Genomic DNA, 54,215 nt, shown 5'->3' with positions numbered 1-54,215 from the left:
CGCAGCGCACCGGCCGGGGTCAGCGACCCTGACCTGACCGCCGGTGTCGGTGACGCGGTGCTGGCCCAGGTCAGCGTGCTGAGCACACTCAACAGTGCGATCAAGGCCCTGGACCGGTCGATCGCCGAGAAGATGGACACCCACCCCGACGGCGGGATCTTCCGGTCCTTCCCCCGCGCCGGGACGATCAATGCCGCCCAGATCCTGGCGGAATGGGGTGATGCCCGCGCGGCGTTCACCCACCCGGACGCGATCGCCGCGCTGGCCGGGATCACCCCGGTCACCAAAGCTTCGGGCAAGCAACGCGGCGTCAGTTTCCGGTGGGCCTGCAACAAACGTCTGCGTCTGGCCATCACCACCTTCGCCGGCAACAGCCGTTTCGCCAGCCCGTGGGCCGCCGATATCTACGACCGCGCACGCGCCTCGGGCAAGGACCACCCCCACGCGACCCGCATCCTCGCCCGCGCCTGGGTGCGGGTCATCTGGCGCTGCTGGCAGAACAGCACACCCTACGACCCGACCCTGCACGGAGGCGCCCAGCACCAGGCAAAACAACCACTCGCGGCCTGACTTTGACCCAGAGGTTGACACAAGGGGTGTCATGCGTCCTCGTTTTCCTCTGCGCCGCGCTCGAGCCGAGCGGGCAGGGTGAAGCGGAAAGTGGCACCCTCGGCACCGGCCTCGGTGTCGAGCCAGATCCGGCCACCGTGGTACTCGACGATCCGGCGGCACATGGCCAGCCCGATGCCCGTGCCCGGGTAGGCGCTGCGGGAGTGCAGCCGCTGGAACAGTGCGAAGACCCGGTCGGCGTACTCGGCTTCGATGCCGATCCCGTTGTCCCGCACCGCGAACACCCAGTCGTCGCCGTCGCGGTCCGCGGTGACGCGCACCTCCGGCGGCACCTCGCCGTGGAACTTCAGCGCGTTGCCGATGAGGTTCTGGAAGACGGCCGTCAGCAGCGCCGGCTCGACGCGGACCTCGGGCAGGTCGTCGTAGGTCACCTTGCCGCGGTTGAGCGAGAGGGCGACTTCGAGGTTCGCGAGCGCGCCGTCGACCAGCTCGCCCGCGGGGACCACGACGTGCTCCCCCGGCTTCCGGCCGACGCGGGAGAACGACAGGAGGTCGTTGATCAGGCCCTGCATGCGCTTGGCGCCGTCGACGGCGTACTCGATGTACTGCTCGCCGCGCTCGTCGAGCAGGCCCGCGTACCGCCGTTGCAGCAGCTGGCAGAAGCTGGCCACCTTCCGCAGCGGCTCCTGAAGGTCGTGCGAAGCGACGTACGCGAACTGCTCCAGGTCGGCGTTGGACCGCTCCAGCTCGTGCGTCCGCCGGTCCAGGAGCGCGTGCGCCCGCTCCAGCTCGGCCACCTCGTCGAGGATCCGCTGCCGCATGGCCTCGACGTCGCTGCCGAGCTGGACGAGCTCGATCGGCCCGTCACCGCGGACCGGCCGGTGGATGTCCTGGTCGGCGACGTGACGGACCTCGCCGGCCAGCCGCAGGATGGGCCGCGTGATGACGCGCCGCAGCCCGAGGAACAGCAGGACGAACAGCAGCAGGATGAGCACGGCGACGGCGATGAGCATCGCGGTCAGGAAGTTCGCCGCGCTGTCGAGGTCGGCGCGGCCCTCGCCGCGCAGCGTCGTGAGGTGGGCGGCCTGGGCGTCGAGGGCGCCGCGCACGGCGTCGAACTGGGTCCGGCTGCGGTCGGCCTGCGCCGGGGTGACCGCGGCCGCGGCCGCGGTGATGGTGGGTGTGACCGTCGCCTGCCAGGCCGACGCGGCCCGCAGCACGCGGTCGAGGTCGTCACCGATCTGCGTGCCCGGCGTGGCCCCGAGCTGCCGCAGCTGGGTGACGGCGTCGGCCTGCGAGCGGACGCCGTCGGTGTAGGGCGCGAGGAAGTCCGGCTGCCGGCCGAGCTGGTAACCGCGGACGCCGGTCTCCTGGTTCAGCATGGCCGTCGACAGCTGGATGGCGGCGAGCCGCTGGGAGCCGATGACGTCGAGCAGGCGGTTGCGGGCATCGGTGAGGTTGTTCAAGGCGATTCCGCCGCCGGCCAGGGCCGCGAGCAACAGCACGGCCTCGGTCACGGCGAGCAGGCTCAGCCAGCGGCGGATCGGCCAGCCGCGCACGGTCCCGCTCATCGGCTGGTCTCCCCGGGGATGTGATTGAGCAGGGCGAGGGCGACGTCGTCGTCCAGCGGGCCGGAGTTGAGGCGTTCGGCGCGGGCGATCAGTTCGTCGAGGAGGGCGCGGCCGTGGAGGCCGTCCTGGTGGCGGATGTCGAGCACCAGCTCGGCCATCCGCTCGTGGCCGAGCCGTTCGGACCCGGCGCCGACGCGGCCTTCGAACACGCCGTCGGTGTAGAGCAGCAGTGACCAGCCGGGGTCCAGCGGCACGTCGAGGGCCTCCCATTTCGTGCCCTCGACGACGCCGAGCGGGACGCCGAGGCGTTCGCCGGAGAGCAGGTGCCCGTCGCCGGGGGTGAGCAGCAGCGGCGGCAGGTGTCCCGCCAGCGACAGGCGCAGGGATCTTCGGTCCGGCGCGACGACGACCATGCAGACCGTCGCGAACAGCGGCTCGATCCGCTCGTGCACCAGGACCCGCTCGACCATGCTCAGCACGTCGGGCATCGGCAGGCCGGCCATCACCAGCGAGCGCCACGCGATCCGCAGCGCGACGCCGAGCGCGGCCTCGTCCGGGCCGTGGCCGCAAACGTCGCCGATGATCATGTTGAGACTGCCGTCGGTGAGCTCGATGGCGTCGTAGAAGTCGCCGCCGAGCAGGGAGCCGTTGCGGCCGGGCCGGTAGCGGGAGGCCAGTTCGAGGTGCGGGTCGCGCAGCAGCGGGCTGGGCAGCAGGCCGCGTTCGAGCCGCGCGTTCTCGCGGGCGAGCAGCTGCTGCTGGAGGAACTGCTGCTCGACCTGCTCGGCGCGCTTGCGCTCGCGGGCGAAGCGCAGGGCCTTCACCAGCAGCGGCCCGTCGACCTGGTCCTTGACGAGGTAGTCCTGCGCGCCGGCGGCGACCGCGGCGACGCCGGTGGCCTGGTCGTGCTGGCCGGTCAGCACGACGACCGCGACGCCGGGCGCGTGCTGGGCGAGGCGGGTGAGCCCGCCGAGCCCCATCGCGTCGGGGAGCTGGAGGTCGAGCAGGACGCAGTCGGCGGTCAGCGGCGCGGCCAGGGCGGCGGAAAGGGTCTCGACGCGTTCGAGCGCGACCGGCACGGAGGTGTCGGCGAGCATCTCGTCGACCAGCAGCGCGTCGCCGTCGTCGTCCTCGATCAGCAGTACGCGCAAGCGGGTGCGGGGATCCCACGATGAGTCGGCGGTCACCGGATTCTCCCGTTCAGCGGCACCTTGCAGGCGATCACCCTAGCGGCACCGGCCGCGGCCGCCTACGACCACACGGCCCCGCCGGAGGTAGCGATTTATAGCACCCCGATGTTCCGCTGTGTGCATAACGGTTCGGGTCGCGGCGGTCCCGTTACCTGGGTTTCCGCGCCTACGCTGCCGTTATGCCCGAGCCGCCCGTACCGGTCCGGCGCGCGGCCTTCGCGTGGTGGGGCGCGACGGCGTGCTGGTTCCTCGGTTCGCTGCTCGGCCGGTTGCTGGGCGGGCACGCCACACCGGGCGCCGGGGCCGGCGGGACCGGGGAGCGCGACGCGTTGCTGGCGACGACGTTGCCGACGCCGGTCGCGGTGCTCGCGTTCGTGGTCGCGGCCGGGCTGTGGGCGTCACTGGTGTACGGCGTGTTCCGCGGTGCCGGGTGGGCGCGTGTCGTGCTCGCGATCGCCGGCGCGCTGGGCATCCTCGACGTCGTGCTGCAGCTGTTCGCGCTCTTCGCCGCGTCCGCCCGCGATACCGGCGACCTGGTGCGGGGCCTGGCGTTCCTGCTCGTGCTGGGCCTGTCGATGGCGGGGTTCACGCTGATGTTCCGCGCGGACGCCGCGCCGTACTTCAAGCGCCGCCGCTGAGCAGGGAGCGGTAGAACGTCCGGTGCGCTTCCGCGGCCGCCGGCCACGTGTACCGCTGCGCCAGTGCGCGGCCCGGCGCCGGATCGACCCCCGCCATCGCGGCCCGCAGCTCCCGGGCGAAGCCGGGCGGGTCGACGGCGAAGCGGGCCACCTCGCCGAAGACTTCGCGCAGCACGGGCAGGTCCCGCGTCACCACCGGCACCCCGGCGGCCAGCGCCTCCATCGCGGCCAGCCCGAAGCCTTCCTTGGTCGACGGGAAGGCGAACACCGCGGCGGACGCCATCAGCGACGGCAGCTCGTCGTGCGCGACCGGGCCCAGCACCTCCGGCTCGACACCCAGTTCGGCGGCGCGTTTCTCCCAGCGGGTGCGGTAGTCGCGGTAGTCGAAGAGCGTCTCGCCGCCCGCGATGACCAGGCGGACGTCCGGTTCGGCCAGCAGCGCGTACGCCTCCAGCAGGTCCAGCGAGCCCTTGCGCGGCTCGATTCCGCCCACCGCCAAGACATAACGTCCTCGGCCGGTATCCGGGCGAGCTTTGGCGAACCGGTCGTAGTCGACGCCGTTGGGGATCACGGTCGCCTCGATGCCCCAGCCGTCGCGCACCTCGGCGGCCACGGACCCGGACACGCAGACGTGCGCGTACGGCCGGACGATCGCGCGTTCGTGGCAGGCCGCCAGCTCCGGCGTGGTGAAGGTGTCGAGGTGGTGGATCGTCCGGACGCAAGCGTCGGCGGCGTTCGCGCTGATGCAGTCCTGCGCGTGCACGACGTCGTACGCGTCCGGGGTGAACGCCGCGCGCAGCACCGCGATCGAGCGCAGGATCCGCGCGCCGACGCTCTCGCCGGGGACGTCCGGGAAGGGCACGATCGACAATCGGACAGCGGGGTCCACCGGCCGGAAGAACCCCGCGTCGCCGCCGCGGCCGAGCGTCCACACCGTGGCGTCCTCGCCGAGCGCCGCGAGGGCCTCGGCCAGCGCGAGGGTGTGCACGACACCGCCGCGGGGTTTGGTCGAGTAGCTCAGCAGGGCGATGCGCATCAGGCCTCCCGGTAGACCTCGGGTTTCCGTTCCCCCAGGTGGTGCAGCACGCGGCGGGCGTTCGCGAGTTCTTGTTCGACGTCGAGTTCGGCGACCGCGATGCCGGCTTTGGACCAGGTCCGCGCGAGGATCTCGCCACCCGGGCCGACGACCTTGGCCTGGCCGAGGAACCGCATGCCGCCCATCGCGCCGGTCTGGTTGGACGACACGAGCACGACCTGGTTCTCCGCGGCCCGCGCCTGGTCGTAGAGGTCGAACAGCCGCGACTGCCGGTCCTGCGCCATCCTCGCCGCGCGGTTGGTGATGCTGGTCGGCCACGCGCTCAGGCAGGCGACGATGTCCGCGCCGTCGACCGCCAGCGAGCGGGCCGACTCGGGGAACGTCTTGTCGTAGTCGATCAGCATGCCGAGCCGCCCGACCGGCGTGTCGAACGCGGCGAACTCGGCGCCCGGTTCGTACGCGATGCTCTCCCCCGGCGGCTGGTGGACCTTGCGGTGCCGGCCGAGCACGCCGTCACCCGTGACGCACACCGCGGAGTTGTAGCGCCGCGGCCCGTCCGCCTCGCAGTAACCGACGCACACCACCATCTCCGCCGCCAGCGACTGGATCGTCTTCAGCTCCGGACAGTCGGGGTCGAGGGCCGGCGGGAGCGCCTCCGGGTCCGGATGGCGGAGGTCGGCGAGGTAACCGCCGAGGGCCGCGTCCGGCAGCACCAGCAGCGCGGCGCCGGCCGAGCGCGCGTGGTCGATCAGCGTCGCGATGCGCTGCAGGTCGAAGTCGAGGTCGCGGCCGAAGTGCGCGGCGACGGCGGCGATCCGGATCTGCCCCATTCACGGGACACTAACGGGGTAGGCGTCCGGCCGTCTGTCCGCCAGGTGCCCCATCGACCGGCGCGCCGTGGCGAGCGCGGCCTGGACGTCGATCTCGGCGATCGCCATCCCTTCGGCGACGCCGGTGTCGGCGACGATCTCGCCGCCCGGGTCGACGATCTTCGCCCCGGCCACGAACCGCAGGTCGCCGAAGGTGCCGGACTGGTTGGCCGAAACCCAGACGATCTGGTTCTCCAGCGCACGGGCCCGGTCGAAGAGGTCGAACCGCCGTTTCCAGCGGTCCTGCGCGAGGTCGGCGGCCGCGTTGGTCCGGCTGCCGGGCCAGGCGCTCATGCAGACGACGACCTCGGCGCCGTCCAGCGCGAGCGCCCGCGCGGATTCGGGGAAAGCCTTGTCGTAACAGATCATCATGCCCAGGCGCCCGACCGGCGTGTCGAACGCGGCGAACCCGCGGCCGGCGCCGTAGCTGGCGTTTTCGGCCAGCGGCTGGTGGACCTTGCGGTGGTTCCCGAGGACGCCGTCGCCGGTCACGCAGACCGCGGAGTTGTAACGGCGGCCGCCGGCGAGTTCGCAGTACCCCGCCGTGACGACGAGGTCGCCGGCCAGCGCGGCCAGCCGCTTCACCTCCGGGCCGTCGACGGCCAGCGCGGGCGGCCCTTCGGCGCCGCCGTCGAGATTGGCGAGATAGCCGCCGAGGGCCGCTTCCGGCAGCGCCAGCAGCCGCACGCCCTCGGCCTTCGCCTCGCCGATCAGCTTCTCGATGCGCGCGAAGTCACCCTCGAGATCGCGGTCGAACGGCGCGGCGACCGCGGCCATCCTGAGTATCGTCATGCAGTCGAAGAAGCGGCCGCCGACGAGCTTGATGTGCCCGCTCATCCCGCCGCCGAAGTGGACGAGGTGCAGCTTGACGTCGCCGGCGTAGGCGTCGACGAGCTTGCCGACCTCGTCGATGTCCGACGCCGCGCCCGGCGACGTGTGGACGTGCACGACGAGGTCGTGTTCCCTTGCGGTGGCGAAGATCTTGTCGAGCTGCGGCTTGCACGTGGGGTCGGATGCCTTGCCGCCCAGCAGGAAGCTGAGCTTCAGCGCTCGCACGCCGTCCTCGCCCGCCAGCCTCAACGCGTCGTCGGTCCGGACGGCGTCTTCGGCTCGCGGCGACACCCACAACGCGGCGCTGATCCGGTCGTCCTTGCCTGCCGCCTCGACGCAGAGCTCGTTGAAGGAGAACGCGATCGCCGGGTCCGGCACGCCGTAGTTCGGGATCACCAGCGCGCGTTCGGTGCCCTCCCGGTCCAGATCGGACAGCAGCTCGCCGATCGTCGCGCGGCTGCCGATCGCCGGGGCGACCGGCGGCCCGCCGTAGAACGGGAACGCCGGGAGCACGCCCAGGTGGCGGTGGGCGTCGTTCGTCCAGCGCTTCATGCGACCGTCCTCGGCGCGACCCAGTCGTCGTCGGCCGGGTAGGTGCTGACCGGCGTGCCCGACAGCCAGCGGACGTCGCCGCGGCCGCCTCCGGTGATCCGCCTCGCGAGGTATTCCGCGTCGGCGGCGACACCACAGAACCGCCCGGAGCCCCAGGTGTGCTGCCAGGGCAGGCCGAGGAAGTACAGGCCGGGGCAGCTGGTCACGCCACGGTGGTGCGTCGGGTAGCCCTTGCCGTCGAAGACCGGGACGTCGATCCAGCGGTGGTCGCGGCCGAATCCGGTGCTCCAGACGACGGCGGAAAGCGCTTCCGCGTCGAGGGTTTTCCGGCTGCCTCGTGGCTCCCAGACCGGCTTGTAGCGGTCCTCTCTCGGCGCAGCCACCCCGCGTTTCGCGATGTAGGCGTCGATGGAGTCCTTGATGCCCTCGGAGACGGCGTCCGCCGCGTCGAGGTTGCGGCGCAGGTCGTCGGCGAACGTCAACTGTCCACTTCGGACGCTGCCGAGCCGCCCGTAGAGCCGCATGCCCTGGACGGCGAACGCGCGCAGGTCGATGTCGTGGCCGCCGTCGCGTCCGGTGACGTAGTGGTTGGCGCGGAACCGCACGGCGTCCGCGTCGGCGAACTCGTCGATTCCCCGGGCGTAGTAACCCATTTCGTCGAGCCAGGCCACGACGTCCCGGCCACGGTAACGCCGGGCGACCCGCGGCGCGGACCCGACGGCGAGGTGCACGCGGCGTCCGGCGAGGTGCAGGTCCTCGGCGATCTGGCAGCCGGACTGCCCGGTGCCGACGACCAGGACGTCGCCGTCGGGCAGCTGGTCCGGGTTGCGGTACTCGGCCGAGTGCAGCTGGACGACGTGCTCCGGCAGCCGTTCGGCCAGCCGCGGCTTCAGCGGCACCTGGTACGGGCCGGTGGCCAGCACGACGTGGTCGGCGGTCAGCTCGCCGGCCGACGTCGTCAGCCGGAACCCGCCGCCGGGCAGCTGCCGCAGCCGCTTCGCTTCGACGCCCTCGCGCAGCGGGACGTCGAAGGCTTTCACGTACGACTCGAGGTAGGTGACGATCTCCTCCCGGACCATGAAACCGTCCGGGTCATCACCCGGGTAGGGGAAACCGGGGAGCCGGCACTGCCAATTCGGCGTGACCAGGCAGAAACTGTCCCAGCGGCGGGTCCGCCATTCGTGCCCCGCGCGCTCGCGTTCGAGCACGAGGTGCCCGACTCCGGCGGAGGTCAGGCAGTGGGACATGGACAGTCCCGCCTGGCCGCCGCCGACCACGATCACCGGCCGGTGCAGGCCGTCGAGCTCGAAGTTCATGCCGATCAGTGCAACGGCGAACCATTTCCGGACGGTTTCATCCGGAACATCGGCGCGTTACCAGAACGCCGTTGAGTAACGCTTCGCCAGGCGCCCGGTTAACAGTCAGGCGGCCGCGATGCGTTGCGGCGCAGGGAATCGTGGTGGCCGGCCGGCCTTCGGACGGCGGCACCGCGAGGCTCCGACGAGCCGACGACCGCGGCGCGGATCAGCGGCCGGGGCGGCCGTGCCCGTGCTGCCACGAGCTGATCGCCGAGCTCACCATGTCGCGCCACTGGTCCTCGGGCGGCGGCGTCGACGACGTCGCCACGGGGTTCGCGGGCTTGCGCCCCGCGACGGGCCGGCTCGTCGTCTTGACGGGGGTGTCCTGCAGCCCGGCGGTGAGCGGCGGCGGTTCGGCCGAGGCGCTGAACGTCGCGACGGCCTCGCTCGAGGTCGCTGGCGGCGGTGGCGCGGCGGCCCCCGGCGGCGGCACGGCCGTCCCGCCGACCTCGTGCGGCTGGAACAGCACCACGGCGGCCAGCCCGAGCGCGACGGCCGCGACCGCCCCGATGACGAACGGCTGCGTACGCCGCGGCCGGTCGTCCGGCGGGGCGTCGAGCGGGCGGTCGTCAGCGACGTCTTCGGCCGCCAATTCGGCGTCGAGGATCGCCAGCGGGTCGGGTCTGGGCTCTTCGGGTTCGGCGGCAAGCTCCTCGGCGAGCTTCGCGTCGAGTTCACCGCGGATCATCAGCGGCTTCGTCTGCGAGAGGTTCACCAGTTCGGCGACCGAGGGGAGTTCGCCCTCACCGCCCGTGCGTGCCATCGAAGGACCTCCACCTGCCGGCGTCACCTGGCCGCGTACGGGGGTCACCCTACTGGGCGACTACAGGGTGGAGTCCACCGTGTGCCGTCAGCTCCACCAGTGCGCGTCACCGACGCTGGTGAAGCCCAGGGAGTCGTAAAGCGGCTTGCCCGCCCGAGCCGCGGTCAGCGTCACGGGCAGGCCGTCGAACTGCCGCAGCACGGCGTGCATCAGCGTCCGCCCGATGCCCTTCGAGCGGTGCTCCGGCATCGTCGTCACCCAGTACGCGCCGCCGACGCCGCCGTGGGCCATGGTCAGGCAGGCACCCGCGTCGCCGAGGGTGAAGAAGGCCGGGCCGTCCTGCTCCAGCAGCGACGGCGGGAAGACGTCGTCGGCCCGGTAGTGCTCCAGCGGGAAGCCGTCCACGACGATGCGCCCGGCCCGGACCAGATCGCCGCCGGTCGCGACGCGGTGGACACCGGCGGGCTCGGGCGCGGGCGCCGGTTCGCGCACCATCACCGGCAGCTGGTGCGCGGTCATCCCGATGGCCGTGAGGTCGAGCGTGCCGAAGGGATCCTCGACGACCAGGGCACGGCCGCCGTCCTGGTACGTCTTCGCGGCCGACGCCGGGTCTTCCAGGGGGTCCGGGGTGGTCAGCATGATCCGCACAGCGGCCGGGCCGTCGATCACCACGAAGCCCTCGTGCTCCCGGACGTCGTGGCCACGAGCCCGGCCGAGGACGGTCCACATCGCGACGGCGTTGTCGCAGGCCTGCTGCAGACGCTTGGTCATGCCGGGCAGCCTAAGACGGGATTGGCCCGGCCCACAGAGCCAATTCGAGGGTGTCGGGCCGGGCCACTGCCGACCGGCGCCGAAGCAGACAGAACAGATCCGCCTGACTGTGTCGAGCCAGCCGGCCGTCAGCCGGCGCCGAGGCAGACGAAGGGGCGGCGGAACGGGTCGACGGCGATCGCGTCGGCCAGGGCCAGCGCGGGACTGTCGCGGACCGCGAGGGCCCGGTAGTAGTCGTCCATCGCGGCGGCCGAGGCGAGGTCGCCGACTCGGGACAGGGGTGCGATCACCGTCCGCGAGCCGCTCGCCAGCAGGGCGCTGGCGAACCCGAGGGCCTCGTCGCCCGGCCGGATCCGGTTGAGCGCGAGCTCGCACGCGGCGAACACGACCTGTCGCGGCGGCTGCCGCAACCCGGCCATCTCGTGCCCGAACAGAGCGCCGTCGGCGAGCTCGAGGCGCGAGAAGAGCGCGTTCTCCGGCTCGTGCGCGCCGTGGGCGGCGAAGTGGGCCAGCTTGGCGCCATCCATCGCGCGCAGCACGGACTTCACGGTCGCCTTGGCGCCGGTCATCGTCGTCGCGGTGCGGTAGTGCGTGGTCAGCTTCTCGAGCTCACCGCGCGCGCCGGCCAGCCCCGGCCCGCGGACGAGCACGATCTTGCGGGCCCGCGACAGCTTCGTCCGCTCGGCGGCGAGCCACGCGGTCGCGGACGGCGCGACGACGGTCGGCCGGCCCCGCAGCCCCGGCAGGACACCCCACGGCACGGCGTACAGCGGCCCGGTGGGAACGATGACGAGATCACGGTCGCCGAACAGCTTCTCCAGGGGCTGGATCAACTGCGCGTCGAGCTTGTCGGCCTGCTTGCGCGCCGACACCATGACGACCTCGGCCAGCCGTTCGGGCAGGTTGTCCGGCGCGAGCGCGTCGAGGTCGACGTTCAGCACGCGCGCGGACTCGGCGGCGTCCCCGGCCGACCCGAGCCGCACCAGCCGGCACTCACCCCCGGCGACGACCACCGCGACCAGCTCGTCCCCGGAGGCGGCGAAGCTGACCAAGGCCCGCTCGCCGAGCTGCCCGACGACTTCGCCCAACCCGGCCACCGGCCGCGGCCGGCCCCAGCGTCCGGTGTGCCAGCCGAGCCGCTGGGCTTCCCGCAGGCGTTCGTTGTACTTGGCGCGCAGGCCCGCGATCGGGTGCCCGTCGTGCTGGGCCTCCTGGATGGCCTGCCCGAGACCCCGCACCTCGGCCACCCGCGCGGCCAGCTCGGGATCGGTCCCGGCGGAGAGCGGTTCGTAGCGGTAGGTCTGCGCGCGGGTCCGCTCCAGCCAGACGAAGAGCCGCCGGGCGTCATTGCGCTCCAGCACCAGCTTCACGGCGAGGTCGGCGAGCTCTTGACCGTGCAACGCGGTCCCGGACACGAGGTCCAGCCCACCCATCCGATCCCGGACGGCGTCGAGCTCGGTCAGCCCGGACCGGATCTCGGTGAGCGCCTTGGCCCGGCTCCCCTGAGCAACGGCCAGCTCGGCCCGGCAGAGCCGTCGAAGCATCCGGTAGTCGATGGGAGTCAGCTGCCCGGGCCGCGGCACTTTCTGCAGCGTCTCAGCGGCCCGCTTGAGGTTCCCCCGCCGGATGTCCAACCGGACGGCCAGCATGCGAGCGGTAGCGGCCTGGTCGACCAGCTGCGGCTGCGACATCTTCTCGGCGGTGTTGATCGCCCGCGTGGGCAACGCCGAAGGGACGGTGTCCTCGCGCAACGCTTGGCGCGTGTCCGCGTGCAGCCCGACGATCGTCGCGTTGGCCGTGCACGTCCGGCAACCCGCACGCTGCATGCCACGCCGCGCCGAAGCCGCCATCTGCCGGGCGAGTTCGAGTTCGTCGTTGAGCAGAGCTGCCGACGCCCGGTGGATCTCCGCGAACGCCAGCTCGCGAGTGATCACCTGCTCACTCCGCATCAGCTCGAGGACTTCGTCGAGGTGCCCGGAGGCCTCTTCGGCCAGACCGGCGGACAAGAGCGCTTCCGCCTGTTCGAGCTGCAAGAGAGCCGGGATCTCTCGACCCAGGCCTCGGTAGGTGCGTTCACTCTCCTCGTACAGCCGCAGGGCTTCGGGAACGTCCCCGGTGCGCTGGGCCAATCCCCCTAGAGTCCGCCGGACGTCCGCGGCGACCGTGCCGAGCTCGTACTTCTCGGCCAGCTCGATCGACCGGGTCAGGTCCGCGCGGGCTTGCCCGACGTTGCCCAGCTTCGTGTGCGACCAGCCACGCGTGGAGAGCGTCTGGACGAACGCGCCCATCCGGGCCTCGGGGTTCGGGCCCATCTCCAACCGGTACTCGTGGTGCTCGATCGACTGGTCGAAGTACTTGATGCTCTCTTCGTAGCGCCCGACGGTCATGAGCTTCACGGCGTAGTTGTGGTTGAGGGAGCCGTTGAGCTCGGCTCGAAGCACCAAGTCCGACACGGTACTGACGAGCAGCCGAACATCGTCCAGTCCGGCCAGCCCCGCCGGCACGTCCCCGGTGATCTCGGTCGACATCGCCGCCAAGGTGCTGGCCAGCCGGATCCGGGTCACCAGCCAGTCGGTGTGGTGCTCGTCGTGCACCGGGTAGATGGAGTCGAGCATGCCCATTCCCCGACGCAACAACCTGACACCCTCGCGGTAGCGACCCACGCAAGACGCGTCAGTGGCGGCCTTCTGAAGGGTGCGGACCCTCTCGATGACGTCGGACGGGTCCAGGTTTGTCACAGGCACTCTCCTATGACAGCACAGCTGGTAACAGAATGAAGCCCGCCTACCGGTCGAAGATCGGCAGGCGGGCGGTTACAGCTCGGTGAAGCTCAGCGCGCGACCTGGTAGCAGGGCGACCCGCAGTTCGGCGTCATGACCGGTCCGTCCTTCGGAAGGTCGTGACCGAGGTGCACCCAGCCGTGCTCGTCGGCCTCCGGGTGCGGGACCACCGGGCCGGCCTTTTCGACCGGCTCCGGGGTTTCTTCGGGCTTGGTGTCCGTGGGCGTCGACATGGTCGATCTCCTCTCCCCTGGGGATCTTCATAGGGACGCTGACCGGTGACGGTGAGTCCCTCGCCGCGGGGCCCTCTTCCCCGCGAACGGACCAATAGTTGCACAACGGAGCAGTGATCGGGAGGTCTTTCGCTACGGAAAGTCAGTCCAATCGGCGTGAACTGGGCAGACGCGCTCGCCAAACCGTCCTAACGAGTGAACCCTGTAACGGCTTTGACCAGGGCGTGCATCGCCATCGGGCGGACTAGGGCAGTCGGGGCCATGCGGGTCGACGCGTGCCACCTGTCACGGAGTGTGACTGAGCGTGCGCTCAGGTGGTCTAGTGCGTCGGTTGGTTGGCGGCGCTCGGTCGCTGCCTCGGTGCGCGCTGACTGCGGGTAGGCGCGGCAGGCGCGGCAGGCGATGGTGGTGGGTGACGGTGGTGGGTGACGGTGGCGAGGGAAGGGTGGGCGCGCACGGCGAGCCGCGGGCTGCGGCTCGGGCGCGATACTTGCGGACCTCCGCGGCGGCCGCGGTGGTCTGCCCGGCGCGGCCAGGTCGCGAGTTATGTGGGCATGACACCGCCATTCGTGGCGCTGCACGCGAGTGAACCTACTCAGCCGCTGACGTTCAGGCTCGGCGCGCGGGCCGTCTGCCGTCATGGCGAGGGGGTCTTTGCCGATCGCAGGACCACCGGGATGGTCGGCTGCGGACGCCTGCGGGGCTCGATTGGGCATACCCCGCAGCCGTCGGTGGGCGTAGCGGGGACTTCTTTGTTGCCAGGCGATCCGGTGCTCCCGGCCATGCTTCGGAGTCTGGGCCTTGGTGGTCCGGATCGGGCGGCCGGGAGCGTCGGGGGCGTCTGCGGGTCAGGCGCGCTTTGCTATCACCGCCGTGTGAATCGCTTGGACCAGGCGGGTGTTCTCCGGGGCCGCGCCGCCCGGGAAGGCGAACCTGCGGCGGTTGTAGCCGTACGCCAAGCCTGATCGGGGGTCTGCGAATGCCTGGGAGCCCGCCGCTCCGCTGTGGCCGAATGCGCCCTGGCCCAGGACCGGGTAGTCGTACGAGACGACCGAGAAGCCCAAGCCGAAAGCGTTGGGGCTGCGCGTCGACAGGTCCTCGCCGATCGAGTGGATCTGGGCTACGTCCGCCGCCGTTTCCGGGGTCAGGAGGGGCTCGGGGCCACTGATTGCCGCCGCGTACATTCCCGCCAGACCTCGTGCCGATGCCACGCCGCCTACCGAGGCCGGGCTCAGTCGGCGAACCTGCTTGAGGTTCGGGAGGTCCCAGAGCTCGGGGGCCTCCGGGTGGTTGCGGTTGAACGCGATCGCCGTGATGCTGTCCGGCCCCGTCGCGTTCGCCTCGAGTGCGGCCAGCTGCTCCGGGGTCGGCAGCATCGGCTGCGTGGTCAGGAAACGCGGCTCCAGGTCCTCGGGCAGCCCCAGGTAGAAGTCCAGGTCGTACAGCTTGCGCACGCGCTCCTCGTAGTGCTCCTGGATGCTGCGGCCGGTCACCCGCCGGACGACCTCGCCGGTCAGGGCGCCGATCACCAGTGCGTGGTAGCCGAACGCCGTCCCCGGGCGCCAGTACGGCTTCTGCGGCGCGAGACGCTCGGCGATGATCCGGTCGTCGGCGATCTCCTCGGCGGTGAACCCGTGGTCCGCGCCGACGACGCCGGCGCGGTGCGCCAGGAGGTCCCGCAGCGTGATCGCGGCCTTGCCCGCGGCGCCGAACTCCGGCCAGTAGTGGCTGACGCGCTCGTCGAGGTCCAGCACGGCGTCCTGCACCAGCAGCGCGACCACCAGGTGCGCGGCGCCCTTGGTGGAGGAGAAAACGCCGGTCAGCGAGTCGGCCGTGATCTCCGGGCCGGTCCAGAGGTCGACGACGCGTTCACCGGCGACGTGCGCGACGAGCTGGGCGGCGTAGTCCCCGCCTTCCGCGGTCGCGACGGCGGCGAATTCCTCGCGGACGGACTCGTACCCGTCGGCGACGGTTCCCTGGATGTGCTCGGACGACATGGCGGCTCCCTCAGTGATCACTACGCCTGCGCCACAGTGCAAGGCGGGGCCTCGCCGGGGTATTCCGGGTAGCACGACGCGCGAAAGTGATAGTCCCGCCATGCGGGAACCTGACGACGAAACCGAGCCCACGGAAACCAAGTCGCGCGGCCTCGCGATCACGGCCGTCGCGATCGGCGCGCCCGACCTGACGCCGGCGGTGACGATCCGGGCGACAGGGGTTGATCCTCCGGCCGCCGGTCGTGGCCGCGTGGACGTACTCCGGGGTCGCGCAGGCGTTCGTGCTGGTGCTCGGCGCGCTGTGGTTCGCGTTGCCGCCGATCAGCGTGCTGGCGCTGGTCTTCGGCGTGTACCCCGGCGCGCGCACCACTCCGGCGCCGCGGTGTTCGCGACATCGTCGCTGCACAACGCCGGGCCGTCGATCGCCTCCTTCGACACCCAGCCGGGGACGCTGACGGTAGATCGCCCGCCCGGGCGGGTAGCCACCAGGCATGAAGCTGACTTCGACCGTGCTCGGCGCGCGGGATCCACGCGCGCTGGCCGATTTCTACGCGACCCTGCTCGGCTGGTCGATCAAGACCGACGAGCCGGAGTGGGTGACGCTCCGCCCCGCCGACGACGGACCCGGCCTGTCGTTCCAGCTGGAACCCGACCACGTGCCGCCGGAATGGCCGCAGGCGAAGGGCGCCCAGCAGATGCAGCTGCACCTCGACATCGAGGTCGACGACCTCGACGCGGCGGGCGCGGTCGCCATCGCCGCGGGAGCCGGGCTCTCGGCGTTCCAGCCGCAGGAGAAGGTCCGCGTCTACCTCGACCCGGCCGGGCATCCGTTCTGCCTCTGGACGCGTGAATGAGGTGACGCCCCGCGTTCGAACGGTCACAGGATCCGCTATGTTCGCTGGAGGTACCGGTTCCCGGCGAACGGAGTGAGTCCAGTGGGGGTGCACCGGATCTGGCACCACGGACTGGTCCCCGTCGAGGGGAAACGCCCCCTGGACGCGTTGCGCAGCAGGCTCATCAGCCGACAACGGCAGCACGACGACTACACCGTCACCGATCTCGGCTCGTCCGACGACGGCGGGTCGCGCCGGTGCGACCTGAAGTTCGCGTGGCTCGGCCACGAAGGCCGCTACTCCGTTCAGGTATTGCTTTCGCTCTGCTACCACGCCGGCGAGGACCGCGTGGCGTGGTTGCTGGCGGCGGCGTGCACGCGGCCGTGGCGCAGCTGCCACGAAGCGCCGGCGCAGCGAATCGGCCTGGAGGAGCTGGGCGCCAGCGGTAGCGACGAGATCCCGATCGACGGGCCGGTGCTCTCGATGCACGGCTGGTCCCGCGAGGAGTGCGACCGCGTCGCGGATCTGCTCGCCGAGGCGCTGGTGGCGCCGTGGCGGACGTCGGCGGTGCTGGTGCTCACCGAACCGCCGACGGCGCCGGTCGAGGGCTGGCCGGGGCTGGTGAACGTGTTCGACGTCGACGACCGCTTCCGCCGCACCCTCAACAGCCATCTCCCGCTCGGCTGCGCGGTGCCGCTGGGCGCGCGGCTGTTCGTCCCGCCGTGCGACGATCTGCCGGACTTCGTGGAAGCGACCCTCCCGATGGCCGACCAGGCGCTCGAAGACGCCATGACGCGGTTCATCCAGACGCGGGGCCGGACGCCGCTGCCCGAGGAGTGGGCGGACGTGCCGAGCGTGCGGGCCTGGTACGCGGCGGACCCGTTCGCGGCGCCGGAGCGGGAACCCGACACCGGGATGACCGAGAAGCTGGACCGCGTCGAGCGCGAGCTGGCGGAGGCGCGCGGCGTGATCACCATCCTGCGCAAGAAGGCCAAGACCGGCGCGGAAGAACGGGATCGCGCGGCTCGCGAGGTGAAGGCGCTGCGCGCTCGCATCGAGGAGCTGTCGGCGACCGACCTCGCCTGCCTGCAGGAGCAGCTCGCGCAGCTGCAGGAGGCGCTGGACGACTACACGCGCGCCTTCGACGAGGTGGAGGCCGAACGCGACGAGCTCAGACGGGCCAACGGGTTGCTGGCCGGCACGCTGACCCGCTACCACGACGCCGGCACCGAGGTCGCCGACGCCGAACTTCCGCCGGACGACTTCCCGAGCTTCGCCGACCTCATCGGCGCGGCCGCGGCGACGCTCAAGCACCTCGAGATCACGGCCGAGGCCGCGCCGACGGCGATCCTCGACCACCACCCGAAAGCCGCAGCCTGGCGCCGGAAGGCGTGGGACGCGCTCCGCACGCTCGACGCGTACGCGCGGGCTCGCCGGTCGCTGCTCGACGCCGGCCAGGACCCGGGCCCCGAGCTGTCGGACGTGCTCGCGTTCGCCCGCACCGGCCAGCCGGGCTCGCTGATCAGCGCCAACATCATCGCGCTGGCCGAGTCGGACACCGTGACGACGAACGAACGGCTCCGGCAGGCGCGGACGTTCCGCGTCGACCCGCGGACGAACCCGGCGGGGCGCGACTACTTCGGCGCCCACATCGCGCTGGAGCGCTTCAAGTCGCCGGCGCCGCGGCTGCACTTCCTCGACGACACCGATCGCACGGGCACGGTGTACGTCGGGTACCTGGGCGCCCACCTGCCGACGTCGAAGACCAACTGAGCGAGAATCGCGGGCATGACGGACCACAAGCACCTCGCGTACTGCTGGATCGCCCGCGGTGACGAAGTGCTGTTTCTCCGCCGCGCGCCCGGGGTCTTCCTCGCCGGGCGCTGGGAGCTGCCGGGCGGGACGGCCGAGCCGGGTGAATCTTTCGAGACCACAGCGGTGCGCGAAGCGGCGGAGGAAACCGGGCTGACGGTGCGGATCACCGGGGAACGCGGCCGCGATTCCTGGCCGGACATCACGGGACGGCCGCTGCAGATCCACGCGATCTTCTACGCGGCCGAGGAAACGGGCGCGGGCGAAGTGGTGCTCAATCCGGGAGAACACGACGACTTCGCGTGGCTTACGCCAGCGGAGGCACGCGTTTTGGAGCTGCCGGAGCACTTTCACCGGCTGCTGTCTTCGTAGCCGGCCCCGGCCGGGCGGGCGGATCGTTCTGGTCACGCCATCGACGTTACCCGAACACACGTGCGAAGATCATCGCTGAATCGGGTGATGTGCTGCGCGGGGTTTGGCGCGAGATTTTGTTGCGGTGCAAGGGAAAACGCGCGACTGCGATGGGCGCTGCCCCCGGTCTCCATGCTACCGGAGGGGACCGACAAACCGCGGTACAGCGGGCGGGTGAGCAAAGGCGAGCGGGACCGGGCGAGCGGAGGCCGCGCGATCAGAGTCGGACAACAAGCCACGCGAGCGGGGTCGAGCGAGTGGGGCCACGCCAGGCCGGGCGAGCGGAGTCGAGCGAGCGTGTCAGGCAAGCAAGCCACGCGGGCGCAAGCCACGCCACCGAGGCCGGACCAGCGAAGCCGAGCGAGCAGAGCCGTGCGAGTGGGGCGACGCGAGCCAGGCTGGGCGAGCGGGGCCGAGCGACTGGGGCCACGCGAGCTGGGCCGGACAAACGAGAGTGGACGCCGCCGCGTGAGCGTGCGTCGGCTTTTGCCGGCAGGTGGCGGGCGTCGTTGCGGGCCACCTGGCCGTCGGCGGGCTCCTCATGAGGCGATGGCCTCGTTGATCGCCAGCAGCTCCTGCGCGGTGCGGGTGGCGGTGAATTCGATGACGTCGTAGCGGGCGAGGCGCTGGACCACGAACGGGTCGCTGGCGAGGACCGCGTCGAGCTTGCCGCGCAGTACCGGGCGGGTGAGGATCACGTGGTCGGCCGCACCGCTCCCCTTTCCGGAAACTAAGAAAATTCCCCTCGTGAATTGGGTGCGCAACCAGTCCGAATGGTCCGGGAGCGCGTAGTCCACTTCTGTTTCGGGCGCTGTGTAGGTCAGCAGTGCGATGTACATGATTCAAGAGTAGAACTCCCCCGGCCACCCCGCATCCGCCTGCCGAGTGGCGCCGGACACCGTATTCGGCAATATTCCGGTCAAGAATTCCGGAAAATCTTTACGGCGGCTTTCTGAATCCACCGTACGTAGATCGGCGTACGACAGGGAGTCGACGCCGGGCCGACGCGGGCCGCCCCGTGACGCGCGAGACTCGGGGCATGAACGCACTGACCCGGATCCGGCACGACGTCTGGCAGCACGGCCGGCGCGCCGAGCGGATCGCCTACGTCGTCGGCGCGGTCCTCTTCGTGAGCGGCCTCGTGCACGCGATCGTGCTTCTCGCCACCGGCGGTTCGTGGCTGGGGCCGCTGTCGATGCGCAAGGCCGTCACCTTCGGGCTGTCGTTCGGCCTGACGCTGGCCTCGGTGGCCTGGGCAACGTCGTTCCTCACCGTCCGGCCGCGGTGGCGGTCCATACTGCTCGGCGCGTTCGGCGTCGCGAGCATCGTCGAGGTCGTCCTGGTCAGCATGCAGTCCTGGCGCGGCGTGCCGTCGCACTTCGACTTCGAGACGCCGTTCGACAACGTCGTGTCGATGACGCTCGCCGCGGGGGGCGGGGTGCTCATCCTGACCGTCATTGGCTTCACCGCCGCCGCGCTCGTCGAACCCGGGCCGGACGCGCCGAGCCTGCGTCTCGCCGTCCGGGCCGGGCTGCTCGTGCTGGTGGTCGCGCTGGCCACCGGGGCCGTGATGATCGCCCGCGGCGTGGTGGAAGCCCGTGGCGGCGATCCGCAGCTGGCCTACACGACCGCGGGCTCGCTCAAGCCGCTGCACGCGGTCGCGATGCACGCGATCCTCGTGCTGCCCGGGCTGGCCTGGCTGCTCACCTTCACCCGCTGGCCCGAGGCCCACCGGCTGCGCGTGGTCGTGATCGCGGTGGTCGCCGACGCCGTGCTCACCGCCGTGATCGGGGTCGAGTCCTTCACCGGCGTCTCGCCGTTCGCCGCGCCGCTGCCGGTGCTCGCGTTGTCCATCTTGGCGGCGGCCGCGCTGGCCGGCACCGGGCTTTACGCGCTGAGCGGCGTTGAACCGGGTATCCGATTCGTACGTATCTCCGATGGGAAGGCAAGGGGCCGGTAAAGCGGCGGACGGAGACCACGTGCGGCACGGCATGACCACGAACGGCCTTTTCCAGCAGAGTCAGGCCCACAGCCCGTCGTTCTTCTCCGTCATGCGGGCGATGGGCCAGCACGGCGACGACCTCGCTGACTTCTGCATCCCCTGCAACCCGTACTTCCCGACCGACGGGATGTTCGGCGAGCTGGAACGGAACCTCCGCACGATCCTCAAGTTCTACCCGAGCGACGCGGGCGCGATCACCGCGCAGCTGGCGCACGTGCTCCGCCTCAACCCCTCGACGATCTCGCTGGCCAACGGCTCGACCGAGCTGATCACCTGGATCGACCACCTGCTGGTGGACGCCAGCATCGCGGTGCCGATCCCGACGTTCGGCCGCTGGACCGACCAGCCACTGGAAACCGGCAAGCGCGTCGACATGTTCCTGCTGAAGGAAGCGAACAACTTCGAGTTGCGCGTCGACGAGTACATCGAGTTCATCAAGCGTCGCGGCTCGCGAGTCGCGGTGCTGTGCAACCCGAACAACCCGGACGGCGGCTACCTGTCACGCCGTGAGGTCATCCGGTTCATGGACGCCCTGGAAGACCTCGACCTCGTGGTGATCGACGAGTCGTTCATCGACTTCGTCGAGGCCGAGATGAACCCGTCGGTGGCCGCCGAAGCCGTCGTGCGGCCGAACGTCATCGTGCTGAAGAGCCTCGGGAAGAACTTCGGGCTGCACGGGATCCGCTTCGGCTACCAGGTGTCGAACCCGGCGCTGACGCGCAAGCTGTCGGCCGCGCTGCCGAAGTGGAACCTGAACTCGCTGGCCGAGACCGTCATCTTCATGCTCGCCGAGCACCGCGCGGAGTACGAGGACAGCCTCAAGCGGCTCGCGCTCGACCGGTTCATGATGAACTCGCAGCTGAGCCAGTTCCCGGAGCTGACGGTGTACCCGTCGCAGGCGAACTTCCTGCTCGTCAAGCTGCCCGGCTCGGTCGACGGCGCCGAGCTGTGCGACTACCTGCTCACCGAGCACCACCTGCTGGTGCGCCAGTGCGGCAACAAGATCGGCATGACCAGCCAGTTCATGCGCTTCGGGGTGCGGCCGGACACCGAGGTCGAGCGGCTGGTCGAGGGACTGCGCGGGGTCGAGCGGCTCGGCGGCGGCCGTCACACGCCGCCGATCGAGCTCGTCTCGCACTCCCGCGAGCCGGAACGGTCGATCAGCTGACCACGTGGTCGATGGCCGACTTCCAAGCGAACCTCCGGCCGTTCGCCGAACTCGACCGCGCGGGCCGCACGCGCAGGCTGCGCCGGCTCGCCGAAGCGGCGTTGACCGACTACGACGTCCCGGTGGCGCGGCTGACGCCGTTGGCGCGCGGGCGCAACACGACGTTCCGGGTGGACGGCGCGGACGGCCGCCGGTACGTGCTGCGCGTGGAGCGGCCGGACGGCCCGAGCGTCACGCAGGTGCGGGCCGAGGTGGCCTGGCTCGCGGCGCTGTGCCGGGAGACGGACCTGGTGGTGCCGCGGCCGGTGCCGACGCGGCACCGGGAGCCGGCCACCGTCGTCGCCGACCCGGCCGTGCCCGAGCCGCGCACCTGCGTGCTGCGCCACTGGGTCGAGGGCCGGTTCCTCGACGAGCGGCTCAACGCGTCGCAGCTGTACCGGCTGGGCGAGGTCACCGCGCGGCTGCAGCGCCACGGCGCCCGGATGAACGGCCTCGACCGCGGCCGCGTCGACGACCTCAGCGCGTTCGGCCGGGCGCAGGTGGACGGCTTCTCGGCGACCGTCGTCGAGCGGGCGGTCGCGCTGGCCGGCGAGGACGTCCGCGCCGCGCTGGAGCGGGTGCGGGCGGTGCGGGCCGCGCTCGGGTTCGGCGCCGACGTGTTCGGCCTGGTCCACGGCGGCCTGCACCAGGAGAACTACCTGGTCCACCGCGGCCGGGTCGCGGTGGTCGGCTTCGACGGCTGCGGGTACGGGCACTACGCCTACGACCTGGCCGTGACGGTCGAGGCGTTCGCGCACCTGCCGCACCGCGCGGAGCTGCGGGAGGCGCTGCTGGACGGGTACCGGTCGGTGCGCCCGGCCACGTTCGCGACCGACCCGGCCGTGCTCGACGCGTTCATCGGCCTGCGCCGGGTCCAGCTGCGGCTGCGCGCACTCGACGGGACGGCCTGACGTTACAGATCGCCGCTACACTTGCTACATGGCCGGACGATCGAGCAACGCCACCAGCACCCGCGACCGCCTCCTGCTGGCCGCCGGGCAGCTCCTGCACGAGGCGGACGGCGGCGCGGTGTCGACGCGCGCGATCTGCGAACGCGCCGGTGTCCAGGCCCCGACGCTGTACCACCACTTCGGCAGCAAGCAGGGCCTGCTCGACGCCGTCGTGAACTACGGCTTCACCCAGTACGTCCAGGCGCCCGAAACCGGCGGCGACCCGGTCGCGCGGATCCGCGAGGGCTGGGACAGGCACGTCGCGTACGGCCTGGAAAACCCCGCGTTCTACGTGCTGCTCTACGGCCAGATCGAGCCCGGCGTGCCGTGCAACCTCACCAGCAGCGCCGAGGCGATGCTGCTCGAGCTGTTCACCCCGCTCGCCCGCGCCGGGCGGCTGCGCGTCGAGGCGACCGAGGCCGCGCGGCAGTTCGCGGCGGCGAACAGCGGCGTCACCCTCAGCCTGATCGCCCAGCCCGAAGGTGTCCGTGACCTGGCGATGTCCGCGCAGGTCCGGGACGCCGTGCTGGCCGGGCTGCTCACCGACGGCCCGGCCGCGGGGTCGTCGACGAGCGCGCTCGCGGTCGCTTTGTCGACCGCGCTCACGGACGACGTCGACGAGCTGACGACCACCGAGCGACAGCTGTTGCGGGAGTGGCTGCACCGTCTCGCGAGCTGACGCTACATTTGCTACATTGAGTCGTATGGCGAATGTAACGAATGAGTTCGGCGTGTTCCTGGCCCCGCACCGCGACGACGAGACGCGCAAGGCGCACGCCGTCGCGGCCGACAAGCTCGGCTACGGCACGGTCTGGTTCGGCACCGGCACCGCGTCGGTCGGCGACCTCGCATTTGTCGAGGACGTCTTGGCCGCGACCGAGCGGATCACCGTGGCGACGGCGATCGTGAACATGTGGGCCGACGAGCCGGAGACGCTGGCCGAGTCGTACCACCGGCTGGCGGGCCGGTACGGAAAGCGTTTGCTCCTGGGCATCGGCGTCGGCCACCCCGAGTCGATCGCCGCTTACCAGAGCCCGTACGACAAGATCGTCGGCTACCTCGACCGGCTGGACGCGGCCGGCGTGCCCGTCGACGCCCGGATCCTGGCCGCGCTCGGCGACCGCGTGCTGAAGCTGGCCGCCGACCGCACCACCGGTGCGGTCCCCTACCTCGTGCCGGTCGCGCACACGCGGCACGCGCGATCGATACTGGGTCCGGGCAAGCTCCTGACACCGGAACAGAAAGTGGTCGTCGGCGAGGACCCGGTGGCGGCGCGCGCGATCGGCCGGCCGTTCGTCCGCGAGCCGTACCTCGGGCTGCGCAACTACGTGAACAACCTGCGGCGCCACGGGTACACCGAGGCGGACGTCGCCGATGGCGGCAGTGATCGCCTGATCGACGACCTCGTGTTCCACGGCACGCCCGAGAGCATCGCGAAGCGCCTGCGGTCCCATGTGGACGCCGGAGCCGACCACGTGGCCGTCCAGGTGCTCGGCCCCACGCCGGACGTAGAGGCCGAGCACCGCCGGATCCTCGCCGGCCTACTGCTCTGATCAGCCCGGCGCCGGGGCCAGCGCGTTCAGCGCCGTGACGATCACGCTTTCCTCGTAGGTGAAGTGAGTGTCCAATGCGGACGCCAGCCGGTCGAACTCCGCGTGCAGCCGGGCCGGGTCGGACTCCTCGTCGACGAGCCGCTGGATCTTTTCCTGCAGTTGCGCGACGACGACGTGTTCCTCACCGAGCTTCGTCAACGCGGGCGCGAGCGCGGGGAACTGCGCGGCCAGCATCGGGAAGATCGCCGTGTCCTCGCCCGTGTGGTGGCGGGTGAGGGCCGAGCAGAAACCGAGACAGCGCTTGCCGAAGCTCAGCGGTTCACCGGAATCCAGCTGGGCACGCAGGTCCCGCAGTTCGGTGCGCAGCCAGTCGTGCACCTCGACGATCCAGTCGCCCATGCGCCGGACGCGGTCGAGGCGGTGCAGCACGAGCACCGGCAGCACCCGGGTGGTGCGGGCCTGGTAGTCCCCGAAGCCCGGCTGCTGCTCGACGACCTTGGCGAACAGGGCGTCACGGTCGGGGGCGATGGCGGCCATCGCCTCGAACGTTTCGGTGCCGGTTTCCACGGTCACCAAAGGGTTCTTGCGGATGTTGTGGTACCAGGCGGGGTGTTTCGGCAACCCCATCGCCGAGGCGACGACGACCAGCTGGCCGTCGATGCGCAGGGCTCCCAAGGTGACGCGGTGTTTCCGGCCGGTGCGGGCACCGGTCGTGGTGAGCTGGATCAAACTCGCGTGGTCCTTCCGATGTGGAGTGATCGGAGGCGTGAGAGGGCACGACGGAGGCACACTTATCCCACAGCAGGGAAAAGACGAGAGACACCGACGTGTCGATCTCAGGGGGCTGAGTAGCCACTACCTCCGTGCGTAGGCCCATCCGGGGCGCACTTCCACGGTAGCACGGAATCAGCGCGCGTCGTCAACGGCTTCCTTCGCCGCGATGGAAGCTTCGTCGGCCTGGTCGAAGGCTTCCTTGGCCGTCTCGAACTCGGCCGTCGCGCGCTCGGCGCGTTCCTCGGCTTCCGCCAGGCGGGCCCGCAGGTCTTCGACGCGGGCCGTGGCCTGCTCGGCCGCGCGCTCGGTGCGGACGAGGTCGCGCTCGGCCACCGCGCGTTCCTTCGCCAGCTCGGCGGCTTCCTTGCGCAGGCGCTCGCGTTCGGCGCGGACGCGCTCCCGCTCGGCCCGTTCTTCTTCGTCGCGTTTGGAGTCCCGCTCGACCTTCGCGGGTTCGGCCTTTCCGGCCCGCTTGGCCTTCGCGGGTTCGGCCTTTTCCACCAGCTTGGCCGGGCGCTTGCCGGTCGACGGCGGGGCGGTCGCGGCGAGCGTGAACCACTGGTCGGTGTCCTGGTGCGCGACCGACGTCAGGCACCCGGCCAAGGCGAGCGCGGCGGTGTCCGGGTCGGCCGCGACGGCTTCGAGCGTCGCCTCGACCTCCCGCGCCACGGTGTCGCTCATCTTGGCCAGGCCGTGCAGGATCCGCCGCACCAGCTCGCCGCGACGCCGGGCCAGCGCGCGCAGGTCGTCCCCGGCCAGGCGCGTGTGCGCGTCCCGCAGCTCGTCGCCGAGCTCGGCCAGCTCACGCAGCTCATCCGGGTCGTCGCGGGCCAGCCGGTTGACGATCGCCGCGGCCGTGGTCGGCTTCCGCAGCTCCTTGATCTTCGCCGCCAGGTCGGTGTCGCCCTCGGCCTTAGCCGTCTTCGCCGCCGCGTTGCGCGCGCTGACGAACTCCGCGAGGTCACCCCCGTAGAGCTCGCCGGCCACCGTCTTCAGGTCCATCCCACCCAGCCAACCACATCGGACTGGTGCGAGCACCCGCGAACAGTCATCATCGGGTCAGGGGCGACGAAGGGAAGGCGCGTGTTCTTCGATCTGGGTGTCCGGGACTTCCTCGACCGCGCCGAGGCGGTGTACCCGGACCGCGTCGCGGTGGTCGACGAGCCGAACCAGCCTGCGCCGAGCTGGGGTTCGCTCACCTACCGCGAGGTCGCGCGGCGGGCCCGCGCGCAGGCCGCCCACCTCGACGCGCTGGGCGTGCCGGTCGGCGGGCGCGTCGCGGTGGTGTCGCACAACGCCGCCCGCCTGCTCATGTCGTTCTTCGGCGTCTCGGCCTGGGGCCGGGTGCTGGTGCCGGTGAACTTCCGGCTCGCGCCGGCCGAGGTGAAGTACATCGTGGAGCACTCCGGCGCGGAGGTGCTGATCGTCGACCCCGAGCTGGAACACCTGCTCGGCACCGTCACCGCGAAGCACGTCTTCGTGCTGGGCCGCGACGACGACGCGATCTGGGGCGGCGACGGCGAACCGCGGCCGTGGGCGGGCGACGAGTCGGCCACCGCGACGATCAACTACACCTCCGGCACGACGGCGCGGCCGAAGGGCGTGCAGCTGACCCAGCGCAACATCTGGCTCAACGCGGCCGTCTTCGGGCTGCACACGACGTTGAACGACAACGACGTCCTGCTGCACACGCTCCCGATGTTCCACTGCAACGGCTGGGGCATGCCGTACGCGGTGACCGGGCTCGGCGGGCGGCACATCGTGCTGCGCAAAGTCGACGGCACCGAGATCCTGCGGCGCGTCGAGGAGCACGGCGTGACGATCCTGTGCGCCGCGCCCGCGGTGGTCAGCGCGGCGCTCGACGGCGCCGCGAGCTGGGACGGCGAGATCCCGGGCCGCGACCGCGTCCGGATCGTCGTGGCCGGCGCACCCCCGCCGACCCGGACGATCGAGCGGGTGCGGGCCGAGCTGGGCTGGGAGTTCATCCAGATCTACGGCCTCACCGAGACGGCGCCGCTGCTGACGGTCAACCGGATGCGCAGCGAGTGGGCCGACCTCGACCCGCACGAGCAGGCGAAGCTGCTGGGCCGCGCCGGCACGCCCGCGCTGGGCGTCCGGATCGCCGTCGACACCGACGGCGAGGTGCTCGCGCAGTCGAACCACAACCTCGACGGCTACTGGGAGAACCCCGACGAGACCGCGCGGGTGCAGGAGGGCAACTGGTTCCACACCGGTGACGGCGGTTCGTTCGAAGACGGCTACCTCACCATCGCGGACCGCAAGAAGGACGTGATCATCTCGGGCGGCGAGAACGTGTCGTCGATCGAGGTGGAGGACGCGCTCAGCTCGCACCCGGCGGTCCGCGAGGCCGCGGTGATCGGCATCCCGGACGAGAAGTGGGGCGAGCTGGTGACGGCGTTGGTGGTGACCGCCTCGGAGGTCACTTCGGAGGAGCTGATCAAGCACTGCCGGGAGTACCTGGCGGGGTACAAGTGCCCGAAGCGGGTGGAGTTCCTGGACGAGCTGCCGCGGACGGCGACCGGGAAGATCCAGAAGTTCAAGCTGCGGGAGCCGTTCTGGCAGGGCCAGGCCCGAGGGGTGAATTGAGGTTCTTCTTCGACGCGGGATCGGGCACGGTGCTCTGGGCCGGCGTCGGCCCGGCGGACGTGGACCGGTTGCCGATCAGCGCCGGGTTGCGCGCGGAGCTGGACAGCCTCGTGGAACAGTACGACGAGTCGCTGAACTGGGACTACCCGCCGGATCCCGGCCCGTGGCGGGAAGCGCGGTGCCTTCGTTTCAACGCCGACGTCCGGGCGGCGCTGGCCCGGCTGCGTCGTGAACTCGGGGAGGACGTCGAGGACGGGTTCACCGAGCTGCACGAGGATCCGGACCTGGACCGCTACCTGGCCGGCCCGAAGGGCTTCAAGCGCTAGCGGACCAGGCGGAAGAACGTCCGCACCTCGGCGACGAACAGCTCCGGCTGCTCGAACGCCGCGAAGTGCCCGCCCCGGTCCAGCTCGTTCCAGTGCCGGATGTCCGTGTACCTCCGCGCGGCCCACCGGCGCGACGGCCTCGGCATCTCCTTCGGGAAGATCGAACAGCCCGTCGGGACGTCGACCGTGTCGTCCGTGGCCTCGCTGAACCACTTCTGGACCTTGGCGATACTTTCCCAGTACAACCGCGCCGACGACGTCGCCGTGCCCGTCAGCCAGTAGAGCGTGATGTTGTCCAGCAGCTCGTCGCGGGTGAAGGGGAAGCCGTCGGACCAGGCGTGGAACTTCTCCAGCAGCCAGCCGCACAGGCCGGCCGGGGAGTCGGCCAGGCCGTAGCCCAGGGTCTGCGGGCGGGTCGACTGCTGGACCGAGTAGCCGTCCTCCCAGCGCTGCGCGTGCTCCAACGCCGCCAGCGCTTCGCGTTCCGCAACAGTCAGCTCGTCGAACGTCGCCGGGTCGGGGGCGGCGATCGGCGGGTTCAGGTGGATGCCCACCAGGTGGGCCGCGTCCCGCTGGGCCAGCGACGTCGTGATCGACGTTCCCCAGTCGCCGCCCTGGGCGCCGTAGCGGGAGTAACCCAGGCGGGCCATCAGTTCCGCCCACGCCGCCGCGATCCGCTCGATGCCCCAGCCCGGTGCCGACGGCTTGTCGCTGAAGCCGTACCCCGGCAGCGAGGGGATCACCAGGTGGAACTCGCGCGAGAGCGGCTCGATCACCTTGGTGAACTCGACGATCGAGCCGGGCCAGCCGTGCGTCAGCACCAGCGGCAGTGCATCCGGGTGCGGCGAACGCACGTGCAGGAAATGCACGCCCAGGCCGTCGATTTCGGTGCGGTACTGCGGAAATCCGTTGAGCCGGGCCTCCACGCGGCGCCAGTCGTAGCCGGCGGCCCAGTACTCGCAGAACTCCCGCAGCACGGCCAGCGGTGTGCCCTGGCTCCAGTCGCCGACCGGCTCCGGCTCGGGCCAGCGGGTCCGGCGCAGGCGCGCGCGCAGGTCGTCGAGGTCGGCTTCGGGGACGTCGATCCGGAACGGCGTGATCACGCCGGGACGTAGGTCAGCTGGACGACGCCGTTGCCGAAGGTGGCCGACTTCTTCAGCACCAGCGGAAAACCCGGCCCCTCTTCGGGGAACAGCCGCTTCCCGCGGCCCACGACGATCGGGTACAGCAGCAGGTTCAGCTCGTCGACCAGGCCTTCGGCCAGCAGCCAGCGCACGGCCGTGGTGCTGCCGCTGGTCATGATGTCGCCGCCCTCCCCGGCCTTCAACGCCCGGACAGCTTCGACGGAATCCCCGGTCAGCAGCGTCGAGTTGTTCCAGCTGACCTCGGACAACGTCGACGACAGCACGTACTTGCGGGCGCTGTACATGAATTCGGCGCCCGCGTCGTCCTCGACCATCCGCCCGGGCCACGCCTCGGCGAAGCCCTCGTAGGTGACGCGGCCGAGCAGCATCGCGTCGGCCGCCGCCATCCCGCCGCCGACGGCGCGGCCGATCTCGTCGTTCCAGTAGCGCAGCGACCACTTGTCGGGCGCCTCGACCACACCGTCCAGCGAGAGGAACAGGTTCGACACGATCTTGCGCATGGCCACCCCTTCGGTCGAGTTCCCACTATGACCGAAAGGCCGCCGTCCCGCAGCGGTTTGCCCGGACTATCCGATCCGTCCATTCGCGACAGGCTTCAGCAGGTCCAGCGCGCGGCCGAGGGTGTCCAGCCGCGCTTGGAGCGTCTCGCCGGCCGGGTAGAGCCGGACCGTGTCGATGCCGGTGTCGCGCCAGACGCGCAGGCGTTCGCGGACCATCTCCTCGGTGCCGATCAGCGTGGTGCCGAGCACCATCTCGTCGGTGACGAGCGCCGTGGCGCCGTCCCGGTCCCCGGCCTGCCAGCGCTCGCGGACCTCGGCGGCGACGTCGGCCCAGCCCTGGCGGCTGTAGGCGTTGTTGTAGAAGTTCGTGGTGGCCGAGCCCATCCCGCCGAGGCTGAACGCGAGTTCCCTCTTGCGGCCGCCGACCATCGTGCGCAGCTCGTCCTCGTTCGCCGCGAAGGCGACTTCGGCGCCTTGGCAGACGTCGATGTCCGCGCGCGTGCGGCCCGACTTCGCGAGGCCGGCGTCGAGGTGGGTGAAATACGCGTCGGCGCTTTCGGGGACGAAGCTGGTGCCGAGCCAGCCGTCGGCGACCTCGCCGGTCAGCTCGAGGAGCTTCGGCGAGAGCGTGGCCAGGTAGATCGGGATGTCCGGGTTCGGCTCGGTCGACAGCCGCATCGGACGCGTCTCGCCGGGAAGCGGGATCTCGAAAGCCTTGCCGGAGAAGGAGATCTTCTCGCCCGCGAAGGCCTGGCGGATGATTTCGACGGTTTCGCGCATCCGCGTCAGCGGCTTGGCGAACGGCACGCCGTGCAGGCCTTCGATCACCTGCGGCCCGGACGGGCCGAGACCCAGCGCGAACCGGCCGCCGGACAGGTCGGCGAGCGTCAGCGCGGCCTGCGCGATCGCGACCGGCGTGCGTGTGCCGAGCTGGACGATGCCGGAGCCGAGCCGGATCCGGTCGGTGCGCGCGGCGAGGTAGCCGAGCGCGGACAGCGCGTCCGAGCCCCAGGCCTCGGCGACCCAGCAGACGTCGAGGCCGAGCTTTTCCGCCTCCAGCACGAAGTCCAGCGTCACGGGAGTGTCGCGGGAGAACTCGACCGTCGTCGCGGTCTTCACGAGCCTTCGACCCGGTCCTTGATCGCGGCGAGGTTGCCGGTCATCGCGGTTTCGAACTCGCGGAGCCGCACGAAGACGATCTTCTGTTCCTTTTCGGGCATCCGGTCGATGGCGAACGACAGCCCGGACCGGCCCGGGCCCAGCTGCATCCACTGCGAGAGCCGGGTGCCGCCGTTGTCGGGTTCGAGGGTGAACTTCCAGACCGAGCTCGGCTCGGCCGGATCCTGCACGGCCCAGGCGAACACCCGCGGCGCTTCGCACTCGACGACGTACGACGTCGTCTCCCATTCGCCGAACGCGTCGTGCTTGCTCCGGCCCACGAACTTGCGACGGGTCTCACCGTCGCACCACTCGACGGACTGCAGTTCCGAACTCAGGGAAGGCATCAGCCCGATGTCCGAGACCACCGGCCAGACGGCCTCGGGGGCGGCGTCGATCCAGGTCGAGACCTCGGCCGTGGGCTTGTCCGCGTACCGCGCGCCGGTCCACTCCATCGTGGTCGCCACTCCTCTCGGTGAGCTTCTGACCACGATAGTTGCGTAGGTAGACCCGGCTGTCAATCTCACTCCTGCCGGGCGAAGCGCTCCTCGACGTCCGCGCGCTGCGCCAGCCGGGCCGGGAAGCCGGGGCCGCGGCGCATCCGCGTGTCGTCCGGCGTCATCGGCTCGGCGCACTCGGCGCAGACGATCTCGGCGTGCGTGTCGTGCCCGCAGGCCAGGTGGTGCACGGTGATCGGCGTGCCGCCCTCGCCGGCGAGCCACTTGTCGCCCCAGCGGGTCATCGCGAGCAGCACCGGGTAGAAGTCGCGGCCCTTCTCGGTGAGCACGTAGTCGTAGCGCACCGGCTCGGTCTGGTAGGCGACCTTCTCCAGCAACCCCTCGTCGACCAGCCGCTTGAGCCGGTCGGCGAGGGTGTTGCGGGCGATGCCGAGCGCCTGCTGGAACTCGTCGAAGCGGCGGACGCCGTAGAAGGCGTCACGCAGCACCAGCGGCGTCCACCAGTCCCCCAGCAGATCCATGGTGCGCGCGATCGAGCACGGCCACTGCGCGAACGAGGTCCGTTTCATGCGGCCGAGGGTACGCCGTCTTCCGGAGAGACTCAGCAGGTCAGCCGCATGACCACCCGCCGCGCGGTCGGGCGGCTCACCTCCGTGAACCCCGCGGCGGCGAAGACGCCGGAGGTGCCGACGAACAGCTCGCCGGGCCAGGCGAGCTTCTCCCCCGGCTCGACGAGCATCGGGTAACCCTCGACCGCCCGCGCCCCGCGTTCGCGCGCGAAGCCGACCGCCGCCCCGGCCAGCGCGGCGCTCACGCCGCGACGCCGGAAGCCTTTGCGGGTCACGAAACACGTCACCGCCCAGACGCCGTCGTCCGACGGGTCCTCGTCGCGGCCGGCCCAGACGAGGCGGCTGCCAAGGAGCCGCCGGTACGCGGTGCGCGGCTCGACCGCGCACCACCCGGCGGGCTCGCCGTCGACGTAGGCCACGAGCCCGGTCGCGTGCTCGGCGGTCTGGGTCCGCAGCCGTTCGGCGCGCTCTTCCGCGGTGCCCGAGCGCCACTGCGCGGGCGTGTCCTTGAAGTACTGGCACCGGCAGCGGGCCGGGTCCCCGCGGTCGCCGAAGATCGCCTGCAGGTCCGCCCAGGGCGCCTGGTCCACGGGTACGAAGGTCAGCGCCATGCCCCGAAGCTAGACCAGGTGACCGGTCGTGACGTCCACGTGGTCCGGGACCTCGTCGTGCTGGTCGCCGACCGAGAGCGTGCCCGCCGGCTCGACCAGCAGCACGCTCGCGCCCGCCTTCGACGACGGCTTGTGGAACGTGCCCTTCGGCACGACGAAGACCTGGCCGCTTTTGAGTGTCACCACCCGTTCCGACGGGTCGCGCAGGCCGATCTCGATCTCGCCGTCCAGCACCAGGAAGAACTCGTCGGTGTCCTCGTGGACGTGCCAGACGTGCTCGCCGGCGAACCGCGCGAGGCGAATGTCGTAGTCGTTGACGCGGGTGACGATCCGCGGGCTCCAGACGGCGTCGAAGCTCGCCAGGACTTCGGTCAGGTCGATCGGGTTCATGCCTGCCATGGTCGGCCTGGCGGGTGAGCGGCACGAGTGCCAGGAATCGCACATGCCGCAAGAATTCTCTCACCGGGTCGTCGCGATCGTGACCGCGGAGTCGAACCCGTTCGAGATGGGCGTCGCGACCGAGCTGTTCGGGCTGCGGCGGCCGGAGCTGAACCGGCCCTGGTACGACTTCGCGCTCTGCGCCGCGACCCCGGACGTGCGGATGAACCTGGGCATGTTCACGCTCTCCGGCGTCGCCGGGCTCGAGGCCGCCGACACGGCGGACACGCTCATCGCGCCGGCCCGCCCGGACACCGGCGTGCCGACCGACCCGGCGATCATCGCGGCGATCCGCCGGGCCGCGGCCCGGGGCGCCCGGCTGGTCAGCTTCTGCACCGGCGCGTTCGCGCTCGCCGAGGCGGGCGTGCTGGACGGCCGGCGCGCGACCACGCACTGGCGGTGGGCCGCGGAGTTCGCCGAGCGCTTCCCGGCCGTGCGCTGGGAGCCGGACGTCCTGTTCGTCGACGAGGGCGACGTCCTCACGGCGGCGGGCAGCGCGGCCTCCCTCGACCTCGGCCTCCACCTCATCCACCGCGACCACGGCGCGGAAGTCGTCAACGCGGTCAGCCGCCGCCTGGTGTTCACCGGCCACCGCGACGGCGGGCAGCGGCAGTTCATCGCCCGGCCGGTGCCGGCGGTGCCGGACACCTCGCTGGCGCCGCTGCTGGCCTGGGCCCTCGAGCGGCTGGACACCCCGCTGACGGTGGCCGACCTGGCCGCGCGGGCGGCGACCAGCCCGGCGACGCTGCACCGGAGGTTCCGCGCTGAGCTGGGGACGACGCCGCTGGCGTGGCTGACGACCGAGCGGGTGACGCTGGCCTGCCGTCTGATCGAACGCGGCGAGCTACGGCTGGACCGGGTGGCCGAGGCGAGCGGCTTCGGCACGGCGGCGAACCTGCGGCTGCAGCTGAGACGCCACACGGGTCTCAGCCCGAGCGCGTACCGCCGCCGCTTCGGCCCGGCCCTCGTGAGTGGTGATTAGGGTTCTAACCCGAATTACCACTCACGACGTCTTGGAGCGCCTTGGCCAGGGCGTCCTCTTGCAGCCGCGCCGGGTAGCCGCGGGGGTCGGCCGCCGCGAGGACGTTGAGGCCTTCCACCAGCGCCACCAGGCTCTTCGTGGTCAGCTCCAGGCGGTCGTCCGGCCATTCCGGACGGCAGGCCGCGATCAGGCGCCGGACGCGGGCGAGGAACGAGTGGTTCGCCGCGCGGTGGCGCTCCGCGAGGTCGTCGTCGGCGAGGGCTGCCGCCAGGAAACCGACCCAGACGCTCGACTCCTCGTGGTGGCCGTGGGGCAGGTCGATCGCGCAGCCCAGGACCGCGCGCAACGCGGCGGGGGCGTCGACGGCCGCTGCTTCGGCCGCGTCCGCGCGGATCGCCGTGCGCTCGTAGAGCAGGTCGCGCGCGTGCAGCAGCAGAGCCTTCTTCGTCGGGAACGTGTGCAGGACCAGGCCCGTCGTGCAGCCGGCGCGCTCGGCGACCGCGCGCAGTGTCAGGCCTGGCAGGCCCGCCTCCGCGAGGACCTGCCACACCGCGTTCGACAGCAGCTCGCGCTGCGCGTCCACGTCACGCTGTCTCGGCACCCGGAACCTCCTTCCCCGGTAGCGTAACAGGTGCTACGGTAACGCTTGTTACGAAATGGAGGGGTGTCCGATGACCAACCTCGGCACGAGCGAAATCACGCCCGTGAGCTGGGACGATCCCGACGCCGTCCGGCTGCGCGAGGCCCAGCGCGTCGAACTCGACGCCCGCTACGGCACCGACGACCACGAGCCCGGCGCGCTCCCCACCGCCGAGACCATGGCGGTGTTCCTCGTCGCGCGCGACAGCGAAGGCACCGCCGTCGGCTGCGGCGGGCTACGGCCGCTCGGACCGGACACGGCCGAGATCAAGCGGATGTACATCGACCCGGCCGCGCGCGGCACCGGCGTCGCGACCGCCCTGCTGCGCGCGCTCGAAGACCACGCGCGCGAACTCGGGATTCCGCGGCTGCTGCTGGAAACCGGCACCGGGCAGCCGGACGCGATGCGGTTCTACCAGCGTGAAGGCTACGAACCGATCGAGGCCTACGGGCCGTACCGCGGCGAATCGATTTCGCGCTGCTTCGCCCGGGATCTCTGAGCGCCATCGGTTTTCCGATGGCAGCAAGCGAGCAAGCTATTGGTTCGCGAGGACACCACGGGCCTACCGTCGAAGGCACGGCGGCCCAGGGTCGGGCCGCCGCTCCCGACTCAGACGGAGTTTCCCCTTGCGCATCAAGCACATCGGCGTCGCGCTGGCCGCGGCCGCCATGGTCGCCTTGTCGGCCACCCCGGCCGGCGCGGCACCGAGGATCGTGCCACTCGCCCCCGGGCAACAGCCCGAAAACATCGCCCTGGAGCCCGACGGCTCCGCGGACCTGACCTTCGCCTACACCGGCGAGATCGGCCGGGTCTCCCCCAGCGGCCAGGTCACCATCATCGCCCGGATCCCGATCCCCGCCGACGGGGACGTCCCGGTCGTCCACAAGAGACTGTTCCTCGGCGGCATCGTCCGTGCGCCCGGCGGTGACCTGTACGTCGCCGTCTCGACCGGCACCGCGGCCACCGGCCTCTACCGGGTCAGGGCCGGGGTGCCGCCGGTGCAGGTGGCGAAACTGCCGCCGTCCGGTTTCCAGAACGGCGTCGCGCGCGACCCGGCGACCGGCGACCTCTACGTCGCCGACTCGTTCGGCTCGACGGTCTGGCGGGTTTCGCGGGGACGCGTCACCGCCTGGGCCACCGGCGAGCTGCTCGCCCCGGTGAGCGGCTTCGGCGCCAACGGCGTCAAGGTCCACGACGGCGCGCTCTGGGTGTCCAACCTGGACCGCGGCACGCTCGTCCGCTTCCCGCTCAGAGGCGGCCCCGGCCGGGTCGTCACGTCGGGCCTCGGCCCAGTCGACGACTTCGCGTTCCACGGCGACACCGTCGTCGCGGCCATCAACCAGGACAACCGGGTCGTGACGATCGGCCGCGACGGCGTCAAGACCATCCTGTCCACTTCGGACGGACTGGCCAACCCGACGGCGGTCGCCGTCCGTGATGACACGCTGTTCGTCACGGACGGCGCCTACTTCGGCGGTTCGCCGAACCTGCTTCAGGCGACGCTCGCGGCGAACACGTGCAACGCCGAGTTCGCCGGCAGCGTCACCGCCACGACCTCCTTGCCCGCGGTCAGCGGGACGGAGTTCGCGAACACCCGGTACGGCGTGGTCGGGTAGGCCGTGCCGGTCCCGGTGTTCTTGCCCAGGACGGTCGCGACGGTCGTCGCGCCGTACTGGGCGGGGTCGGCGCAGCACCAGTTCGGGAACCCGAGGTCGGCCTGGCTGGTGCTGCCGTCGGCGTACTGGACGACGACCGTGCCCTTGGCGGTCCCGGTGCCCGTGCCGGCCAGCACCAGCTTCGCCCCGGTTCCGCGCACCGCGACGGTCTGACCGGCCGCGACGACGTTGTCCGGCTTCTCGCCCGAGGCGTCCGGCCAGGTCAGCGACGCGCCCAGAGCCGAGAACGCCGCTCCCGGCTTGAGACCGGCCTCGGCGAGGCCTTCGGCCCGGAAGCTGCTGCCCCCGCCGTCGAGATCACCGGCCGTCACGTGGGCCGCGTCGGTGACGCCGACGTTCGACGCGGCCGCCGCCAGGGACGCGTAGGGAACCGTGACGGTCGACGAGTCGACAGCCTGGTGCGTGTCCAGCCGCGCGCGGTAGGTCGTGGCCGCGGTGACCTGGTAGTCGGCCGGCTTCAACCCGGCGTCGGGGGTCAGCGTCACCGGCACCTTCACCGTCTGACCAGGCCAAACCCGCTTCGGCAACGCCGGGACGCCGGCGCGGAACCCGGTGCCCTTCACCGACAGCGCGACGTCCCGGACGGGCAGCGGCGTGCCGTTGGTGAAGCTGACCGTCGCCGCCGTGGGCCGCCCCGGCGCGGCCAGCGACGGCATGGTCAGCGTCGTCGTGCCGTTGTCGTCCTCGGGGAAGAACCCGCCGACCGCGCTGGCCCCGAAGAGCCGGACGTCCTGGCGGGCACCGGCGCCGACCGGCCCGGTCTTCACGCGCACGACGCCGTGGGCGGCGGTGTCGTACCACCAGCCCGAAGCCGCCTTGTCCAGCTCGGCCTTGCTTCCGTACTGCCGCAGGATCCCGGTGCCCGCCTGGACGAGCGCCGGCTTCGTTCCCGTGTGGACGGACAGCTGGTAGTTCCGCGCGGCCGGCCGGCCGGCGTAGGTGCCGGTGCTCGCGCCGATCCCGACGGTCACCGTGCCCGGGCCGGACTGGGGCGCGTCCACGGTGAACGTCTGCTTCGCCTGCTCCCCGCGCTGGTACCCACGGGTAACGCCGTCGTCCTCGGTGAGGGTGAAGCTGCCCTTGCCCTGCGGGTAGACGTCCAGGTCGAGTTCACCCTTGTCGCGCGTCTGCCACGACTTCGTGCCGTCGGCCCACATCGGCACCACGGCGCCGGCCCGGACGAACAGCGGGAGTGTGTCGAGCGGTGCGTCGTAACCGTCGATCGTGGTCGGGCCGGTGTAGGTCTTGCCGCTCCAGTAGTCGACCCAGGTGCCCTTGGGCAGGTAGATGCCGTTGCGCACGTTCGACTTCTCGTACACGGGCGCAACGAGGAAGTCGGTGCCGGACAGGAACTCGTACTTGGCCTTGTCGGTCCACACGTTCGGGTCGTCCGGGTACTCCAGGGCCAGCGGCCGGACCTGGCCGACGCCGGTCTGGTGCGCCTGCGCGGAGTAGCTGTAGGTGTAGGGCAGCAGGCGTTCCTTGAGCATGAGGTACTTGCGGTTGATCGAGGTGTACGGCTCGCCGTGGGCCCACGGCTGCTTGTCCGCCGACGCCCAGCCGTCCATCGTCATCGCCGTCGGCAGGAACGCCTTCCACTGCAGGTCGCGGACGTAGGTCTGCGGGCTGCCGCCGAAGATGCCGTCGATGTCGCCGGTGTTGTACGCGATGCCGGACGTCGTCGCGCCCGCGTACGTCGGGATCTGCCACTTGATGTAGTCGTAGGAGCCGGACTGGTCGCCGCTCCACAGCACGCCGCAGCGCTGGGCGCCGGCCCAGCTCACCGGCTGCCAGACGAACCCGCGGGCGTCGCTGTTGTCCTCGATGCCCTTGTAGGCGGTGTCGCAGGCGTCGAGCGCGAACTGGTAACCCGGGCCGACCCAGGCGACGTCCAGCTTGCGCACCCGCACCCCGGCCTTGACCTCTTCGGCCTCGTTGGGGACGCCGTTCTCGGTCCACAGCCCGAGCTGCATGGTGTCCTTGCGCAGGCCTTCACCGGTCTGCTGCAGGTTCTCGTAGCCGCAGCCGTAGCCGTCGTTGACCAGCATCCAGCCGTTCGGCATGTCGTGCGCGGCGTAGCCGTCGGCCACCTTCACCGCGTCGAGCGTGTGCCGCTCGCCGCGGTTGGCGTTGTGCAGGTAGCAGTCCGAATCGCCGGTTTCCAGGCCGTAGATCGGCGGCAGAAAGGGCTTCCCGACCAGGTCCGTGTACCCGCTGATGACGTCTTTGAGGTTGCCGCCGACGACGTAGGTGGCGTCGAAGCGACGCTCGTCGTGGGTGGTCTCGACCGGGTCGGTGAAGGAGTAGCTGCCCGGCGCGAAGGTGTTCCGCAGGACGCCGTAGCCCGCGGTCGAGGCGTAGAACGGCTGGGAGTTGGGCGCGCCGCCGTCGTTCCAGTTGTCGTCGGCGAAGATCTTGATCGTCTGGTCGCGGTGGCTGTAGCGGCCGTTCTGCTCACCGCCGCCGACGAACTGCTCCGACGCGGTCCGGGTCAGGCTCTGCGTGGTGGTCGAGCCGGTCCAGGACAGCGGCGCGGACTCCGCCCAGAGCTGCTTGCGGTCCGCGCCGTCGTAGAGGGCGAACTTCAGCGGGTGCTTGTACGCCCGCAATGTCGCTTTCGGGGAGGAGATGGCCCAGTACGCGCCCTTGTCGACGCGCTTCGGCGTGGCCGGGGGCGTGGTCTTCGGGAGGACGATCTTGCCGCCGGCGGGGTCGGTGAAGGACCCGTCGGGGGCGAGCCAGACCCGGACGGCGCCGTCGGCCGGGAAGCTCACGCGCACCGCCGCGCTCCCCGACGTCAGCGTCACCGTGGCGCCGTCGGCGGAGATCCCGGTCAGGTCGCCGAGCTGCCCGGAGGGCGCCGCGGGCGGGTCGGCGTAGGCCGTGGCGGGCGAGAGCCCGAGGACGGCGGCCGTCGCCAGACACCAGAGCGTTTGCGCAACTCTGCTCATTACTGACACCTTTCGCGCATCAACACGCATGTTGGAGTCTGTATAGCGCATGTTTCGCGCAGTGTCACCCACTGAACCGGTTCCGTCGCCCGACTCCCGACTTCCGTCGGCCTTCCGCTGTACAGTTACTCCGGGTACTTGAACGGCGTCTTAGAGGTCACTCGATCTGCAAATTGCAGATCGCATATCTCTGTCCATTCAGGACGATGACGCGCGCCGTTTCCCGTTGTCACACTTCAGGTTCCATTGCGCGTTTTCCGGCGTGCAACAGCACGTGCATCCGCACGACGCTCGCGCACGCAAGTTGTCAGCAAGTGATGAAGTTCTTGCTGTGAAACACTTTCCGCTGTAAGTTGACAGCCCACCGAAGGCTGGGGATCAGCCATCGGGGCTCGTGCTGCTCGACGGGATCGGGGAGGTGACCGGAGAGAGCGCTTACCGGCGGTCGGGTCGCCGTCGGGTGCAGGAGGGATGTCGTGCCGTGGTACGCCCAGGACAAGCAGTGTCCGACCGAGTGACAGAGCCATACTTGGTGGCACAGGACGCCATCGCCGAAGAGCTGCTACGCGGCAAGTGGTGCGTGTACCTGCACGAATGGCTGGGCGACGACGGCGATCTGCCGACGTGGCAGGCCGAGGTGGCCGCCAAAGCGTCACTCTCCGGAGTCGAAGTGTGCTTCGTCGAGATCCCGCGCAAGGACATGACGCTGATCGCGAACGTGCGGGCGCTGCCGTCCTTCGAGCAGGTCACGGAGTCGATCGCGGCGCTGGAGGACTACCGCGGCCGCGTCGACCGACAACGTTGGCATGGCCCAGCGGTACGCCGGTTGCCCCCACCGGAGTAGCAGCCTCGCGTTGCTGGGCCGCCAGGAAGTGCGCCGTCTTCGCCGTCGCGTCGTGCAGCGCGCGGTAGTGCTCGTAGAACTCCTGGTACCGCGTGACATTCGCCGGGTCCGGCGTCACCGTCGTCGCGATCGGGTTGCCGCGGGCCGGGTCGATCCCGGCGCCGGTCGCCTCCGCCGCCAGGAGCGCGTCGCCCAGGCAGGCGCCGATCGTCTCGGCCGGGATCTGCTGGGGCAGCCCCGTGACGTCCGAGACGACGCGCGTCCACAGCCCGCCTTGGTGCCGCCGCCGACCGCGACCAGCCGTGCGTGGTCGTCAGCCCGGCGAGCACGCCGCGCGCATCCGGGTCGAACAGCGGCGTCCGCTCCCCGGCGAAGTGCGGCAGCAGCAGGAGCCCGCGGCTGCCCGCCGGCACTTCCGCGGCTTCCGCGACCAGGTCGGCGTAGTCGCCGCCGACGAGCCTGCGCAGCCAGTCGGTGACCGCGCCGGACGTCGCCATGCCCGCGGCCAGTGTGAAACTGTCCGGCGTGACGCCGCGCGTGCCCCACAAGCCGGGGTGCGGCCGCGGTTCGGTGAACACCTGGACGAGGACCATCGTGGTGCCGTACATGACCATCACGTCACCCGGCTCGCGGACGCCGACGCTGGTCGCCTCCGCCCAGTCCTTCGCCCACTCGCCGGCCGCGAGGTCGTACAGCGGCGTGCACTGGCTGGCCGAGTGGTGGTCCAGGACGTACCGGCCGGTGAGCCGGTGCACCAGGAACGAGCTCGCCATCAGGAGTTTCTCCGTGCGCGCGTGGACGTCCGGCTCGTGCCGGGCCGGCCAGCGCACCTTGGGCCCGACGGCCTGGCTGGTCAGCGGCGAACCACCGCGCGCCAGGATCTCCCCGGCCCCGAGCTCTTCGTTCAGCGACGCGATCTCGGCGCCCGCCCGGGTGTCGACGCCGTAGAGGATGGCCGGCCGCAACGGATCGCCGTGCTCGCCGGCGGGCAACAGGCACGGGCCGATGCCGCTGACCTCCAGCCCGGCGAGCGGGCGGCCGCCGGCGGCGCGCAGCAGGTCCGCGACGATGGCGGTGAAGTCGGTCCACCACACGGCTTCGGCGTCGTGCTCCACCCAGCCGGGGTGGGGCGTCGCGACGCCGTGCCGATGTCCACGCCGAGCAGCAGCCCCGTCATCCGCCCCGCCACGCACCGCTGGTGCGGGAAATCGATTACCACCAAGCTATGGTGTGCTGGGAACACTGTCAACGACACGGGTGAACGAGGACGCGGGTGGCGACGATCTCCGATGTGGCGGCGCTGGCCGGCGTGTCCACCGCGACCGTGTCCCGGGCGCTCAACGGCAAGTCCACTGTGGACCCGGTGCTGGCCGAGCGGGTCGCGCGGGCGGTGGAAGAGCTCGGCTACACGCCGAACGGGCTGGCCCGCAGCCTGCGCCGCCGCGAGACGGCGGTGCTCGCGCTCATCATCTCCGACGTCGAGAACCCGTTCTTCACGGCGATCGCGCGCGGGGTCGAGGACACCGCGCAGGCCGCCGGGTTCTCCGTGATGCTGTGCAACTCCGACGAGAACACCGCGAAGGAACGCCGGTACGTCGAGGTCGCCGCGCAGGAACGGCGGGCGGGCGTGATCATGTCGCCGACCACCGGCGACAGCGACGTCCGCCCGTTGCTCGCGCACGGCACGCCGATCGTGACGGTCGACCGGCGCCTGGCAACGGCCGACTGCGACGCGGTGCTCGTCGATTCCCGCGTCGCGGCCCGGGATGCCGTGCGGCACCTCGTCGACCGCGGCTACGAGCGGATCGCCTGCGTCGCGGGGCCGTCGGGCATCACGACGGCGGACGACCGTCTCGACGGTTACCGCGACGGACTTCGCGACGCGGGCCGGAAACTCTCGACGCGGCTGGTGCGCCGCTGCGAATTCCGCGAAACCGGCGGATACGAAGCGGCGAAACAATTGCTGACGAAAGCCGACCCGCCGGACGCGCTCCTGGTGTCCAGCAGCACGATGGCGATCGGCGTGCTGCAGGCGATGGCGGAACTGGGTCTGCGTGCGAGCCGCGACGTCGGCATCGTCTCGTTCGACGACGCGCCGTGGACGACGCTGATTTCGCCGACCCTGACGGTGGTGGCCCAGCCGGCCCACGCGATGGGCCAGCTCGCGGCCCGGCTGCTGCTGGACCGCATCGGCGGCGGATCCCCCGCGACGACCACCACGACGATGGCGGCGCAGCTGATCGTCCGGGGCAGCTCCACGCGCTGAAAGCAAGGTTGACGAGTTCACGCGCGGTTGACTTCAACCATTCTTGAGCTTTTACCGTCGGCGGCATGACTGCTCTCCTGCCGCCGATCCCGCGGACCGTCTGGATCGCCTCCGGGGTGATGGCCCTCGGCGGCTTCCTCGGCAACATGGACGGCTCGATCGTCGCCGTCGGGCTGGAGTCGATGCGGCTGAGCCTGGACGTCGGCCTGGTCGAGGTCCAGTGGGTCGCCACGGCGTACCTCCTCGGGCTGTCCGCGGCCCTGCCGCTGACGCCGTGGCTCGTCCGGAAGCTCGGCGCGGGACGGCTGTGGCTCGGCGCGCTCGCGGCGTTCCTGGTGACGTCGGCCGCGTGCGCGCTCGCGCCGGACATCGGGACGCTGATCGGCGTCCGCGCGGTGCAGGGCATGGCCGCCGGCGTCATGGTCACGGCCGGGCAGACCGTGATCGGGCTGGCCGTCGGCCCGGAACGGCTCGGCCGGACCATGGGCACGCTCGGCCTGGTCGTCGGGCTCGCGCCGGTGATCGGGCCGAGCGTCGGCGGCTTGCTGCTCGCGCACTTCTCGTGGCCGGTGCTGTTCTGGCTGAACCTGCCGATCGGCGTGGTCGCGTTCGGGCTGGCGCTGCGGTTCGTGCCGCGCGGCGACCGGCGGCAGCCGCCGCCGATGGACTGGCCCGGCCTGATCCTGGTCTCGCTCGGCGTGCCGCTCGTCGTCTACGCGCTCACCGAACTCGGCGCGCCCGGGTCCACCGGCCCGGTGAACGCCGTGCTGGCAGCCGTCGGCGCGGTCGCGCTCGCGGTGTTCACCTGGTGGTCGTCGCGCGCGCCGCACCCGGTGCTGCAGCTGCGGCTGGCCACCCGGCCGGTCATGGGTGCGGCGCTGGCCGCGGTGCTGCTCGCCGGCGCCGGGATGTTCGGCGCGGTGCTGCTGCTCCCCCTGTGGTTCCAGGTCCGCCTCGGCGCCGGGCCGGCCGAAGCGGGGGTGCTGCTCGCGCCGATGGGCTTGGCCACCACGGTGTTCGTGCTGGTGGCCGGGCGGCTGACCGACCGGTACGGCGGCGGTGCGGTCTCGTTCACCGGGTCACTGGTGGTGCTGGCGAGCACGGTGCCGATGCCCTGGCTCGGCCCGGCCACGCCGATGTGGCTGATCCAGGCGTTGCTGCTGGTCCGCGGCGCGGGGCTGGGCTTGTCGATCATGCCCGCGTCGACGGCGGCGTACGCCTCGGTCGACGCGGGCGAACTGGGCCACGCGACGGCCTTGGTGAACATCGTGCTGCGCGTGGGCGGCGCGGTCGGTGGCGCGTTGTGCGTGATCGTCTTGTCCCGTGGCCTCACGATCGATCCGGCGACCGGCTTCGGCTGGGCGTTCGGCGTGCTGGGCGCGCTGTGCGTGCTCGGCACCGTCGCGGCGGCCTGGCTGCGCCGCGCGGAGCGGCGAAAGAGCTGACCGGCACCGCGACGGCCGCGCCACGCGATCGTCCACAGTGGACGCCACGACGGGACCCACCTGCGAACCTGGCGCGATCACCGGTTTGGTGATTTCCTGGAGCCGATCAACCACGGTCGGTGACGGGGAGGACGGGCCATGCTGGGGGTAGGCAAGCGGCTGCTGACCGCGGCGGCGGTCACGGCCGTAGCGGGAAGCCTGCTGGCCGCCGCGCCGGCGTCGGCGGCCGGAACGGGAAGCGTCGACTGGAAGCCCTGCGCGGACGCGCCCGGGGTCGACTGCGGCGCGGTGACCGTGCCGATCGACTACGGCCACCCGGAGAAGGGCACCACGAGCGTCGCGCTCGCCCGGCGGAAGGCCACCGACCCGCGGGCCCGGATCGGCGCGGTCCTGATGGACCCGGGCGGTCCCGGCGGGCCGGGCGCGGGCCAGGTCAAGGAAGGCTGGTCGCTCTCGGCCGAGGTCACCAAGCGCTTCGACACCGTGGGCTTCGACCCGCGCGGCATCGGCGACAGCACCCAGATCAAGTGCGGCCTCGACGAGGTCATCGCCGACCACCCCGAGGTGCCGCGCGACCAGGCCGAGTTCGAGCAGCTCGCGCAGTACAACCGGAAGGTCGGCGAAAGCTGCTCCCGGCTCACCGGGCCGCTCGCGAGTTTCGCCGACACCAAGACCGTCGCGCGGGACATGGACGTGATCCGCGCCGCGCTCGGCGAGAAGAAGCTGACCTACTACGGCGTTTCGTACGGGACGCTGATGGGCCAGCAGTACGCCGAGCTGTTCCCCGGCAAGGTCCGCGCGCTCGTGCTGGACAGCAACATGGACCACTCGCAGCTGGGCGCGTGGGACTTCCTGCACAGCGAAACGCAGTCCGTGCAGGCGGAGTTCGGCGAGTTCGCCGGCTGGTGCGGCCGGACACCGGCCTGCGCGTTGCACGGCCAGGACGTCTCCAAGGTGACGCGGGATCTGCAGGACAAGGCCGCGCGCGGGGAATTGAAGGCGCCGCAAAGCGGTGAGCCGATCTCCCCGCTGAACCTCGCGTCGATCTTCCAGGGCTCCTTCTACGGCCCGAGCTGGGACCAGCTGGCGAAGACGTTGAAGTCCTTCGCGGACGGCACGCCACCGGCGGCGTCGGCTCGAGCGCGAGACGAGATCCCGGTCAACACCGTGTTCCAGAGCATCTTCTGCGACGACTGGAAACTGCCGGTGCACAGCTACGCCGAGCTGGAGACCTACCGGCGCGCGGCCGCGGCCTCCGCACCGGACGTCAAGGTCAACTCACTGGGCTGGTCCGCCGTGACCGCCTGCATCGGCTGGCCGGAGAAGGCGAGCAACCCGCAGCACCCGCTGCAGGTGCACGGCGCGCCGCCGCTGCTGGTCCTGAGCAGCAAGTTCGACCCGGCGACGCCGTACGCGTGGTCGCAGACCGTGGCCCGGCAGACCGGCAACACGCTGCTCACCTACGACGGCTGGGGCCACGGCGCCTACTTCAAGAACAGCGACTGCGTCACCAAGGCGACCGACGACTACCTGATCACCGGCAAGCTCCCGGCCCGGGGCACGCACTGCGCCGCCGTGGAGCCGAGCGCGTCGCAGGCCCGGATCGCCGGGCCGAAGGCGCCGGTGACCATCGGTTTCTGACGCTTCCGTTGCGAGGCCGGGAGCGGCACAATCGGTTCCGGCCCCGCACCGTCGCGGGCAAAGGAGACCGTCATGCGGTTCAGGACTTTCCTCGCGAGCACGGCGATCGCCGTCACGCTGACCGGGCTGGCCACGGCTCCCGCGGACGCCGGAGTCCGGCACGGCGGCGGGTACCTCGCGCTCGGTGACTCCGTGGCGTTCGGCTACCGACCCGGCGCCGTGACACCGGTTTCGGACTACCTGAACGCGGCCAACTTCCGCGGCTACGCCGAGAACTACGCGGCCCTGCGCGGCCTGCGGGTCGCCAACGCGTCGTGTCCCGGCGAGACGACCGGGAGCATGCTGAAGACAGGCGCGCAGAGCAACGGCTGTGAGAACTCCGTCGGTTCCCCGGTCGGCTACCGGACGACGTTCCCGCTGCACGTGACGTACGCGGGCACCCAGATCGACTACGCCACGCGGTACCTGCGCACCCACCAGGACACCAAGCTGGTGACGCTGAACATCGGCGCCAACGACATGTTCGTCTGCCAGGCCACGACGCCGGACCAGTGCACCGGCCCGGACTTCCAGGCGGCGCTGAACCGGATGAGCCGCAACGTCGCGACGATCCTCGGGGCGGTGCGTGCCCACTACCGCGGTGACGTGGTGCTGATGTCGTACTACTCGCTCGACTACCGCGATCTGGCGCAGGTCCAGCAGGTGCAGGCGATCGACGCGGCGCTCACGCAGGTGACCCGCCGCTACCACGGGAAGATCGCCGACGGCTTCACGGCGTTCCGGCTGGCTTCCCTGCGCACGGGCGGCGACCCGTGCGCGGCCGGGCTGCTGATCAAGCTGCCGGCCGGGGGCTGCGACGTCCATCCGACAGCGGCCGGCCACCGCGTCCTCACGGCGGCCCTCGCCCTAGCGCGTTAGACGGCCTGGACCTCGACGCCCGCGGCCTCGAACGCGCGCACGACCTCCGGGTCCGCTTCCGCGTCGGTCACCAGCGCGTGCACCTGCGTCGTCTCGCAGATGCGCGCGAACGCGCGGCGGCCCAGCTTCGACCCGTCCGTCACCGCGACCACGCGCTCGGCACGCTCCACCATCAGGCGGTTGATGCTGGCCTCGCCCTCGTGGTGGGCGAACGCGCCCGCGTCCGGGTCGAACGCGTCGACGCCGAGGAACAGCAGGTCGATCGTCAGCTCGCTGAGCACCCGCGTGGCCAGCGGCCCGCTCAGCTCGAAGGACTGCGGCCGCGCCACCCCGCCGGTCACCACGATCTTGACGTTCGGCCGCACCGCCAGCTCGTGCGCGATGTTCAGCGCGTTCGTCACCACCGTGATGCCCGGCGCGTCACCCCGCCCGGACAGGTCGGAGCGGATCGCCAGCGCCCGCGCCACGCCGGCGGTGGTCGTGCCGCCGTTGAGGCCGACGACCATCCCCTTCGCGGCGAACGCGGCCGCGGCGTTGCTGATCCGCTGCTTCTCCGGGACGTGCCGCGCGGTCTTGTAGCGCAGCGGCAGGTCGTAGGCGAGGTCGTTGGCGACCGCGCCACCACGCGTGCGCGTGAGCAGCTGCTGCTCGGCCAGGTGGTCGAGGTCGCGGCGGATGGTGGCCGCGGAGACGCTCAGCTCCTCGGCCACGTCCTCGACGTCGATCTTTTCCCGCTGCCCCAGCATGTCCAGCAGGGTGCTCAACCGTTCGTGCCGGGCCATCGGCGGTACTCCCTAGGTTCCTGTGCACAAAGAAGTGCGCTGTTGACCACCGTTTCGAGCATTATGCTGCACGATCACCGTCCTCGAAACGCGGCACGCCGCCTACTTCATTCGGAAGTCATAGCGCCCCGGCAGCGGATCGGCCGACAGCGCCGCCCAGGTGTCGGACAACGACGTCTCCCCTTCCCGGATGTTCGCGACCTCGAACCCCGCGTCGAAGATCGCCCGCGCACCCTCGACGTCGCCCAGCGCCAGCCGCGCCTGAGCGGCCAGCAGGGCGAGCCGTCCCGTCGGTTCCGGCGGCAGCTCCGGCGCACACCCGGCCGCGACGGCCTCCACCAGCAGCGGCTCCAGAGCCGGCGCCAGCTTCAACGCCCGGTCGTACAGCCGGGCCGCCTCCGCCGAGCCGGCTGTCACCGCCAGGCAGCGCAGGGCCCACGGGTTCTCGGCCGCTGACACCGAAGCCGCCCACGCCTCCCGCGCTGCCTCGTGACGCCCGGCCGCCCAGCGGGCGACACCCCGGTGGTACCAGGTCAGCCAGTTGTCGGCCGTGTGCTCCAGCAGATCGGCCCAGTAGCGGTTGACCAGCGTCGACGGCGGCACGGCCAGTGGGTCACCCTCCGGCGGGACACCGTCCAACAGGGACAACCACGGCGCCTGCTCCGGCCCCAGCGACTCCGGAGGAAACGGCGTGCCCGGCAGGCACATCGGCATCCGGCGGGCCTCCAGCGCGCCCCAGCCGGATCCCGTGGCCAGCAACGGGCCCGGCTCGACGTCGAGGATCTTCCGCCACTGCTCGTGGTACCCGGTCAACACCGGCGTGACGACGGCGTCGGTCGCGGCCCGCCAGTCGTCGCCGTGGACCACCGCGGGGTCGGCCGCGAGCGGGCCGTACGCCTCGAGCCAGTCCCACGACTCGCCCGACGGGAGCCGCAGGTGCTCCAGCTGCGTGCGGGCCAGCCCGGCCTGGATCTCCAGGTAGCCGCCGGCGCCCGGCGCCAGCCAGTCCTGCCAGCGCCGGCCGCCCGCGGATTCGCCCCACAGGAACAGCTTCCGGCCGCGCAGCCGCTCGGTCGACGTCTGCAGCAGGCCGCGCCCGTCGCCGTCGACCGCGGCGATCCACGGCTTCGAGCACTCGAAGAAGTAGTCCGCGGCGGACTCGGCCCGCGCCGGGTAGGTCAGCGCACCCGGGACGTCGACCAGGTCCAGCCGACCGGAATAGCCGTAGTGCCAGGCCTGCGTGGCCGGCGCGAGCACACGCGTGTCCGGCGTCTGCGCCACCGCGATGTTCGACCACCAGTACACCGGGACGTCGTGCGGGTGCGGGTTGCGGATCCGCACGCCCACCAGCAGGAAGTCCGAGTCCTCGGGCAGCCAGAAGTCGAGGTGGTACGGCAGGTCGCGGGTGCGTTCCCACTCCCACAGCCGCAGCACCGGTGTGCCGTCCGGCCCGTCGACCTGAGCCGCGAACATCGGCGCGCACGTCAGCGTCGTGTGCCCGGTGCTGCCGAGGTTCCACTCGACGCCGCCGGCGAACCAGGCGTCCCGCAGCGCGAGGTTCGCGGGCTGGAACACCGGGTTGCGGTAGAGCAGCTCACGTCCGTTGTGGACCAGCGAGTACAGCCGTCCGCCCAGCGTGGGCAGGATGGTCGCCCGCACCCGGTCGTTCTCCAGCACCAGCGCGGGCAGCTCCCGCTCGACGCGATTCCTCGAATACCCGTCTTGAAGACGGCACGGCAGCACGGTGTCGAGCCGCCCGTACTCAAGCCCGGCCGCGAGGTCCGGCGGCAGTTCGTCCACATTGGACACCGAGGCGACCGCTTCCGGCTTCACCAGCGGCGGCAGCGGGTTCTCCGGTCCGAGTTCGGCCGCGGGCAGGACCAGCACGGTCCGGTACAGGCGCGTCATGGCAGCCGGCCACCGGTGGCCGCGTCGAACAGGTGCACCGAACCGACCTGCGGCGTCAGCGCGATCGCCTGCCCCCGCTGCCACGGCGACATGCCCGGCGTGCGGACCGTCAGCACCCGGTCGCCGTCGCGGCAGTACAGGTACTGGTCGCTGCCCAGCTCCTCGACCACCTCGACGACGGCGTCGAACCCGCCGTCGCCGATCGACCAGCCCTCCGGCCGGACGCCGACGACGATGCCGGGGCCGGTCAGCGCCGAGCGCTGCGCCGGGGTCAGCGGCAGGCGCGTCCCGCCGACGACCGCACCACCGGTGTCCACAGTGGTCTCCAGCAGGTTCATCGCGGGCGAGCCGATGAACCCGGCGACGAACACGTTCACCGGCCGCGCGAACAGGCCGATCGGCGTGTCGACCTGCTGCAGGACGCCGTCCTTGAGCACCGCGACCCGGTCGCCCATGGTCATCGCCTCGACCTGGTCGTGCGTGACGTACAGCGTCGTGACGCCCAGCCGCCGTTGCAGCGACGCGATCTGCGTGCGCGTCTGCACCCGCAGCTTGGCGTCCAGGTTGGACAGTGGCTCGTCCATCAGGAACACGCTCGGCTCGCGCACGATCGCCCGGCCCATCGCCACGCGCTGGCGCTGCCCGCCGGACAGCTTCGCGGGCTTGCGGTCCAGGTACTCGGTCAGGTCCAGCACCTTCGCCGCTTCCTGCACCCGGCGTTCGCGTTCGGCCTTCGGCATCTTGGCCAGCTTCAGGTGGAAGCCGATGTTCTCGCCGACCGACATGTGCGGGTAGAGCGCGTAGTTCTGGAACACCATCGCGATGTCGCGGTCCTTCGGCGCCAGCTCGGTGACGTCCCGGTCGCCGATGTGGATGGAGCCGTCGTCGACGCCCTCCAGCCCGGCCAGCATCCGCAGCGTCGTCGACTTGCCGCAGCCGGACGGCCCGACCAGCACGAGGAACTCGCCGTCGGCGACCTCGAGGTCGAGCCCGTCGACGGCGGGCCGCTCGACCCCGGCGTAGAACCGGGTCGTGTCCTGGAAACTCACGGTGGCCATCAGGTCCTACTTTCCGGCGCCGAGGGTCAGGCCGGTGATGATCCGGCGGGCGAGCACGAGGTAGAGCACGAGCATCGGGAGCACGACGATCGCCACGCCGGCGATCAGGCCGCCGTACTCCGACTGGTAGCTCGCGGCGCCGTAGAAGGTGAACAGCGCCCGCGAGAGCGTGAAGTGGGCCTGGTCCTTGAGGAACACGATCGCCAGCAGCGTCTCGTTCCACAGGCCGATGGCGTTCAGCGTCAACGCCGTGATCAGGCCGCCGCGCGCGAGCGGCAGCATGACGGAGAAGAACGTCCGCGTCGGCGAGGCACCGTCCAAAGAGGCCGCTTCCTCCAGCTCGTCCGGCAGCGAACGGAAGAACCCGGTCAGCAGGAACACCGTGAACGGGATCGACAACGCGACGTAGAGCAGGAACAGGCCGTACTCGTTGTCCAGGTGGGCTTTGCTCATGGTCACGAACAGCGGGATGATCACCGTCTGGAACGGGACGCCCATGCCGATCGCGACGACGTTCGTCAGCGGCCCGGACCCGCGCACGCCGAGCCGGGTCAGCGCGTACGCGCAGGGCGCGGACACGGCGACCGTCGCGACCGTCGCCAGCCCGACCAGCACCACCGTCGTGAGCACGGCGTCGCCGAACCCGGCGTTGGTCCACGCGTAGCTGAAGTTCCGGAACGGCTTGCCGAGGTGGAACCACTGGTAGGGCAGCGCGAACGGCTTGGTGAAGATCTCCACCGGCGTCTTGAACGACGCCGTGAGCAGCCAGTACAGCACCAGCACGTTGCCCGCGGTGAACGCCCAGACGATCACGGAACCCAGCAGCCGCAACGGGCTCAGCTTCCGCGAACCCGGTGCGGGACGCGGTTTGCGCGGCACCTTGCGCGGCGGTTTCGCGGCCGGGCGCACCGGCACTGTCTCGGTGACGGTCATCGGGTCCCCCTCAGAACTGGATCGCGTCACGGCGCATCAACCGGCGCAGGAGCACGACAAGGATCGACACCAGCGCGATCATCGCCACCGCGCAGGCGCAGGCGGCCCCGAAGTCGGGCGTGCCGTTCGAGCCGAAGGTCCGGTCGAACACGTAGATCCCGAGCGTCCACGCCTGGTTCGGCGGGGCGTAGGTGCCCGGCCCGGCCAGCACGAACACGAGCTCGAAGATCTTGAGCGCGTTGATCGTCCACAGGACACCGGCGACGCCGACGACGTCCCACGTCATCGGCAGCGTGATGTTGCGGAACTTCTGCCACGGCGACGCGCCGCCCAGCTCGGCGTCCTCGTAGAGGTACGGCGGGATCCGGTCGACCGCGGCCATCAGGATGGTGATGTAGAAACCCGAGCTGGCCCAGATCAGCGACGCCGTCACGACGCCGGTCACGTTGGCCGGGGCCAGGAACTTCGCCGCGTCCGCGCCGACGTGCTCCAGCACGTAGTTCGCCAGGCCCTGCTTGCCCGGCTGGTACTTGAACACGAACCCGAGGAACATGCCCAGCGCCACCGGCGCGACGATGTTCGGGAAGAACAGGATGGCCCGGACGACCTTGCCGCCCCGCATGTCCCGCAGCACCATGGTGAACAGGAACGCGATCGCGAACGTGCCGATGCCGCCGAGGAAGACGTACACCAGCGTGTTGCGGAAGGCGTACTGGAACGAGTCGCTCGCCCACATCTGCGTGTAGTTGGTGACGCCGTTGGGCTTGGGCGTGTCGCCCGCGCCGGCCCAGCTGGTGAAGCTCAGGACGACGGTCGCGAGCGTCGGCAGCACGAGGAAAGCCAGGTACAGCACCAAAGCCGGGGCGGCGAACGGCCAGAACAGCCGCTTCTTGCGGCGCAGGTGCGCGGCCCCGGCGGCGCGGGTCCCCCGATCCCGCGCCGCCGTCGTCGTGACCGTGGCCATCAGCTCTGGTTCTTCCAGAAGTCGGCACCCTTGGTCGCGAGCTGGTCCACGAACTGCTGCGGGTTCAGCTCACCCTTGAGCAGCGAGGTGTCGGCCGGGTCGAAGACGTCGGTCTGCCACTTGCCGCCGGCGATGCCGTCGATCCCGTCGTACTGCAGGACGTGCTCCTTCTTCGGGTCGTCCATCGCGGCCTTGACCTGCTTGAGGTCGTCCGGCACGGCGAGGTCGGCGCGCGGCACCAGGTTGTCGGCCACCGCCGGGATGCCGGACAGGATGTCCTTGTTGAGGAAGTAGGCGATGAACGCCTTCGCGGCCTCGGCGTGCTTGGCCTTCTTGGTGACGGCGAAGCCGATCGACATCTGCTCGACGGTGTCGTGCGTGGCGCCGGCCGGCATCGGGAACTGGAAGGAGCCGTAGTTGATCTTCGTCCCGGCGCCCTGCTTGTCCAGGTACTCGCGCGTCTCGCTCGGCGCCCAGGTGCCGACGTAGAGGTAGCGCGAGTCGCCGTCCGCCCAGCGCTGCTGCACCTGCGGGAACTTCGCCGCGTCCCAGCCGTCGATGAAGTACTTCGGCAGCTTCGCGGTTTCGGTGGCGGCCTTGAGGAAACCGGGGTCGGTCTTCCAGAGCTGCCCGGTCTTGTCGGCCGCGGCCTTGTTCAGCCCGCCCGAGCCGACGTAGCGCTCGGCGAGCTGGGTGAAGAAGTACATGTTGTAGAACGGGATGTCGCCGTCCTGGCTGATCGCGGCCTTGCCGTCGGCCTTCGCCTTGTCGAACAGCGCGGTCAGGTCGTCCATCGTCTTCGGCTGCTGGACGTCGCCGGCGGCGTCCTTGTTGAACCACCAGGCGCTCGACTGGACGGTGTAGGGGACCATGAAGTTGTGGCCCTCGCGGTCCTTGTTCTGCGGGAAGTCGTACGAGCTGGGCGAAAGCACGTCCTTGACGGTCTTGTCACCCTCGCCGACCTTCATCGCGAAGACGTCGTCGACGCTCTGCGTGCCGCCCGGCGTCGCGATCGCCGCGCCGACCTTGCTGACGTCCTGGTCGAACAGGTCCGGCACCGCGTCGGTGTTCAGCGCGGGCACCAGGTTCTGCGTGTAGGCCTTGCGCCCCAGCCACTGCACGTCGACCTTGACGCCGGTCTTCTCCTGGAAGCACTTGAAGGCCTTCTGCAGGACTTTCCCCTGAGGCTCGTCGGCCGTCCACATCGCCCAGTAGGTGAACTCCTTGTCCGTGGCGGGTTTGACCGCCGCCTCCGGGCAAGGCGCGTTGAGGTACTGGTCGACACCGGGCAACGCGTTCTCGCCGGTGTCGCTGCCGGAGTCCGCGCCCCCGCCGCAGCCGGCCAGCAGGAGAGAGGCCCCCACCGCACACGCCATGACCTTGCTTCGCCGCATCCGCCACCACCAGAGTTCGAGTTTCACGCAACTTCTGCGCGTTGCTGCGCAGTTTTGTTAGGTTTCACGCATCTGTCAACACTCATTGGAACAAATTCTGCTCAATCGTCACTTGGGCCCGCCCTCCGTGACCAGCATGAGCACACCGAGCAACCGCCGCACCTCGACGGCGACGGCGTCCCGCCCGGCGCCCAGGTACTTGCGCGGGTCGACGCGGTCCGGATGCGCACGCCAGTCGCCCGCGGCGGCCGCGGTGAACACCTTGTTGAGCTGGGTGGCGATGTTGATCTTCGTCATCCCGGCTTTCACCGCGTCGGCCAGGCCTTCGTCGGACACCCCGGAAGAACCGTGCAGCACCAGCGGGACCGGCACCCGGGCCCGCAGCCGCGCGATCAGCTCGAAGTCCAGCGCGGCGTCCCGGGTCAGCATCGCGTGCGAGCTGCCGACGGCGACGGCGAGCGCGTCGACCCCGGTGGCCGCGGCGAACTCCGCAGCCTCGTCCGGATCGGTGCGCGCCCCGGGCGCGTGCACGCCGTCCTTGCCCCCGACCTCGCCCAGCTCGGCTTCCACCCAGACGCCGTGGTCGTGACAGAAGGCGGTGATCTCGCGGGTCGCGCGGACGTTGTCGGCGTAGTCCAGTTTGGACGCGTCGAACATGACCGAGCCGAACCCGAGCCCGACCGCTTCCCGCACGAGATCGGCGGACTCGGCGTGGTCGAGGTGCACGGCGACGTCCGGCTCGGCCTCCCGGGCCGCGGCGAGCGCGGCACCGCCGATCGGCGCGAGGGAGCCGTGGTAGCGGACGGCGTTCTGGCTGAGCTGCACGATCACCGGCGCTCGGGCCGCGGCCGCACCGTCGACGATGGCGGTGATGTGTTCGAGCTGGATGGCGTTGAAGGCCCCGCAGCCGCGTCTCGCCGCCGCGGCGGCGGTGACGATCTCCCCGGTACTCACCAGAGGCATGACCTACTCCTGTCGTTTCGGGTCTGCCGCGGCTCGTCGTGAGTGGTTAGGGCGGTTAGAACCGCCCTAACCACTCACGACCCGCACCGCGACCAAGTCCACTTCGCGCTCGTAGTGCGCCAGGTCGATGTCGCCGGCCAGCGGGCCCAGCACCGCTGCGCCGGACAGCGCGACGGCCCGGCGCAGGATGTCCGGCCACGGCTCGCGGCGGCTGAGACCGAGCGCCAGCGCCGCGACCACCGCGTCACCCGCTCCCGTGCTGTTGCCGCGGAGCGCGGTGGACGGCGTCGCGTGCCACGTGCCCGAGCCGGTGACCGCGAGCAGGCCGACGGCCCCG

51 protein-coding genes and 1 pseudogene (1 of these 52 running past the window's edge) are annotated in these 54,215 nt (G+C 71.1%); 20 read left to right on the top strand and 32 right to left on the bottom strand.

What is annotated here, in order from left to right; genetic code table 11:
* Positions 1-570, top strand: a 570-nt coding sequence (locus tag ACLJQZ_RS33570; protein WP_410623828.1) for a transposase, incomplete at its 5' end; no start/stop codon positions are given.
* A 29-nt stretch (positions 571-599) separates the two neighbouring features.
* Here ACLJQZ_RS33570 and ACLJQZ_RS33565 read toward each other — a convergent pair.
* Together ACLJQZ_RS33565 and ACLJQZ_RS33560 are read right to left on the bottom strand one after the other, a co-directional pair.
* A complete protein-coding gene (locus ACLJQZ_RS33565) occupies positions 600-2,141 on the bottom strand; it encodes a sensor histidine kinase (protein ID WP_410623827.1) in 1,542 nt (513 codons plus the stop codon).
* Entirely contained in the window at positions 2,138-3,328 is a 1,191-nt protein-coding gene (locus ACLJQZ_RS33560; RefSeq protein WP_326943990.1) for a PP2C family protein-serine/threonine phosphatase, read from the bottom strand. Before ACLJQZ_RS33560 ends, ACLJQZ_RS33565 begins: the two co-directional genes overlap by 4 nt.
* A 182-nt stretch (positions 3,329-3,510) precedes the next feature.
* Here ACLJQZ_RS33560 and ACLJQZ_RS33555 point away from each other — a divergent pair, with 182 nt between their 5' ends.
* Entirely contained in the window at positions 3,511-3,969 is a 459-nt protein-coding gene (locus ACLJQZ_RS33555; RefSeq protein ID WP_410623826.1) for a hypothetical protein, read from the top strand.
* Here ACLJQZ_RS33555 and ACLJQZ_RS33550 read toward each other — a convergent pair.
* From ACLJQZ_RS33550 to ACLJQZ_RS33510, 9 genes are all read right to left on the bottom strand, one after another.
* Positions 3,953-5,005, bottom strand: coding sequence for an MSMEG_0565 family glycosyltransferase (locus tag ACLJQZ_RS33550; RefSeq protein WP_410623825.1), 1,053 nt, complete (start codon positions 5,003-5,005; stop codon positions 3,953-3,955). The genes ACLJQZ_RS33555 and ACLJQZ_RS33550 overlap by 17 nt on opposite strands.
* The gene (locus ACLJQZ_RS33545) at positions 5,005-5,835 is read right to left on the bottom strand and encodes a carbon-nitrogen hydrolase family protein (RefSeq protein ID WP_410623824.1); all 831 of its coding nucleotides are present in this window, start codon (positions 5,833-5,835) and stop codon (positions 5,005-5,007) included. Before ACLJQZ_RS33545 ends, ACLJQZ_RS33550 begins: the two co-directional genes overlap by 1 nt.
* Positions 5,836-6,666 (bottom strand): carbon-nitrogen hydrolase family protein, encoded by an 831-nt coding sequence (locus ACLJQZ_RS33540; protein WP_410623837.1) that lies wholly within the window; start codon positions 6,664-6,666, stop codon positions 5,836-5,838.
* Positions 6,667-7,253: 587 nt separating this feature from the next.
* Entirely contained in the window at positions 7,254-8,573 is a 1,320-nt protein-coding gene (locus ACLJQZ_RS33535; protein WP_410623823.1) for an MSMEG_0569 family flavin-dependent oxidoreductase, read from the bottom strand.
* A 208-nt stretch (positions 8,574-8,781) separates the two neighbouring features.
* Entirely contained in the window at positions 8,782-9,378 is a 597-nt protein-coding gene (locus ACLJQZ_RS33530) for a hypothetical protein (RefSeq protein ID WP_410623822.1), read from the bottom strand.
* Between the two features lie 87 nt (positions 9,379-9,465).
* Entirely contained in the window at positions 9,466-10,149 is a 684-nt protein-coding gene (locus ACLJQZ_RS33525) for a GNAT family N-acetyltransferase (RefSeq protein ID WP_410623821.1), read from the bottom strand.
* Between the two features lie 128 nt (positions 10,150-10,277).
* On the bottom strand, positions 10,278-12,770 hold the full coding sequence (locus ACLJQZ_RS33520; protein WP_410623836.1) for a CHAT domain-containing protein: 2,493 nt from the start codon (positions 12,768-12,770) through the stop codon (positions 10,278-10,280).
* Between the two features lie 209 nt (positions 12,771-12,979).
* Complete coding sequence (locus ACLJQZ_RS33515) at positions 12,980-13,162, bottom strand: hypothetical protein (protein ID WP_410623820.1); 183 nt, start codon at positions 13,160-13,162, stop codon at positions 12,980-12,982.
* Positions 13,163-14,010: 848 nt separating this feature from the next.
* Positions 14,011-15,159, bottom strand: coding sequence for a serine hydrolase domain-containing protein (locus tag ACLJQZ_RS33510; protein WP_410623819.1), 1,149 nt, complete (start codon positions 15,157-15,159; stop codon positions 14,011-14,013).
* A 242-nt stretch (positions 15,160-15,401) separates the two neighbouring features.
* Here ACLJQZ_RS33510 and ACLJQZ_RS33505 point away from each other — a divergent pair, with 242 nt between their 5' ends.
* From ACLJQZ_RS33505 to ACLJQZ_RS33490, 4 genes are all read left to right on the top strand, one after another.
* Entirely contained in the window at positions 15,402-15,614 is a 213-nt protein-coding gene (locus ACLJQZ_RS33505; protein WP_410623818.1) for a hypothetical protein, read from the top strand.
* 36 nt (positions 15,615-15,650) lie between these two features.
* The gene (locus ACLJQZ_RS33500; RefSeq protein WP_410623817.1) at positions 15,651-16,013 is read left to right on the top strand and encodes a VOC family protein; all 363 of its coding nucleotides are present in this window, start codon (positions 15,651-15,653) and stop codon (positions 16,011-16,013) included.
* A gap of 81 nt (positions 16,014-16,094) precedes the next feature.
* The gene (locus tag ACLJQZ_RS33495) at positions 16,095-17,765 is read left to right on the top strand and encodes a hypothetical protein (RefSeq protein ID WP_410623816.1); all 1,671 of its coding nucleotides are present in this window, start codon (positions 16,095-16,097) and stop codon (positions 17,763-17,765) included.
* Positions 17,766-17,780: 15 nt separating this feature from the next.
* Complete coding sequence (locus ACLJQZ_RS33490) at positions 17,781-18,176, top strand: NUDIX domain-containing protein (protein ID WP_410623815.1); 396 nt, start codon at positions 17,781-17,783, stop codon at positions 18,174-18,176.
* Between the two features lie 578 nt (positions 18,177-18,754).
* Here the strand turns inward: ACLJQZ_RS33490 and ACLJQZ_RS33485 are convergent.
* Positions 18,755-19,054, bottom strand: coding sequence for a YciI family protein (locus ACLJQZ_RS33485; protein WP_410623814.1), 300 nt, complete (start codon positions 19,052-19,054; stop codon positions 18,755-18,757).
* Between the two features lie 200 nt (positions 19,055-19,254).
* Here ACLJQZ_RS33485 and ACLJQZ_RS33480 point away from each other — a divergent pair, with 200 nt between their 5' ends.
* Genes ACLJQZ_RS33480 through ACLJQZ_RS33460 form a run of 5 tightly spaced genes read left to right on the top strand, consistent with a single transcriptional unit; the run spans position 19,255 to position 23,927 of the window.
* The gene (locus ACLJQZ_RS33480; RefSeq protein ID WP_410623813.1) at positions 19,255-20,175 is read left to right on the top strand and encodes a hypothetical protein; all 921 of its coding nucleotides are present in this window, start codon (positions 19,255-19,257) and stop codon (positions 20,173-20,175) included.
* Positions 20,176-20,194: 19 nt separating this feature from the next.
* Positions 20,195-21,385 carry a histidinol-phosphate transaminase gene (locus tag ACLJQZ_RS33475; protein ID WP_326944009.1) on the top strand — a complete coding sequence of 397 codons (1,191 nt, stop codon included), beginning with the start codon at positions 20,195-20,197 and terminating at the stop codon, positions 21,383-21,385.
* An 11-nt stretch (positions 21,386-21,396) separates the two neighbouring features.
* Entirely contained in the window at positions 21,397-22,335 is a 939-nt protein-coding gene (locus ACLJQZ_RS33470; RefSeq protein WP_410623812.1) for a phosphotransferase enzyme family protein, read from the top strand.
* Positions 22,336-22,363: 28 nt separating this feature from the next.
* Positions 22,364-23,053 carry a TetR/AcrR family transcriptional regulator gene (locus ACLJQZ_RS33465; protein WP_410623811.1) on the top strand — a complete coding sequence of 230 codons (690 nt, stop codon included), beginning with the start codon at positions 22,364-22,366 and terminating at the stop codon, positions 23,051-23,053.
* A 25-nt stretch (positions 23,054-23,078) separates the two neighbouring features.
* The gene (locus tag ACLJQZ_RS33460; RefSeq protein ID WP_410623810.1) at positions 23,079-23,927 is read left to right on the top strand and encodes an LLM class F420-dependent oxidoreductase; all 849 of its coding nucleotides are present in this window, start codon (positions 23,079-23,081) and stop codon (positions 23,925-23,927) included.
* Here ACLJQZ_RS33460 and ACLJQZ_RS33455 read toward each other — a convergent pair whose 3' ends face one another.
* Together ACLJQZ_RS33455 and ACLJQZ_RS33450 are read right to left on the bottom strand one after the other, a co-directional pair.
* Positions 23,928-24,656, bottom strand: a complete 729-nt coding sequence (locus ACLJQZ_RS33455) for a nitroreductase/quinone reductase family protein (RefSeq protein ID WP_410623809.1) — start codon at positions 24,654-24,656, stop codon at positions 23,928-23,930.
* Positions 24,657-24,833: 177 nt separating this feature from the next.
* Positions 24,834-25,703 (bottom strand): hypothetical protein, encoded by an 870-nt coding sequence (locus tag ACLJQZ_RS33450; RefSeq protein WP_410623808.1) that lies wholly within the window; start codon positions 25,701-25,703, stop codon positions 24,834-24,836.
* Between the two features lie 81 nt (positions 25,704-25,784).
* Between ACLJQZ_RS33450 and ACLJQZ_RS33445 the strand changes: the two genes are divergently transcribed.
* Both ACLJQZ_RS33445 and ACLJQZ_RS33440 read left to right on the top strand, forming a co-directional pair.
* Positions 25,785-27,308, top strand: a complete 1,524-nt coding sequence (locus tag ACLJQZ_RS33445) for an AMP-binding protein (RefSeq protein ID WP_410623807.1) — start codon at positions 25,785-25,787, stop codon at positions 27,306-27,308.
* Positions 27,305-27,634, top strand: coding sequence for a hypothetical protein (locus ACLJQZ_RS33440; RefSeq protein ID WP_410623806.1), 330 nt, complete (start codon positions 27,305-27,307; stop codon positions 27,632-27,634). The genes ACLJQZ_RS33445 and ACLJQZ_RS33440 overlap by 4 nt, the downstream gene beginning before the upstream one ends.
* Here ACLJQZ_RS33440 and ACLJQZ_RS33435 read toward each other — a convergent pair.
* From ACLJQZ_RS33435 to ACLJQZ_RS33405, 7 genes are all read right to left on the bottom strand, one after another.
* Positions 27,631-28,737 carry an epoxide hydrolase family protein gene (locus tag ACLJQZ_RS33435; RefSeq protein ID WP_410623805.1) on the bottom strand — a complete coding sequence of 369 codons (1,107 nt, stop codon included), beginning with the start codon at positions 28,735-28,737 and terminating at the stop codon, positions 27,631-27,633. The two genes, ACLJQZ_RS33440 and ACLJQZ_RS33435, sit on opposite strands and share 4 nt — an antisense overlap.
* Positions 28,734-29,279 carry a dihydrofolate reductase family protein gene (locus ACLJQZ_RS33430; RefSeq protein ID WP_410623804.1) on the bottom strand — a complete coding sequence of 182 codons (546 nt, stop codon included), beginning with the start codon at positions 29,277-29,279 and terminating at the stop codon, positions 28,734-28,736. Before ACLJQZ_RS33430 ends, ACLJQZ_RS33435 begins: the two co-directional genes overlap by 4 nt.
* Before the next feature lie 66 nt (positions 29,280-29,345).
* Complete coding sequence (locus tag ACLJQZ_RS33425) at positions 29,346-30,398, bottom strand: LLM class flavin-dependent oxidoreductase (RefSeq protein WP_410623803.1); 1,053 nt, start codon at positions 30,396-30,398, stop codon at positions 29,346-29,348.
* Complete coding sequence (locus tag ACLJQZ_RS33420) at positions 30,395-30,892, bottom strand: SRPBCC family protein (RefSeq protein WP_247056856.1); 498 nt, start codon at positions 30,890-30,892, stop codon at positions 30,395-30,397. The genes ACLJQZ_RS33425 and ACLJQZ_RS33420 overlap by 4 nt, the downstream gene beginning before the upstream one ends.
* A gap of 68 nt (positions 30,893-30,960) precedes the next feature.
* Positions 30,961-31,464, bottom strand: a complete 504-nt coding sequence (locus ACLJQZ_RS33415; RefSeq protein ID WP_410623802.1) for a winged helix-turn-helix transcriptional regulator — start codon at positions 31,462-31,464, stop codon at positions 30,961-30,963.
* Positions 31,465-31,496: 32 nt separating this feature from the next.
* Positions 31,497-32,075 (bottom strand): GNAT family N-acetyltransferase, encoded by a 579-nt coding sequence (locus ACLJQZ_RS33410; RefSeq protein ID WP_410623801.1) that lies wholly within the window; start codon positions 32,073-32,075, stop codon positions 31,497-31,499.
* A gap of 9 nt (positions 32,076-32,084) precedes the next feature.
* Positions 32,085-32,474 carry a cupin domain-containing protein gene (locus tag ACLJQZ_RS33405; RefSeq protein WP_410623800.1) on the bottom strand — a complete coding sequence of 130 codons (390 nt, stop codon included), beginning with the start codon at positions 32,472-32,474 and terminating at the stop codon, positions 32,085-32,087.
* Between the two features lie 43 nt (positions 32,475-32,517).
* Between ACLJQZ_RS33405 and ACLJQZ_RS33400 the strand changes: the two genes are divergently transcribed.
* Entirely contained in the window at positions 32,518-33,495 is a 978-nt protein-coding gene (locus tag ACLJQZ_RS33400; RefSeq protein WP_410623799.1) for a helix-turn-helix domain-containing protein, read from the top strand.
* A 4-nt stretch (positions 33,496-33,499) separates the two neighbouring features.
* Here the strand turns inward: ACLJQZ_RS33400 and ACLJQZ_RS33395 are convergent, their stop codons facing one another.
* The gene (locus ACLJQZ_RS33395) at positions 33,500-34,096 is read right to left on the bottom strand and encodes a TetR/AcrR family transcriptional regulator (RefSeq protein ID WP_410623798.1); all 597 of its coding nucleotides are present in this window, start codon (positions 34,094-34,096) and stop codon (positions 33,500-33,502) included.
* 70 nt (positions 34,097-34,166) lie between these two features.
* Between ACLJQZ_RS33395 and ACLJQZ_RS33390 the strand changes: the two genes are divergently transcribed.
* Positions 34,167-34,634, top strand: a complete 468-nt coding sequence (locus ACLJQZ_RS33390; RefSeq protein ID WP_410623797.1) for a GNAT family N-acetyltransferase — start codon at positions 34,167-34,169, stop codon at positions 34,632-34,634.
* Between the two features lie 993 nt (positions 34,635-35,627).
* Here ACLJQZ_RS33390 and ACLJQZ_RS33385 read toward each other — a convergent pair.
* Positions 35,628-38,762 carry a TIM-barrel domain-containing protein gene (locus ACLJQZ_RS33385; RefSeq protein WP_410623796.1) on the bottom strand — a complete coding sequence of 1,045 codons (3,135 nt, stop codon included), beginning with the start codon at positions 38,760-38,762 and terminating at the stop codon, positions 35,628-35,630.
* A gap of 532 nt (positions 38,763-39,294) precedes the next feature.
* On the opposite strand from ACLJQZ_RS33385, the gene ACLJQZ_RS33380 reads away from it, so the two are divergent.
* The gene (locus ACLJQZ_RS33380; protein WP_247056872.1) at positions 39,295-39,606 is read left to right on the top strand and encodes a hypothetical protein; all 312 of its coding nucleotides are present in this window, start codon (positions 39,295-39,297) and stop codon (positions 39,604-39,606) included.
* Here the strand turns inward: ACLJQZ_RS33380 and ACLJQZ_RS33375 are convergent.
* Positions 39,602-40,799 (bottom strand): annotated as a pseudogene (locus ACLJQZ_RS33375) (FGGY family carbohydrate kinase); the annotation flags it as partial. The gene ACLJQZ_RS33380 and the pseudogene ACLJQZ_RS33375 overlap by 5 nt on opposite strands.
* 80 nt (positions 40,800-40,879) lie before the next feature.
* Here ACLJQZ_RS33375 and ACLJQZ_RS33370 point away from each other — a divergent pair.
* The 4 genes from ACLJQZ_RS33370 to ACLJQZ_RS33355 all read left to right on the top strand — a co-directional run bounded on the left by ACLJQZ_RS33370 (position 40,880) and on the right by ACLJQZ_RS33355 (position 45,876).
* Positions 40,880-41,872 (top strand): LacI family DNA-binding transcriptional regulator, encoded by a 993-nt coding sequence (locus tag ACLJQZ_RS33370; protein WP_410623795.1) that lies wholly within the window; start codon positions 40,880-40,882, stop codon positions 41,870-41,872.
* 65 nt (positions 41,873-41,937) lie between these two features.
* Complete coding sequence (locus tag ACLJQZ_RS33365) at positions 41,938-43,317, top strand: DHA2 family efflux MFS transporter permease subunit (RefSeq protein WP_410623794.1); 1,380 nt, start codon at positions 41,938-41,940, stop codon at positions 43,315-43,317.
* A 138-nt stretch (positions 43,318-43,455) separates the two neighbouring features.
* Positions 43,456-44,958: an alpha/beta hydrolase gene (locus ACLJQZ_RS33360; protein ID WP_410623793.1), complete on the top strand. Its 1,503-nt coding sequence runs from the start codon at positions 43,456-43,458 to the stop codon at positions 44,956-44,958.
* A gap of 72 nt (positions 44,959-45,030) precedes the next feature.
* The gene (locus tag ACLJQZ_RS33355) at positions 45,031-45,876 is read left to right on the top strand and encodes an SGNH/GDSL hydrolase family protein (RefSeq protein WP_410623792.1); all 846 of its coding nucleotides are present in this window, start codon (positions 45,031-45,033) and stop codon (positions 45,874-45,876) included.
* Here the strand turns inward: ACLJQZ_RS33355 and ACLJQZ_RS33350 are convergent.
* The 8 genes from ACLJQZ_RS33350 to ACLJQZ_RS33315 all read right to left on the bottom strand — a co-directional run.
* A complete protein-coding gene (locus ACLJQZ_RS33350; protein ID WP_410623791.1) occupies positions 45,873-46,658 on the bottom strand; it encodes a DeoR/GlpR family DNA-binding transcription regulator in 786 nt (261 codons plus the stop codon). The genes ACLJQZ_RS33355 and ACLJQZ_RS33350 overlap by 4 nt on opposite strands.
* A gap of 102 nt (positions 46,659-46,760) precedes the next feature.
* Positions 46,761-48,566: a DUF5107 domain-containing protein gene (locus tag ACLJQZ_RS33345; RefSeq protein WP_410623790.1), complete on the bottom strand. Its 1,806-nt coding sequence runs from the start codon at positions 48,564-48,566 to the stop codon at positions 46,761-46,763.
* Entirely contained in the window at positions 48,563-49,624 is a 1,062-nt protein-coding gene (locus ACLJQZ_RS33340) for an ABC transporter ATP-binding protein (RefSeq protein WP_410623789.1), read from the bottom strand. The genes ACLJQZ_RS33345 and ACLJQZ_RS33340 overlap by 4 nt, the downstream gene beginning before the upstream one ends.
* Positions 49,625-49,630: 6 nt before the next feature.
* Positions 49,631-50,557, bottom strand: coding sequence for a carbohydrate ABC transporter permease (locus tag ACLJQZ_RS33335; protein ID WP_410623788.1), 927 nt, complete (start codon positions 50,555-50,557; stop codon positions 49,631-49,633).
* A gap of 10 nt (positions 50,558-50,567) precedes the next feature.
* A complete protein-coding gene (locus ACLJQZ_RS33330; RefSeq protein ID WP_247056891.1) occupies positions 50,568-51,521 on the bottom strand; it encodes a carbohydrate ABC transporter permease in 954 nt (317 codons plus the stop codon).
* Positions 51,521-52,897 (bottom strand): ABC transporter substrate-binding protein, encoded by a 1,377-nt coding sequence (locus ACLJQZ_RS33325; RefSeq protein WP_410623835.1) that lies wholly within the window; start codon positions 52,895-52,897, stop codon positions 51,521-51,523. Before ACLJQZ_RS33325 ends, ACLJQZ_RS33330 begins: the two co-directional genes overlap by 1 nt.
* Before the next feature lie 126 nt (positions 52,898-53,023).
* A complete protein-coding gene (locus ACLJQZ_RS33320) occupies positions 53,024-53,878 on the bottom strand; it encodes a class II fructose-bisphosphate aldolase (RefSeq protein WP_410623787.1) in 855 nt (284 codons plus the stop codon).
* Between the two features lie 66 nt (positions 53,879-53,944).
* On the bottom strand, positions 53,945-54,215 hold the 3' end of the coding sequence (locus ACLJQZ_RS33315) for a 1-phosphofructokinase family hexose kinase (protein WP_410623786.1). 632 nt of this gene lie beyond the right edge of the window; the window shows 271 of its 903 coding nt (coding positions 633-903); its start codon lies off the right edge, out of view; it ends in the stop codon at positions 53,945-53,947.

The sequence above is a fragment of the Amycolatopsis sp. cmx-8-4 genome, from assembly GCF_046548675.1.
Taxonomy (GTDB): Bacteria; Actinomycetota; Actinomycetes; order Mycobacteriales; family Pseudonocardiaceae; genus Amycolatopsis.
Note: the sequence above shows the minus strand (reverse complement) of the source record. Positions and strands in the feature narration are given on the sequence as shown.

Coding starts and splice junctions, on each gene's coding strand:
- ACLJQZ_RS33515 (WP_410623820.1), bottom strand. CDS start 13,162: ATGTCGACGCCCACGGACACCAAGCCCGAAGAAACCCCGGAGCCGGTC.
- ACLJQZ_RS33520 (WP_410623836.1), bottom strand. CDS start 12,770: ATGGGCATGCTCGACTCCATCTACCCGGTGCACGACGAGCACCACACC.
- ACLJQZ_RS33320 (WP_410623787.1), bottom strand. CDS start 53,878: ATGCCTCTGGTGAGTACCGGGGAGATCGTCACCGCCGCCGCGGCGGCG.
- ACLJQZ_RS33480 (WP_410623813.1), top strand. CDS start 19,255: ATGAACGCACTGACCCGGATCCGGCACGACGTCTGGCAGCACGGCCGG.
- ACLJQZ_RS33460 (WP_410623810.1), top strand. CDS start 23,079: ATGGCGAATGTAACGAATGAGTTCGGCGTGTTCCTGGCCCCGCACCGC.
- ACLJQZ_RS33555 (WP_410623826.1), top strand. CDS start 3,511: ATGCCCGAGCCGCCCGTACCGGTCCGGCGCGCGGCCTTCGCGTGGTGG.
- ACLJQZ_RS33490 (WP_410623815.1), top strand. CDS start 17,781: ATGACGGACCACAAGCACCTCGCGTACTGCTGGATCGCCCGCGGTGAC.
- ACLJQZ_RS33550 (WP_410623825.1), bottom strand. CDS start 5,005: ATGCGCATCGCCCTGCTGAGCTACTCGACCAAACCCCGCGGCGGTGTC.
- ACLJQZ_RS33470 (WP_410623812.1), top strand. CDS start 21,397: ATGGCCGACTTCCAAGCGAACCTCCGGCCGTTCGCCGAACTCGACCGC.
- ACLJQZ_RS33450 (WP_410623808.1), bottom strand. CDS start 25,703: ATGGACCTGAAGACGGTGGCCGGCGAGCTCTACGGGGGTGACCTCGCG.
- ACLJQZ_RS33405 (WP_410623800.1), bottom strand. CDS start 32,474: ATGGCAGGCATGAACCCGATCGACCTGACCGAAGTCCTGGCGAGCTTC.
- ACLJQZ_RS33400 (WP_410623799.1), top strand. CDS start 32,518: ATGCCGCAAGAATTCTCTCACCGGGTCGTCGCGATCGTGACCGCGGAG.
- ACLJQZ_RS33335 (WP_410623788.1), bottom strand. CDS start 50,557: ATGACCGTCACCGAGACAGTGCCGGTGCGCCCGGCCGCGAAACCGCCG.
- ACLJQZ_RS33385 (WP_410623796.1), bottom strand. CDS start 38,762: ATGAGCAGAGTTGCGCAAACGCTCTGGTGTCTGGCGACGGCCGCCGTC.
- ACLJQZ_RS33360 (WP_410623793.1), top strand. CDS start 43,456: ATGCTGGGGGTAGGCAAGCGGCTGCTGACCGCGGCGGCGGTCACGGCC.
- ACLJQZ_RS33430 (WP_410623804.1), bottom strand. CDS start 29,279: ATGCGCAAGATCGTGTCGAACCTGTTCCTCTCGCTGGACGGTGTGGTC.
- ACLJQZ_RS33420 (WP_247056856.1), bottom strand. CDS start 30,892: ATGGAGTGGACCGGCGCGCGGTACGCGGACAAGCCCACGGCCGAGGTC.
- ACLJQZ_RS33340 (WP_410623789.1), bottom strand. CDS start 49,624: ATGGCCACCGTGAGTTTCCAGGACACGACCCGGTTCTACGCCGGGGTC.
- ACLJQZ_RS33530 (WP_410623822.1), bottom strand. CDS start 9,378: ATGGCACGCACGGGCGGTGAGGGCGAACTCCCCTCGGTCGCCGAACTG.
- ACLJQZ_RS33365 (WP_410623794.1), top strand. CDS start 41,938: ATGACTGCTCTCCTGCCGCCGATCCCGCGGACCGTCTGGATCGCCTCC.
- ACLJQZ_RS33545 (WP_410623824.1), bottom strand. CDS start 5,835: ATGGGGCAGATCCGGATCGCCGCCGTCGCCGCGCACTTCGGCCGCGAC.
- ACLJQZ_RS33415 (WP_410623802.1), bottom strand. CDS start 31,464: ATGAAACGGACCTCGTTCGCGCAGTGGCCGTGCTCGATCGCGCGCACC.
- ACLJQZ_RS33345 (WP_410623790.1), bottom strand. CDS start 48,566: ATGACGCGCCTGTACCGGACCGTGCTGGTCCTGCCCGCGGCCGAACTC.
- ACLJQZ_RS33355 (WP_410623792.1), top strand. CDS start 45,031: ATGCGGTTCAGGACTTTCCTCGCGAGCACGGCGATCGCCGTCACGCTG.
- ACLJQZ_RS33350 (WP_410623791.1), bottom strand. CDS start 46,658: ATGGCCCGGCACGAACGGTTGAGCACCCTGCTGGACATGCTGGGGCAG.
- ACLJQZ_RS33390 (WP_410623797.1), top strand. CDS start 34,167: ATGACCAACCTCGGCACGAGCGAAATCACGCCCGTGAGCTGGGACGAT.
- ACLJQZ_RS33525 (WP_410623821.1), bottom strand. CDS start 10,149: ATGACCAAGCGTCTGCAGCAGGCCTGCGACAACGCCGTCGCGATGTGG.
- ACLJQZ_RS33485 (WP_410623814.1), bottom strand. CDS start 19,054: ATGTACATCGCACTGCTGACCTACACAGCGCCCGAAACAGAAGTGGAC.
- ACLJQZ_RS33535 (WP_410623823.1), bottom strand. CDS start 8,573: ATGAACTTCGAGCTCGACGGCCTGCACCGGCCGGTGATCGTGGTCGGC.
- ACLJQZ_RS33510 (WP_410623819.1), bottom strand. CDS start 15,159: ATGTCGTCCGAGCACATCCAGGGAACCGTCGCCGACGGGTACGAGTCC.
- ACLJQZ_RS33500 (WP_410623817.1), top strand. CDS start 15,651: ATGAAGCTGACTTCGACCGTGCTCGGCGCGCGGGATCCACGCGCGCTG.
- ACLJQZ_RS33330 (WP_247056891.1), bottom strand. CDS start 51,521: ATGGCCACGGTCACGACGACGGCGGCGCGGGATCGGGGGACCCGCGCC.
- ACLJQZ_RS33325 (WP_410623835.1), bottom strand. CDS start 52,897: ATGGCGTGTGCGGTGGGGGCCTCTCTCCTGCTGGCCGGCTGCGGCGGG.
- ACLJQZ_RS33465 (WP_410623811.1), top strand. CDS start 22,364: ATGGCCGGACGATCGAGCAACGCCACCAGCACCCGCGACCGCCTCCTG.
- ACLJQZ_RS33410 (WP_410623801.1), bottom strand. CDS start 32,075: ATGGCGCTGACCTTCGTACCCGTGGACCAGGCGCCCTGGGCGGACCTG.
- ACLJQZ_RS33540 (WP_410623837.1), bottom strand. CDS start 6,666: ATGACGATACTCAGGATGGCCGCGGTCGCCGCGCCGTTCGACCGCGAT.
- ACLJQZ_RS33565 (WP_410623827.1), bottom strand. CDS start 2,141: ATGAGCGGGACCGTGCGCGGCTGGCCGATCCGCCGCTGGCTGAGCCTG.